55 protein-coding genes (3 of these 55 running past the window's edge) are annotated in these 57,671 nt (G+C 48.5%); 38 read left to right on the forward strand and 17 right to left on the reverse strand.

Annotated elements, in window-relative coordinates; all coding sequences use genetic code 11:
- The 12 genes from addB to KNO99_RS09145 form a co-directional block, all read left to right on the forward strand.
- Positions 1 to 1,350, forward strand: the final stretch of a protein-coding gene (gene addB, locus KNO99_RS09090; RefSeq protein ID WP_214747643.1) for a helicase-exonuclease AddAB subunit AddB. Its footprint begins 2,088 nt before the window's first position; 1,350 of the gene's 3,438 nt are visible here — the last part of the coding sequence; the start codon falls outside the window, past its left edge; its stop codon occupies positions 1,348 to 1,350.
- On the forward strand, positions 1,328 to 4,945 hold the full coding sequence (addA, locus tag KNO99_RS09095; RefSeq protein ID WP_214747645.1) for a helicase-exonuclease AddAB subunit AddA: 3,618 nt from the start codon (positions 1,328 to 1,330) through the stop codon (positions 4,943 to 4,945). The genes addB and addA overlap by 23 nt, the downstream gene beginning before the upstream one ends.
- A 168-nt stretch (positions 4,946 to 5,113) precedes the next feature.
- Positions 5,114 to 5,596: a MarR family winged helix-turn-helix transcriptional regulator gene (locus tag KNO99_RS09100; protein WP_214747648.1), complete on the forward strand. Its 483-nt coding sequence runs from the start codon at positions 5,114 to 5,116 to the stop codon at positions 5,594 to 5,596.
- Entirely contained in the window at positions 5,589 to 7,313 is a 1,725-nt protein-coding gene (locus KNO99_RS09105; protein WP_214747651.1) for an ABC transporter ATP-binding protein, read from the forward strand. The genes KNO99_RS09100 and KNO99_RS09105 overlap by 8 nt, the downstream gene beginning before the upstream one ends.
- Positions 7,310 to 9,181: an ABC transporter ATP-binding protein gene (locus KNO99_RS09110; RefSeq protein WP_305794029.1), complete on the forward strand. Its 1,872-nt coding sequence runs from the start codon at positions 7,310 to 7,312 to the stop codon at positions 9,179 to 9,181. Before KNO99_RS09105 ends, KNO99_RS09110 begins: the two co-directional genes overlap by 4 nt.
- Positions 9,182 to 9,316: 135 nt before the next feature.
- Positions 9,317 to 9,679 (forward strand): response regulator, encoded by a 363-nt coding sequence (locus tag KNO99_RS09115; RefSeq protein WP_074032651.1) that lies wholly within the window; start codon positions 9,317 to 9,319, stop codon positions 9,677 to 9,679.
- Positions 9,676 to 12,234 carry a sensor histidine kinase gene (locus tag KNO99_RS09120; protein WP_214747654.1) on the forward strand — a complete coding sequence of 853 codons (2,559 nt, stop codon included), beginning with the start codon at positions 9,676 to 9,678 and terminating at the stop codon, positions 12,232 to 12,234. Before KNO99_RS09115 ends, KNO99_RS09120 begins: the two co-directional genes overlap by 4 nt.
- A gap of 116 nt (positions 12,235 to 12,350) precedes the next feature.
- Positions 12,351 to 12,734: a YisL family protein gene (locus KNO99_RS09125; RefSeq protein WP_214747656.1), complete on the forward strand. Its 384-nt coding sequence runs from the start codon at positions 12,351 to 12,353 to the stop codon at positions 12,732 to 12,734.
- A 100-nt stretch (positions 12,735 to 12,834) separates the two neighbouring features.
- Positions 12,835 to 13,866 (forward strand): class I SAM-dependent methyltransferase, encoded by a 1,032-nt coding sequence (locus tag KNO99_RS09130; protein ID WP_214747659.1) that lies wholly within the window; start codon positions 12,835 to 12,837, stop codon positions 13,864 to 13,866.
- Positions 13,867 to 13,935: 69 nt separating this feature from the next.
- Positions 13,936 to 15,429: a phytoene desaturase family protein gene (locus tag KNO99_RS09135; RefSeq protein WP_214747662.1), complete on the forward strand. Its 1,494-nt coding sequence runs from the start codon at positions 13,936 to 13,938 to the stop codon at positions 15,427 to 15,429.
- The gene (locus tag KNO99_RS09140) at positions 15,426 to 16,904 is read left to right on the forward strand and encodes a phytoene desaturase family protein (protein ID WP_214747664.1); all 1,479 of its coding nucleotides are present in this window, start codon (positions 15,426 to 15,428) and stop codon (positions 16,902 to 16,904) included. Before KNO99_RS09135 ends, KNO99_RS09140 begins: the two co-directional genes overlap by 4 nt.
- On the forward strand, positions 16,870 to 17,712 hold the full coding sequence (locus KNO99_RS09145; protein ID WP_371743084.1) for a phytoene/squalene synthase family protein: 843 nt from the start codon (positions 16,870 to 16,872) through the stop codon (positions 17,710 to 17,712). The genes KNO99_RS09140 and KNO99_RS09145 overlap by 35 nt, the downstream gene beginning before the upstream one ends.
- A 443-nt stretch (positions 17,713 to 18,155) precedes the next feature.
- Here the strand turns inward: KNO99_RS09145 and KNO99_RS09150 are convergent, their stop codons facing one another.
- From KNO99_RS09150 to ybaK, 6 genes are all read right to left on the reverse strand, one after another.
- On the reverse strand, positions 18,156 to 19,622 hold the full coding sequence (locus KNO99_RS09150; RefSeq protein WP_214747670.1) for a phytoene desaturase family protein: 1,467 nt from the start codon (positions 19,620 to 19,622) through the stop codon (positions 18,156 to 18,158).
- A gap of 30 nt (positions 19,623 to 19,652) precedes the next feature.
- Positions 19,653 to 20,720, reverse strand: a complete 1,068-nt coding sequence (locus KNO99_RS09155) for a glycosyltransferase family 2 protein (protein WP_214747673.1) — start codon at positions 20,718 to 20,720, stop codon at positions 19,653 to 19,655.
- Positions 20,717 to 21,415, reverse strand: coding sequence for a lysophospholipid acyltransferase family protein (locus KNO99_RS09160; RefSeq protein ID WP_214747676.1), 699 nt, complete (start codon positions 21,413 to 21,415; stop codon positions 20,717 to 20,719). The genes KNO99_RS09155 and KNO99_RS09160 overlap by 4 nt, the downstream gene beginning before the upstream one ends.
- On the reverse strand, positions 21,381 to 22,130 hold the full coding sequence (locus tag KNO99_RS09165) for a carotenoid biosynthesis protein (RefSeq protein WP_214747679.1): 750 nt from the start codon (positions 22,128 to 22,130) through the stop codon (positions 21,381 to 21,383). The genes KNO99_RS09160 and KNO99_RS09165 overlap by 35 nt, the downstream gene beginning before the upstream one ends.
- An 89-nt stretch (positions 22,131 to 22,219) precedes the next feature.
- A complete protein-coding gene (pssA, locus tag KNO99_RS09170; RefSeq protein WP_214747683.1) occupies positions 22,220 to 22,918 on the reverse strand; it encodes a CDP-diacylglycerol--serine O-phosphatidyltransferase in 699 nt (232 codons plus the stop codon).
- A gap of 19 nt (positions 22,919 to 22,937) precedes the next feature.
- The gene (ybaK, locus tag KNO99_RS09175; RefSeq protein WP_214747686.1) at positions 22,938 to 23,402 is read right to left on the reverse strand and encodes a Cys-tRNA(Pro) deacylase; all 465 of its coding nucleotides are present in this window, start codon (positions 23,400 to 23,402) and stop codon (positions 22,938 to 22,940) included.
- 145 nt (positions 23,403 to 23,547) lie between these two features.
- On the opposite strand from ybaK, the gene KNO99_RS09180 reads away from it, so the two are divergent.
- Positions 23,548 to 24,288 carry an enoyl-CoA hydratase/isomerase family protein gene (locus tag KNO99_RS09180; protein WP_251131012.1) on the forward strand — a complete coding sequence of 247 codons (741 nt, stop codon included), beginning with the start codon at positions 23,548 to 23,550 and terminating at the stop codon, positions 24,286 to 24,288.
- Positions 24,289 to 24,311: 23 nt separating this feature from the next.
- On the opposite strand, the gene KNO99_RS09185 is transcribed toward KNO99_RS09180, so the two are convergent.
- Positions 24,312 to 25,670, reverse strand: coding sequence for an MATE family efflux transporter (locus KNO99_RS09185; protein WP_214747692.1), 1,359 nt, complete (start codon positions 25,668 to 25,670; stop codon positions 24,312 to 24,314).
- A gap of 159 nt (positions 25,671 to 25,829) precedes the next feature.
- A complete protein-coding gene (locus KNO99_RS09190) occupies positions 25,830 to 27,614 on the reverse strand; it encodes a glycoside hydrolase family 13 protein (protein WP_214747694.1) in 1,785 nt (594 codons plus the stop codon).
- Between the two features lie 370 nt (positions 27,615 to 27,984).
- On the opposite strand from KNO99_RS09190, the gene KNO99_RS09195 reads away from it, so the two are divergent.
- The 9 genes from KNO99_RS09195 (at position 27,985) to KNO99_RS09235 (ending at position 38,963) form a co-directional block, all read left to right on the forward strand.
- On the forward strand, positions 27,985 to 29,250 hold the full coding sequence (locus tag KNO99_RS09195) for an extracellular solute-binding protein (protein ID WP_214747697.1): 1,266 nt from the start codon (positions 27,985 to 27,987) through the stop codon (positions 29,248 to 29,250).
- A 105-nt stretch (positions 29,251 to 29,355) separates the two neighbouring features.
- The gene (locus tag KNO99_RS09200; protein WP_074032667.1) at positions 29,356 to 30,708 is read left to right on the forward strand and encodes a sugar ABC transporter permease; all 1,353 of its coding nucleotides are present in this window, start codon (positions 29,356 to 29,358) and stop codon (positions 30,706 to 30,708) included.
- Between the two features lies 1 nt (position 30,709).
- Positions 30,710 to 31,543, forward strand: coding sequence for a sugar ABC transporter permease (locus KNO99_RS09205; protein ID WP_214747700.1), 834 nt, complete (start codon positions 30,710 to 30,712; stop codon positions 31,541 to 31,543).
- 23 nt (positions 31,544 to 31,566) lie between these two features.
- Positions 31,567 to 33,069 carry an alpha-amylase family glycosyl hydrolase gene (locus KNO99_RS09210; RefSeq protein WP_214747703.1) on the forward strand — a complete coding sequence of 501 codons (1,503 nt, stop codon included), beginning with the start codon at positions 31,567 to 31,569 and terminating at the stop codon, positions 33,067 to 33,069.
- Positions 33,070 to 33,124: 55 nt separating this feature from the next.
- On the forward strand, positions 33,125 to 34,180 hold the full coding sequence (locus tag KNO99_RS09215; RefSeq protein WP_214747706.1) for a LacI family DNA-binding transcriptional regulator: 1,056 nt from the start codon (positions 33,125 to 33,127) through the stop codon (positions 34,178 to 34,180).
- Between the two features lie 116 nt (positions 34,181 to 34,296).
- Positions 34,297 to 34,713, forward strand: a complete 417-nt coding sequence (locus KNO99_RS09220) for a YflT domain-containing protein (protein WP_214747709.1) — start codon at positions 34,297 to 34,299, stop codon at positions 34,711 to 34,713.
- A gap of 212 nt (positions 34,714 to 34,925) precedes the next feature.
- Positions 34,926 to 37,223, forward strand: a complete 2,298-nt coding sequence (locus KNO99_RS09225; RefSeq protein WP_214747712.1) for a glycoside hydrolase family 65 protein — start codon at positions 34,926 to 34,928, stop codon at positions 37,221 to 37,223.
- 146 nt (positions 37,224 to 37,369) lie between these two features.
- A complete protein-coding gene (locus KNO99_RS09230) occupies positions 37,370 to 38,218 on the forward strand; it encodes a YitT family protein (RefSeq protein WP_214747715.1) in 849 nt (282 codons plus the stop codon).
- A 73-nt stretch (positions 38,219 to 38,291) separates the two neighbouring features.
- Positions 38,292 to 38,963: a 5'-methylthioadenosine/S-adenosylhomocysteine nucleosidase family protein gene (locus tag KNO99_RS09235; RefSeq protein ID WP_214747918.1), complete on the forward strand. Its 672-nt coding sequence runs from the start codon at positions 38,292 to 38,294 to the stop codon at positions 38,961 to 38,963.
- A gap of 270 nt (positions 38,964 to 39,233) precedes the next feature.
- Here the strand turns inward: KNO99_RS09235 and KNO99_RS09240 are convergent, their stop codons facing one another.
- A complete protein-coding gene (locus KNO99_RS09240; protein WP_214747718.1) occupies positions 39,234 to 40,046 on the reverse strand; it encodes a Cof-type HAD-IIB family hydrolase in 813 nt (270 codons plus the stop codon).
- 162 nt (positions 40,047 to 40,208) lie between these two features.
- On the opposite strand from KNO99_RS09240, the gene KNO99_RS09245 reads away from it, so the two are divergent.
- The 11 genes from KNO99_RS09245 to KNO99_RS09295 all read left to right on the forward strand — a co-directional run bounded on the left by KNO99_RS09245 (position 40,209) and on the right by KNO99_RS09295 (position 46,956).
- Complete coding sequence (locus tag KNO99_RS09245) at positions 40,209 to 40,403, forward strand: YjzD family protein (RefSeq protein WP_074032676.1); 195 nt, start codon at positions 40,209 to 40,211, stop codon at positions 40,401 to 40,403.
- Between the two features lie 75 nt (positions 40,404 to 40,478).
- Positions 40,479 to 40,901, forward strand: coding sequence for a thioredoxin family protein (locus tag KNO99_RS09250; protein ID WP_214696100.1), 423 nt, complete (start codon positions 40,479 to 40,481; stop codon positions 40,899 to 40,901).
- Complete coding sequence (locus KNO99_RS09255) at positions 40,898 to 41,677, forward strand: phosphatidylserine decarboxylase (protein ID WP_214747721.1); 780 nt, start codon at positions 40,898 to 40,900, stop codon at positions 41,675 to 41,677. Before KNO99_RS09250 ends, KNO99_RS09255 begins: the two co-directional genes overlap by 4 nt.
- A 125-nt stretch (positions 41,678 to 41,802) precedes the next feature.
- Positions 41,803 to 42,429 (forward strand): YqeG family HAD IIIA-type phosphatase, encoded by a 627-nt coding sequence (locus KNO99_RS09260; RefSeq protein WP_214747724.1) that lies wholly within the window; start codon positions 41,803 to 41,805, stop codon positions 42,427 to 42,429.
- Between the two features lie 133 nt (positions 42,430 to 42,562).
- Positions 42,563 to 43,675, forward strand: coding sequence for a ribosome biogenesis GTPase YqeH (yqeH, locus tag KNO99_RS09265; RefSeq protein ID WP_015880995.1), 1,113 nt, complete (start codon positions 42,563 to 42,565; stop codon positions 43,673 to 43,675).
- Positions 43,672 to 44,457, forward strand: a complete 786-nt coding sequence (gene aroE / locus KNO99_RS09270) for a shikimate dehydrogenase (protein ID WP_214747728.1) — start codon at positions 43,672 to 43,674, stop codon at positions 44,455 to 44,457. The genes yqeH and aroE overlap by 4 nt, the downstream gene beginning before the upstream one ends.
- A gap of 6 nt (positions 44,458 to 44,463) precedes the next feature.
- Complete coding sequence (yhbY, locus tag KNO99_RS09275) at positions 44,464 to 44,760, forward strand: ribosome assembly RNA-binding protein YhbY (RefSeq protein WP_074032681.1); 297 nt, start codon at positions 44,464 to 44,466, stop codon at positions 44,758 to 44,760.
- Positions 44,757 to 45,326 (forward strand): nicotinate-nucleotide adenylyltransferase, encoded by a 570-nt coding sequence (locus tag KNO99_RS09280; RefSeq protein WP_214747731.1) that lies wholly within the window; start codon positions 44,757 to 44,759, stop codon positions 45,324 to 45,326. The genes yhbY and KNO99_RS09280 overlap by 4 nt, the downstream gene beginning before the upstream one ends.
- A complete protein-coding gene (yqeK, locus tag KNO99_RS09285) occupies positions 45,316 to 45,873 on the forward strand; it encodes a bis(5'-nucleosyl)-tetraphosphatase (symmetrical) YqeK (protein ID WP_214747734.1) in 558 nt (185 codons plus the stop codon). Before KNO99_RS09280 ends, yqeK begins: the two co-directional genes overlap by 11 nt.
- A gap of 10 nt (positions 45,874 to 45,883) precedes the next feature.
- Positions 45,884 to 46,231 carry a ribosome silencing factor gene (gene rsfS / locus KNO99_RS09290; RefSeq protein WP_074032684.1) on the forward strand — a complete coding sequence of 116 codons (348 nt, stop codon included), beginning with the start codon at positions 45,884 to 45,886 and terminating at the stop codon, positions 46,229 to 46,231.
- Positions 46,231 to 46,956, forward strand: coding sequence for a class I SAM-dependent DNA methyltransferase (locus KNO99_RS09295; RefSeq protein WP_214747737.1), 726 nt, complete (start codon positions 46,231 to 46,233; stop codon positions 46,954 to 46,956). The genes rsfS and KNO99_RS09295 overlap by 1 nt, the downstream gene beginning before the upstream one ends.
- Before the next feature lie 43 nt (positions 46,957 to 46,999).
- Here KNO99_RS09295 and KNO99_RS09300 read toward each other — a convergent pair whose 3' ends face one another.
- Complete coding sequence (locus tag KNO99_RS09300; RefSeq protein ID WP_214747740.1) at positions 47,000 to 47,413, reverse strand: VOC family protein; 414 nt, start codon at positions 47,411 to 47,413, stop codon at positions 47,000 to 47,002.
- Between the two features lie 154 nt (positions 47,414 to 47,567).
- Here KNO99_RS09300 and KNO99_RS09305 point away from each other — a divergent pair, with 154 nt between their 5' ends.
- Positions 47,568 to 48,164, forward strand: coding sequence for a DUF2238 domain-containing protein (locus KNO99_RS09305; protein ID WP_214696072.1), 597 nt, complete (start codon positions 47,568 to 47,570; stop codon positions 48,162 to 48,164).
- Between the two features lie 83 nt (positions 48,165 to 48,247).
- On the forward strand, positions 48,248 to 49,717 hold the full coding sequence (locus KNO99_RS09310; RefSeq protein WP_214747743.1) for a catalase: 1,470 nt from the start codon (positions 48,248 to 48,250) through the stop codon (positions 49,715 to 49,717).
- A gap of 733 nt (positions 49,718 to 50,450) precedes the next feature.
- Here the strand turns inward: KNO99_RS09310 and KNO99_RS09315 are convergent.
- Positions 50,451 to 51,344 (reverse strand): DNA/RNA non-specific endonuclease, encoded by an 894-nt coding sequence (locus tag KNO99_RS09315; protein ID WP_214747746.1) that lies wholly within the window; start codon positions 51,342 to 51,344, stop codon positions 50,451 to 50,453.
- Positions 51,345 to 51,513: 169 nt separating this feature from the next.
- Here KNO99_RS09315 and nfsA point away from each other — a divergent pair, with 169 nt between their 5' ends.
- Positions 51,514 to 52,263, forward strand: a complete 750-nt coding sequence (gene nfsA / locus KNO99_RS09320) for an oxygen-insensitive NADPH nitroreductase (RefSeq protein ID WP_214747749.1) — start codon at positions 51,514 to 51,516, stop codon at positions 52,261 to 52,263.
- Between the two features lie 41 nt (positions 52,264 to 52,304).
- Here the strand turns inward: nfsA and KNO99_RS15495 are convergent, their stop codons facing one another.
- From KNO99_RS15495 to KNO99_RS09335, 3 genes are all read right to left on the reverse strand, one after another.
- Positions 52,305 to 53,426: a TlpA family protein disulfide reductase gene (locus tag KNO99_RS15495; RefSeq protein ID WP_214747753.1), complete on the reverse strand. Its 1,122-nt coding sequence runs from the start codon at positions 53,424 to 53,426 to the stop codon at positions 52,305 to 52,307.
- Between the two features lie 66 nt (positions 53,427 to 53,492).
- A complete protein-coding gene (locus KNO99_RS09330; protein WP_214747756.1) occupies positions 53,493 to 54,893 on the reverse strand; it encodes an MBL fold metallo-hydrolase in 1,401 nt (466 codons plus the stop codon).
- 28 nt (positions 54,894 to 54,921) lie between these two features.
- Positions 54,922 to 55,218: a rhodanese-like domain-containing protein gene (locus KNO99_RS09335; protein WP_015881009.1), complete on the reverse strand. Its 297-nt coding sequence runs from the start codon at positions 55,216 to 55,218 to the stop codon at positions 54,922 to 54,924.
- Between the two features lie 115 nt (positions 55,219 to 55,333).
- On the opposite strand from KNO99_RS09335, the gene KNO99_RS09340 reads away from it, so the two are divergent.
- Both KNO99_RS09340 and KNO99_RS09345 read left to right on the forward strand, forming a co-directional pair.
- Positions 55,334 to 55,708, forward strand: coding sequence for a rhodanese-like domain-containing protein (locus KNO99_RS09340; RefSeq protein ID WP_251131015.1), 375 nt, complete (start codon positions 55,334 to 55,336; stop codon positions 55,706 to 55,708).
- A gap of 33 nt (positions 55,709 to 55,741) precedes the next feature.
- Positions 55,742 to 56,521, forward strand: coding sequence for a sulfite exporter TauE/SafE family protein (locus tag KNO99_RS09345; protein WP_214747759.1), 780 nt, complete (start codon positions 55,742 to 55,744; stop codon positions 56,519 to 56,521).
- Positions 56,522 to 56,563: 42 nt separating this feature from the next.
- On the opposite strand, the gene KNO99_RS09350 is transcribed toward KNO99_RS09345, so the two are convergent.
- Positions 56,564 to 56,758: a hypothetical protein gene (locus KNO99_RS09350; RefSeq protein ID WP_214747762.1), complete on the reverse strand. Its 195-nt coding sequence runs from the start codon at positions 56,756 to 56,758 to the stop codon at positions 56,564 to 56,566.
- A 176-nt stretch (positions 56,759 to 56,934) separates the two neighbouring features.
- Positions 56,935 to 57,671: the 3' portion of an ABC transporter permease gene (locus tag KNO99_RS09355; protein WP_214747764.1), read on the reverse strand. The gene runs 1 nt beyond the window's last position; only the last 737 of its 738 coding nucleotides appear in the window; the start codon is cut by the window's right edge — 2 of its three bases fall inside, at positions 57,670 to 57,671; the stop codon is at positions 56,935 to 56,937.
- Positions 57,650 to 57,671, reverse strand: partial view of an ABC transporter ATP-binding protein gene (locus KNO99_RS09360; RefSeq protein ID WP_214747767.1) — the final stretch only. Its footprint extends 911 nt past the window's final position; 22 of the gene's 933 nt are visible here — the last part of the coding sequence; its start codon lies off the right edge, out of view — the gene reads right to left on this strand; it ends in the stop codon at positions 57,650 to 57,652. The genes KNO99_RS09355 and KNO99_RS09360 overlap by 23 nt, the downstream gene beginning before the upstream one ends.

A 57,671-nucleotide genomic window follows, 5' to 3' on the forward strand; every position in this document is an offset into this window, starting at 1 on the left:
AACGTGAACCAGACGGCAGCGGTCACGGCTCTTGAACTGCAACGATTGAGTCGTCATTATCCGATTCAAGATATGTGGTTCGCCGTCTATAACGAACTGTTAAAACATCCGGACGGTCGTGAACGTTTGCAGTTGTTGACGAGCGCCCTGTTCTATCAAAATATCCCGAAATCACTAGACGACGATGTGGCTAAATCTCTTTATACACCGTCAATTCGGGCGAGTGTCTCGCGACTTGAGACGTTCCAAGCATGTCCGTTCAAACATTTTGCGAGTTATGGCTTGCGTCTGAAAGAACGCCGATTGTATCGACTCGAGGCACCGGATATCGGAAATTTGTATCACCGAACGATTGAACATATGTCACAAACGGTGAAGATGGACGGAAAAGAATGGCGGGACGTGGCGCCTGATGAATGTGTGAACTTAGCGGAACAGGCAGTAGAACTCGTGACGCCTGAAATCCAACATGCCATTCTGATGAGTTCAAATCGTTACGCCTATTTAAAGAAAAAGTTGACGGACGTCGTCAGCAAGACGGCAGAAGTATTGATTGAACAGTCGAAACGGGACGGATTTGACCCGAAAGCGTTTGAACTCGCGTTCGGGAGTGGGCAGTTCCCACCTGTCTCGTTCACGTTATCGAATGGAGCCACGTGTGAGCTCATCGGCCGCATCGACCGTGTCGACACGGCGATGGTCCACGATCAGCTGTACGTTCGTATCGTCGATTATAAGTCGAGCAAACGTGAAGTCGACTTCGCTGAAATTTACTATGGTCTTGCCATGCAGATGCTCATCTACTTGAAAGTATTGATTGAACAGGCGGAGGTATGGACGAAAGAGAATGTAGCGCCGGCTGCGGCACTGTATTTCCACGTTCATCGCCCACTCGTCCCACCGGCAGGTTCTGAGGAAGAGACGCGACAGAAAGTATTGGAGTCGTATCAGATGCAAGGGTTGTTGGTCGACGATCCGGAAATTTTGGAGATGATGGACCGCTCTGCGAAAGGGTCTTCGAAAAAATCAATCGTCATCCCGGTCAAATATAAAAAAGATGGCACACCTGATTCGAATACACTGAAGAAGATTGTCACACCACCTCAGCTCGAACAATTGATGGACCATGCGTTTGGCGTCGTCAAATCGAGTGCCGAAGAGATGTATGAAGGAAAAATTGACGTAGAACCTTACGAATATAAAGAGCGCCGCCCGTGTCAGACGTGTCCGTACCAAAGTGTCTGCCATTTTGACGAGGCACTCGCGAATGAACCACGCAAATTGAAAAAGTTAGAGAAAGAAGATGTATTTCAGGAGTTAGGAGGGGATGACCGTGAAATGGACGAATGATCAATTCGCCGCAATTGAAGCGAGGGGAAGTCACGTACTCGTCTCGGCTGCGGCCGGTTCAGGAAAGACAGCAGTTCTCGTTGAACGGTTGTCTAGCCGATTGCTGGACGAAGCGGATGCGTTGACGGCAGACCGTATGCTCGTCGTCACGTTTACGAACGCGGCAGCTGCAGAAATGAAGCGACGCATCGCAAAGGCGCTCGAAGAGGCGTTGCGCGACGACCCGACGAATGAGTACGTCCGAAAACAACGACAAATGTTGAATCGGGCTCTCATTACAACCATCCACTCGTTTTGCTTAGAAGTGATTCGCGAGAATTACTATTTGTTAGACTTAGACCCGGCATTCAAGATTGCGGAAGAACGTGACCTCGTGCTCTTACAAGATGATGTGTTAGAAGAGGTGCTTGAAGAGGAGTACGGAAAGCAAGATACGGATTTCTTCGCCCTTGTCGATGCCTATACGTCAGACCGTGGCGATAGCGAAATCGAAGACCTTATTCTTGGTCTTTATCATTATGCTCGTACACTCCCAGACCCTGACGCCTATTTGGACAAACTCATTTCGATGTATTCGTTCGGCGATGACCCGGATCATGAAGCCATCCTCATCGAGTTCGGTCACATGCTGTGGCAGGACATTGAGAAAGCGGTGCGTGATCTTCGGAAGCTCGAGGCGGAACTTCGGGTTGCAGGCTATGAACCGCAGTCGGAAAACATTCGTCAGGCGATTTTCCCGTTTGAACAGTTAGAAGGGGAAGAAATTGTCTGGAGTGAACTTGAAACGGCTGCACGTGCGATGAAGTTTGGGACGATGAAAGCCGTCCCTAAAAAAGAGGAGCATCAAATTTATCATGAGGTGCTCAAACCGGCGTACGATCAAGCGAAGAAGAAGTTGACGGCAGCTGCTGAACGGGCACGTATCAGTGGGGCGGATCTATTAGAGAGCGTCTCGATGCAACAACCTCTCGTCAAGACGCTCGTCCGAACGGTTCGTGCGTTCGGAACGGCGTATGAGCAAGCGAAACGTGACCGAGCCTTCGTCGACTTTAGCGACTTGGAACATTATGCGCTTGCCATTTTGCGGCAGGAGGATGGACCGTCTGACATCGCGGCTCTATACAAGGAACGTTTCGTCGAGGTACTGGTCGATGAGTATCAAGATACGAACGAAATTCAAGAGACAATCATCAACCTTGTCGCAAATGAACGAGAAGAGATTGGGAACTTGTTCATGGTTGGAGACATCAAGCAGTCGATTTATCGATTCCGTCATGCGGAGCCGGGTCTCTTCATCGATAAGGCGACGCGTTTCAAACAGGCGGACACGGGAAAACGAATTGATCTCTCTCAAAACTTCCGAAGTCGGGCAGAGGTGCTTCATGGCATCAATGACTTGTTCGTCCAGCTCATGGATGAAGAGGTCGGAGAAATCGCTTATGATGAGGCCGCTCAACTCGTGCCGGGTCGTGAATATGAACCGATTCCAGCGCATCCCGAATTCATGATTGTCGACGGGACAAGTCGTGAATTATCGAAACAGGAAGTCGAGGGACGAGCCATCGCAACCCGAATCCTAGAATTAGTATCTGGGGATGAACCGTTCAAAGTGACGGATGAAGTGACGGGCCAACTAAGAAACTGTGAGTACCGGGACATCGTGATTCTCGTCCGTTCGAAAAAAGGACGAGTTGAACAGTTGATGGACATTTTGACACAGTACAACATTCCGGCTTATACGGATTCAGATGGCGGCTATTTTCAAGCGACAGAGATTCGAATGATTCTTGCTCTCTTGAAAGTGATTGATAATCCCCTTCAGGACATCCCACTCGCCGGTGCGCTCCGTTCCCCGATGTTCCGATTTGATGATGGGGAATTGGCACGAATCCGACTCGAGTCCGAAGATTCTTTCTTTGAAGCTTTGAAAGCAAAAGCGGATGATGATGACGAGCTTGGCGTGAAGTGTGGAGATTTTCTCGATCGTCTTTCCCACTGGCGTACGTATGCACGCAACCATAGCTTGTCCGAATTGATTCAACAGCTGTTTAACGACACAGGGTTTTATGACTTCTCGGGTGGATTGCCTGGTGGGAAAGGGCGCCAGGAAAATTTAAAAGCACTTTATGACCGTGCCCTCTCTTATGAGCGAAGCGGCTATCGTGGACTGTATCGCTTCTTACGTGTCATGGACCGTTTACAAGATACAGGAGAAGATTTATCCGAGGCGCGTTCTCTCGGTGATGAGGAGAACGTTGTTCGCATCATGACTGTGCATAAGTCAAAAGGTCTTGAGTTCCCGGTGACGATTGTCGCCCAGCTCGGAAAACAGTTCAATACACTCGACCAGAAACAGCGTGTCATTTTCCATAAGCAATATGGGATTTCGCTCGATGCGATTGATGTCGTGACACGCACGAAATCGGAAACGTTCGTGAAAGAGATGATCCGACGAGATTTGGACGCAACGATGAAAGCCGAAGAGATGCGTGTCCTCTATGTCGCATTGACACGGGCAAAAGAGAAACTCATTCTCGTCGGCACGGTTGGAGATTCAGCTAAACAGCTCCAGCAATGGCTACAGGTCGGGCAATCTGGGGAATTGTTAGCGAGTGAGGCGAGACGAGAGGCGAAAACGTATTTGGACTGGATTGCACCAGCACTTTTACGTTTGCCGAGTGCCTCGACATTTATCGAGTCGTTTGGTTTCACGGTACCCGCTTCATTTTATGAATCGACTTCGTGGACGTACCGTTTGATTGGAGAAGATGATCTTGCAGAGATTGCGACACTTCAAGAAATGATGGCACAACTCCACCATGTGCAACGATTTGAAGCGATTGATTTTCCTATTCAAAATGAGGATGAGACGATTCGTGCCGTCCACAAAGCGTTAACTTATAGCTATCCAGCTCAGGATGCTGTACGCACAGCGGCGAAACAGACGGTGACGGAATTAAAACGGGCGATGCAACTGGAGCAAGCCGCCTTCGAAGACCCGGTTCGTCCAATCGATACACCTTATCGGGAGCCGAAATGGCGTCAAGTGAAACAGACCGGTGCCGAACGGGGGACTACGTTACATTTGATTTTCCAAATGGCTGATCCGAACCAACCGATTGTCGATCAAATCGATCAATGGGAGAGACACGGTATGCTGAGCCCGGTCGAGGCTGAGACGGCGCGTCTTGCCATTCCTGACGTCGAAGCATTTTTCCAGACCGACGTCGGGCAAGCGCTCGCCGACGCGCTTGAGCGCGGCACGGCGTGGCGAGAGCTTCCGTTCACCTATACCGTTCCGGCTGAACGAGTCAACCCGGATGGACAGTTTACGGATGAGGACGTCTTGATTCAAGGGATTATCGACTGTCTGTATTTCGACGGAACATCGTATGTCCTGTTGGATTATAAATCAGATGCCGTCGTCCATTTGTCCGAATCTCGTGAAGACGCACACGAGCGACTCCGTGAGCGATACGCGATTCAGTTGCAACTGTACCGAGAGGCCATTGAGACGATTTGGGAGATTCGTGTCGAACAGACGCTCATTTACTCACTTGATTTACAAGAAATCGTCACGGTAACAACTTCATAAAGGCTACACGTTGAGCGATGTCAGCTACATGACATCGTTCTTTTTGTTATGTGCATTTTCACATTCTAAATCGTTGACAAGTGAGTGGAGGAGGAGTAATTTATTTTATATAAGTAATTGTTCCATATAGAACAATACGAAACGGAACGATAAAAGGAGTGAACAAATATGACCGAGATGAGCGCAACAAGAGCGCGGGAGATGATGCAATCGTTTTGGCGCGTCCAGCGTGTGTTGATTCGTCTCATGCATCAGACGGCACAACAAAACGACCTTACCTTGCCACAGCTTCATGGACTGATGATGTTGAATGAACAAGGGGCGATCACTCAAAAAGAATTGGTTCGGCGTACAAGGATGCCGAAGAGCACCTTGAGTCAATCATTGGATGGACTTGTGGAAAGAGGGCTCATTCGTCGAGACATCAATCCGGACAATCGACGCGAAGTGGTATTGACGATCGATCAATCCGGCAAGCGATTGATTGAGGAGATTGAACAGCAGGAGGAAGGAACCGAACAACAGTTGAATCAAATCCTCGCTCGTTTAGATGAAGAGACGTATCGCCATATGATTGAAGCGCATCAACAGATTGCAGATGGGTTGAACGAAGGATTCACCGATTGTGAAGGAGGATGTCGTCATGATTAAGTTGTTAAAACGTTTGATTACTTATAAATGGGCCGTCCTTATGGTCTTGTTATTTGTGTTCGCCCAGTCGTTAGCAGATTTATTCTTACCGACATTAATGGCGGATATCATCGATAACGGGGTTGTGACAGGAGACACGGGCTACATTTGGCAAATGGGCGGCATCATGCTCGGTGTGACCGGGCTCGGGGCGCTTGCAGCGGTCGTCGCAAGTTTTTATTCATCGAAAGCGGCGATGGGATTCGGACGTGATTTACGAAGACGCGTGTTTAACCATGTCGAGCGTTTCTCGCTTGAAGAGTTCGATCGTGTCGGAACCGCCTCACTCATCACTCGGACGACGAACGACATCACGCAAGTCCAACAAGTCATCATCATGATGCTTCGAATGGTCGTCAGTGCACCGATCATGTTTGTCGGTGGTTTGATTATGGCGACGTCGAAAGATGCCACGTTGTCACTCGTCATCGTTGCCGCCATGCCTGTCCTCGTCATCTCGATCTTCCTCATTTTCTGGAAAGCGATGCCGCTCTTCAAGAAAGTGCAGAAACGATTAGATCGTTTGAATCTCGTCCTTCGAGAAAACTTGACAGGTATTCGAGTCATCCGGGCCTTCAATCGCGAAAAAGAAGAGCAAGTTCGTTTGACAGAGGCGAATGAACGATTGACGGACGTCTCGATTAAAGTCAACCAAATCATGGCGTTCCTTATGCCGGCCATGATGCTCGTCATGAACTTGACTGTCGTCGGCGTCATCTGGTTCGGAGGCATCCGAATCGATAACGGGGCGATGCAAATCGGGGATTTGATGGCGTTCATTCAATATGTCATGCAAATCATGTTCGCGCTCGTCATGGCTTCTGTCATGTTCATCATGATTCCGCGAGCGTCCGTATCAGCGAATCGTATCAATGAAGTTCTCGAAATGACGCCTTCACTAGTGGATGATGGTACGAAGACGGCCGACATGGAGCAAGGAACACTCGTATTTGACGATGTCACGTTCTTTTACCCTGGTGCCGAAGAGCCGGCATTATCACATGTCAGTTTTTCAGCAAACCCAGGAGAAGTCACGGCGGTGATCGGTGGAACAGGGTCTGGTAAGTCGACACTCGTCAATCTGATTCCGCGATTTTATGATGTGACGTCTGGCGAAATTCGCGTGAACGGGGTCGATGTTCAAGCCGTACCGCAAGAGGAGCTCCGTTCGAAAATCGGATTCGTTCCGCAAAAGGCGTTACTGTTCACCGGTACGATCGCAGAGAACATTCGATACGGGAAAGCCGATGCGACGACCGAAGAAGTCGAACATGCCGCGTCAATCGCACAGGCGAGCGACTTTATCGAGAAGATGTCAGATCGATATGAATCTGTGATTGAGCAAGGTGGCTCGAACGTATCTGGTGGACAAAAGCAACGTCTCTCCATCGCACGGGCACTCGTTCGAAAACCAGATCTATATGTATTCGACGACAGCTTTTCGGCACTCGATTTTAAGACGGATGCCGCGTTACGAAAGGCGTTGAAAGAAGAGATAAAAGATGCGACCGTATTGATCGTCGCGCAACGGGTGAGTACGATCATGGATGCCGATCGCATCATCGTGTTAGAAGAAGGAAGCGTGGCCGGAATCGGTACACACGATGAATTGTTTGCGACGAATGCGGTTTATCAAGAAATCGTGAAGTCGCAATTGTCTGAGGAGGAAATCGCATGAGTGAGAAACAAACAACGACGCGACAAACTCATGGCGGGCACGGTGGTCCAGGGGGTCCTGGCGGTGGAAACATGATGATGATGGGTGAGAAACCGAAGGAGTTCAAAGTCACGTTCCGTCGTCTGCTCGCCTATTTGAAACCACGGCGAAACACACTGATTGCGGTCTTCGTCGCAGCGATTTTAAGTACGGTCTTTATGATTGCCGGTCCAAAGATCATGGGGATTGCCATTACGGAACTCTTTGAAGGTGCCTATGCGAAATTCACAGGTGTACCAGGCGCAGAGATCGATTTTACGAGAATCGGACAAATCTTGTCGTTACTTGCAGGACTGTACGTTATCAGCAGTCTATTCAACTACGTGCAACAGTATTTAATGTCAGGCGTTGCGCAAAAGACGGTCTATGATTTGCGGGAAGACGTCAATAAAAAATTGGAAAGATTGCCGCTCAAATATTACGATGGTCGTTCGAATGGAGAGACGTTGAGCCGAGTGACGAACGACATCGATTTGATTGGGAGCACGCTTCAACAAAGTGTGACGTCATTTATTACCTCGATCGTCACGATTGTCGGAATTTTGATTATGATGCTGTCTATCAGTCCGCTGTTGACGGTCATCTCTCTCGTGTCTTTACCACTCACGATTTTTGCGATTCGTCCGATTTTAAAACGGTCACAACAATATTTTTCCGATCAACAACGTCATCTCGGACGATTGAACGGTCACGTGGAAGAAATGTATACCGGGCACGCGGTCGTCAAAGCGTTCGGTCGTGAAGAGACAGCTGTCCGTGAGTTTGATGAGGTGAATGAAGAACTTTATGATGCCGGACGTAAGGCGCAATTTATCTCTGGGATCATCATGCCGATGACGATGTTCATCGGAAACATCAGTTACGTGTTGATCAGTGTCGTCGGTGGGATTTTAGTCACACAACGAAGCATCTCGATCGGGGATATTCAGGCGTTTATCACGTATACGCGACAGTTCACCCAGCCGATTACGCAAACAGCGAACATCGCGAACATCGTCCAGTCGACGGTCGCTGCGGCAGAACGTGTTTTCGAGTTGTTAGACGAAGAGGAAGAAGTAAAAGAAGTAACGACTTATCGATTGGAGCGAGCGGAAGGGAATGTCGCATTCCGTCACGTCGACTTTGGATATGGAGAGAGTTTACTCATTCAAGATATGAACCTTGATGTGAAGACGGGACAAACCGTAGCCATCGTCGGTCCGACCGGTGCCGGGAAAACGACATTGATTAATCTGCTTATGCGTTTCTACGAGTTGAACGGCGGGGAGATATTAATCGATGGGAAAGACTCGCGTAAAATGTCGAGACAAGATTTGCGTCTTACGTTCGGGATGGTCTTACAGGATACGTGGCTCTTTAATGGGACAATCCGTGACAACATTGCTTACGGGAAAACCGGTGCGACAGAAGATGAAATTGTCAACGCGGCGAAGACAGCACATGCGGACTCGTTCATCCGGACGTTGCCAGACGGATATGACACCGTCTTAAATGAAGAAGCGAACAACATCTCGCAAGGTCAAAAACAATTACTGACAATCGCGCGAGCAGTTCTCGCCAATCCGCCGATTATGATTTTGGACGAAGCGACATCGAGTGTGGATACACGTACCGAGATTTTGATTCAACAGGCGATGAAGCGGTTGATGAAAGGACGAACAAGTTTCGTCATCGCTCACCGTCTATCGACCATCAAGGATGCGGATCTCATCTTAGTGATGGACCAAGGTCGCGTCATTGAACAAGGGACGCATGAATCGCTGCTTGTAGAGGGTGGTTTCTACGAAGATTTATATAATAGTCAGTTCGCTGAAAAAGAAGTTGTATAATGAAGAATATAGGTTTTGCGGTCAGATGATTCGGTAAAAGACGTACGAAGATGAGTTTCGTACGTCTTTTTATTTTGTGTAACAATTACAAATCCGTTAAAATAAAAAAATGGGATAAAAAATGGAGGAACGATTATGGTTAAAATCTTACTTGCGGAAGACGAAGAAGTATTACGCATGCTCGTTATGGATACATTAGAAGATGAAGGATACGATATCGATGAGGCACAAGATGGCGTAGAGGCCTATCGATTGATTGAAGAGAATGAATATGATTTGGTGATTGTGGACCATATGATGCCTGGCATGACAGGGCTTGAGGTCATTGAAAAAGTACGGAAGTTACCAGGGCGACAAGATACGAAAGTGATGATGTTGACAGCGAAAAGCCAACAATCTGATCGTGATTGCGCGAATGAGATTGGTGTCGACTACTTCATTTCAAAACCGTTCAGCCCACTTGAACTTGTCAAAATCATAGGAGGCATCGTGAAGTGAAAAGGTGGTTTAAACAAAAACTTGGGCGCGACATCATGGTCGTCCTCTATTCATTCCTCGTCCTCGCGTTGGTCGGATCGGTACTGACATATGTCTATATCGAGAATCGACTCGAAGCGAATGAGGCGAAGTTGCGTCAAGTGGACGAACGCGTCAATCGTTTGACGAACATGTGGGATGAGTGGCAAGCTGACCAATATGACACGCGTGGGTATCTCTTGTTTGGAGACATCGCGTCTCTCGAACGAGCGAGTGCGAATGAAGCGAAATTCCAACAAGAAATCAATTGGTTTAAAACGCAAGTTACTACTCGCCAAGGTGAATTGTTCGCCGAAGATTTGCAACAGTTCCATGACTTTTACTACGACGTCATCATTCCGGTGACGTATGAGTATGCGCAGGCACAGCTAGATGGTGAGGTTACGGAAACGTTTATCGATGCCGAAACGATTGCCGAGTTACCGACGGCACAGCGTTTAATTGATCAAGGTCTTGTCCAATTTAACCCAGAGCGTGGCATCGATATTTTAGGGCCGATTGATGAAGTGGAGTCGTCTCTTGAAAACTACCGTCAGTTGATGGCTGCTGAAAAAGAGAACGTCTATGCGGAATGGCGCCAAAACAATAACATTCTTCAATTCTTGTGGATTATGAGCATCGCCTCATTTGCCGCATTGATCTTGTTATTCGTCCAACCGTTCCTTCGTCGTCAAACACGCTTAATTTCAAAACTCTCGATTGCATCGAACCGTTTGTTGAAAGGTGAAATCGTCGACTTGAGCGATCAAATGAAGCGTGAAGACGAAATCGGGACGATGTCTCGCTCGTTCCACAAGATGGCCGAGACACTTCGCGACAATGAACGTCATTTGATTGAAAAGAACCATGAACTTCAAGCGCAACAAGAAGAATTGATTGCCCAACAAGAAGAGCTTCAGGCACAGCAGCAAGAGCTTGAAGAGATTCTCGAACAGACACAACAAAACGAACAACATCTCGCGTACCGAAACGAATTGACGGAGACGTTAGCGTCACGTGATTCGCTTACGGCTTATCCAGAGATTATCGAGAAACTCGTTACGATTACGGATTCGGAAGTCGGTGCCCTCGTTTTCGTCGATGAATCGGGTACGTACCGCGTGACGAGCCATGGTTTGAATGACACGTTGTCACGTCAATTGCTCGATAGTGAGAATTCTGTATTGACGCGAGCGATGACGTTGAAGACGACGGTGCATTCATCGAAACAAGTCGCAAGTGACCACCCTCTTCCGTACCCGTACTATATGTTCGAGACGGCGGTGCCGGTCCATGACCCGACGGATGACTCAATCATCGCGTTCATCTATCTGGTCCGTTATAAAGATCGTTTCACACAGACGCAGATGGGTGACATCATGTCGTTCGCTCGTCAGCTTTCACTCTCGCTCTTACGGATGCGTCTATTCGAAGAGATGAAACGGGAGAAAGGAAAGACGGAACGCATTCTTGACTCGATTCGGGAAGCGGTCGTCTATATCGAACATGCGACCGATGATGTGTTTGTGAACCGACCACTCTACGAGATGTTCCCAGAATTAAGTGATGTCAGTATGACAGACCTTGAAGAAGAGTCATGGGAAGAGTGGCGAAACCAGCTTGTTGAGACGGTTGATCAGGCCGAAGACTTTACGAAATATACGAATCGTTTGTTCACTGATGATTTCCCGCATGAAAGTGTCAGCTTCTCGATCCGTAAAGGTGAGATGAACTTGCAGATGTATGCGGAGCGGATTATCGTCGGCGGTCTATCGAAGGGGACGCTTCTCGTCTTCCGGGATATTACGAGTGAGACAGAGGCTGAAAGATTGAAGAGTGAATTCATCTCTACGATTTCTCATGAATTGCGAACACCGCTCTCATCCATCTATGGATTTACAGAATTGATGGTGAAGAAACAGTTACCAAATGAGAAACAAGCAAAATATTTAGAGACAATTCATGCGGAAACGGAACGTCTGACGCACCTCGTCAACGACTTCCTCGATGTGCAGCGGATGGAATCCGGCAGTCAGATGTACGATCGGGAACAACTTGATATCGAACCGGTCGTCCGTGATATGTTGACGTTCTATGAAGCGTCTTCTTTGAAGCACGAATTCGAATTGATCGCAGATGATGCACGTCCGTACGAGTTGTTCGTTGACTGCCAGAAGTTCAAGCAGTTGATGAGTAATCTATTGTCGAATGCCGTGAAGTATTCTCCACGTGGTGGAAAGATTATGGTGGAACTTGCCCATCATGAACAAATCGTATCCATCAAAGTGAAGGATGAAGGAATTGGAATTCCGAGTGACGCGCTCGACCGATTGTTCGATAAGTTCTATCGCGTCGATAACTCCGATAGCCGCGAAATCGGCGGAACGGGTCTTGGGTTACCGATCTGTCAAGAAATCGTTCGTGGCCATAACGGTCAAATTCATGTGGAATCGATTCAACATGAAGGGTCGACCTTCATCGTTGAAATTCCTAGCTATGAATACGCTGTCCAAGAGGCAGAGACGACACCAGTATAATGAAATGAGTCATCCTCGAAGGATGGCTCATTTTTTAGGTAAGCGTTCGCTTGACCAATCAGGAGAGGGTTCGTGTACAATGAAGACTGTACAACAACATAAAGGGGGGCATTAGAATGCCACTGATTGCATTCTTGCACACGCACGTTACGAGCTGGATTTTGTTACTTATTTTGTTTGCCGTGGCCTATATCGGTTATAAGAACGGCAACAAGAGTGGAAAGATCGCACATATGGCGTTTCGACTCATGTTACTCATCGCATTCGGAACAGGACTTTATCTCTACCTTCAATTAAACGGAGGCGGCACGTTCTATCACGTGAAAATCACAGTCGGTTTATTGGCACTGATCTTCGGTGAGATGACGCTCGTCAAAGTGAAAAAGAAAAAACCATCAAACGCCTTGTTCGGCGGATTTATCGTATTGGCACTCGTGACAATCTTTATCGGTTACGCATTACCATATGGTCAATCATTCTTCAACAGCTTCATTCAATAAGATTTTCCCACTTCGCATATCGAAGTGGGAATTTTTTGTTTGTACACAAATTATTAGGGGAAAATAAAAAAATCAGTAATCATGATGATGAGGTGAAACGATGGAACAACAGATGACGGAATGGACACGCGTATTGCATGCACGGAAATGGATGAAACAAACAGAATCATTTTTACCACTATGGCACGGCTATATCGGATATAAGTTTGGCTTTTTCGATGCGCTTCAAGGGGGCGCAAGCGTGGCGGAAATGAACTTGCGACTCAAACGCCCGGTGACGCAACTTGCACTAGAGCGTTGGTTAGAAGTCGGGGTCGCAGTGCGTCATTTGAAGAAGAGAGGCTGGCGCTATTACCCGACGCGTGGCTTAAAGTATCAATTATCTGGTAACGACGAACGAAGCATCGGATTCATGCTTCAAGAGATGATGGAACTTCACATTCCTGCATTGATTGCTTATCCGGAATTTTTAGAGTCCGGAAAACAAAAGACATTCGATGGGGCAGAGCACGGTCAAGTCGTCGCGAAAACGTCGACCCTTGTGGAAACGGTCGCGTTCCCGATTGTACAGCAATTATTACGCCAGGCAAATGTCCAATCGATGCTTGATATCGGTTGCGGTCACGGTGGTTACTTACGTAAATTACAAGCGCTCGAACCAAGTTGGGAACTGACAGGTATTGATTTAGAGGAAGAGGTGATTGAAGAGGCGCGGTCTCGTGATGAACGGGGCGATATTCATTTCGAAGTCGCCGACTTCATGAACTGGGAAACGGACGAGCAGTTCGATGCTGTCATGATGAACAATATGCTCTATTACTTTTCACCAGAAGAGCGGATCAAACTGCTTGAGAGACTTCGGGATCGTTTAGAAAAGAACGGGGTAGCAGTCCTTGTGACGCCGCTTGCAGAGACGGCACTTGGCGGACGATTCGCTTCCGCATTCAACGCATTCATGACTCTCCATGACAACTTGTATCCGCTCCCGACCATTCCACGATTACGCCGACAGATGCAAGAAGTCGGATTTGAACAAATTCGATTCATCCCATTCATCCCAGAAGGATCTTGGTACATCGTCATCGCCGAGCGAGGAAGAAAGAACCTGCTCAATCAACCGATTGAAAATTGAACTTGTCTCCGGTCATTTCTATAATGATAGAGAAGCATAAGAGACTATTCACATAGGGAGTTGTTGAGTGTGTCGAAACAAAGAGTTGCCGTAATAGGGGCAGGACCTGGTGGATTGGCTGCTGCGATGCTACTGGCGCATCGTGGGGTAGACGTCACCGTATTTGAGAAACAACCGTTTGTCGGAGGGAGGACGTCACGCCTGCAAGTAGGCGAGTTCACGTTTGACCGAGGACCTACATTTTTAAACATGCCATATATTTTAGAAGAAATCTTTGAAGAAACGGGACGCGATTTACATGATTACGTCGAGATGAAACGGCTCGAACCGATGTATGATTTGTATTTCGATCGCGGCACGCGTCAGCTCTCGATGACGACAGATCGCGACCAGATGCATCAAGCCATCGAAGCACAATTCCCGGGAAATGGAGAAGGATATGAGCGATTCATGAGCGAACAGGCGATTAAGCTGTCCAAGTTGATGCCTGTCTTACAGACCGCTCATGATAAATTGACCGATTATGTATCATTACGTGTGCTCAAAGCACTGCCGTTTCTGTCGATTGGGAAGTCGCTTTATGATGTCTTATCCGAGTACTTCACGAGCGAAGAACTGAAGTATGCGTTTACGTTCCAAGCTAAATATTTAGGCATGTCCGCTTGGGAATGCCCGGGCGGTTTCTCCATTTTATCGTATATGGAACACGCATATGGGGTTCATCACCCGATTGGGGGAGTGAATCAACTTTGCCATGCGATGGCGAAAGTCGTGGAAGAAGAAGGTGGCTCCATTCGTCTAGGAGAACCGGTGGAACGCCTCCTCATGGAGGACAAGAAAGTGACAGGTCTCGTGGCCGGAAGTGTCCATTATGCGTTCGATGAAGTCGTAATCGGTGCTGATTTTGCACATGCGATGACGTCGCTCGTTCCTGACGGTAAACTATCGAAGTGGAGTCCGGCTCAACTGAAGAAGAAGCGCTATTCGTGCTCGACGTTCATGCTCTATCTCGGACTCGATCACATATTCGAAGACGTGGCGCACCATTCGATTCACTTTGCAGACGATTATGAGTTGAACGTCAAAGAGATGACGCAAGAGTTGAAACTAAGCGAAGATTTCTCGTTCTACGTTCAAAACGCCTCACGCATCGACCCGACGCTCGCGCCTGCAGGAAAGTCATCGCTTTACGTGCTCGTACCGGTACCGAATAACTTATCCGGTCTCCCATGGGACGAGCTGCAGACGACGATGACAGAACGTGTACTCGACGCCCTTGAGACACGGTCTCCGTACCGAGGCATCCGACAACATATCGAGGTGATGGAGACGTTGACACCAGAGGACTGGGAGACGTTCGGCGTGTATGAGGGAGCAACATTTAACCTTGGCCATAATCTATCGCAAATGATGTATTTCCGTCCGCACAACCAATTTGAAGAGCTCGACAACGTCTGGCTCGTCGGCGGTGGAACGCATCCGGGAAGTGGGCTTCCGACGATTTTTGAATCGGCGCGAATCACGACGAACCTGTTACGTGAACGGGCAGGTGTCGGCCGATGAACATCAGCTTTGTCGGGGCAGGGGTCGGCACTCTTTATGCCGCCCTCTTATTGACGAAACGTAATCCGTCGCTAAATATCACGATTTATGAGAAAGAAGCACGCGTCGGAGGACGCTTGAACTATGTTGAGTTTGAGAATGGGGCGAAAGTCGACGAGGGGCCTACGATCGTCTTGTTACCGAGTAAACTGAAGCAACAGTTGGTTGAAGCAGGGCTACCGGAAAGTGAAGTCGAGTTACTCGAAGTTGATCCGCTCTATCGCTTGCGTTATCAAGACGGGACATCGTTCTACAAATATCGCGATGTCGAACGGCAGGCTGAAGAAATCGAGCGAACGTTCGGTGAAGGGGATGCATTTCGTCATTATATGTCGCAGAAGAAAGAAGAGTATCGGATTGGATTCGATACGTTTTTGGACCGTAGTTACGCATCAAAAACGGAATTGTTCGAACCTAAACTGTTGCTCCTTCTTATGCGTCTGAAAGCATATGAAACGGCCCATGCGAACATGAAACGTTTCTTTGAGGACGAACGCCTACGAGTCGCCTACAGTTTACAGACACTCTATATCGGTGGAAATCCTTATGCGACGCCTTCTTTATATGGACTGATCCCGTATCGTGAACAGGAAGAGGGAGTCTGGTACGTAAAAGGAGGATATTTCTCGCTTGCGGCGAAAATGGAACAAGAGCTGAAGCGTCGAGGTGTCCGTTTTGTGATGAATGCGACCGTCAATCGCGTCCACGTCACGAACGGAGTGGCAGACGGTGTCACGGTCAATGACGAGTATGTGCCTTATGACGCAGTCGTCGTGAACGGGGACTTCCCACTCATGGAGCGACTCATTGATGGCGTCACACCAAAGACATATGAACCGTCCAGCGGTACGTTACTTCTGTACTTTACCGTTGATGGAGCACTCGATTTACCAGTCCATCAATTTGATTTGCCAAACGATTTTGAAGGATCGATGCGCACAATCTTTGAGGATGGTAAACTAAGTGAGTATCCGGCGATGTACACGTTCAATCCATCACGGATCGATGCGACACTAGCGCCGGATGGGACGAGCGTGTTATATGTCCTCGTTCCGGTACCTCGTAAATTGGAACGGGAAGACTTTGAGACGCAAGGAACGATTGATCATCTATTCGGACGAATCGAGGCACTCGTACCAGATTTTCGTGAACGCGTGACCGAGATGAAAGTCCGGACACCGATGGACGCCGAGCGTTTCGGTCTATTTGAAGGAGGAAGCTTTGGGATTGCACCGAAGTTGTCTCAATCAGCTGCCTTCAAGCCACAGGCAAGACCGTTCCCGAAAATCGAACGATTGTATGCGGTTGGTGCATCTGTCCATCCATGTGGTGGCGTGCCAATCGTCATGATTGGGTCACAGTTACTCGTGAAAAAAATGGAAGAAGAAATGGGGGCAATACATCGTGACGACACAAGAAGCGTATCGTCAATGTGAGGAAATCATGAAGAAAGGCTCGCTGACTTTTTATCGGGCCTTCTCTTTGCTCTCAAAACCAGATCGTCAAGCGGTCATGGCTGTGTATACGTTTTGTCGGACCCTTGATGATGCAGTTGATGAATCGGACCGTCCAGAAGAAAGTCTGGCGTCGTTTTTGCATGCGTTCGATCGTTTTTTGGCCGGGTATGATCAAGACGATGCACTATGGGTTGCCCTTCGAGATGTCTGGCAGCGCTATGAGATGGACGTCGATCCCTTCTTCGAGCTAGCAGAGGGGATGAAGTGGGATTTACATAAGTCGCGGTATGAGACGCTCGAAGAGACCGAGCAATATAGCTACTATGCGGCGAGCACGGTCGGTCTGATGCTACTCCCGATTCTTGTCCCGAATCAAGACGCTGCGACGAAACGCCAGCTTCGGCAAGGTGCCATTGACCTTGGAATTGCGATGCAACTGACAAATATTTTGCGAGATGTCGGGGAAGATTTGAACCGAGACCGCATTTATTTACCACGGACGATGATGCGACAGTTCGCTGTAACTGAAGAGATGTTACAGCAACGAGAAGTGACACCTGCCTTTATCGAACTATGGGAGGCGTTGGCGAAACGTGCGGAGTTCTTGTATGAACGCGCACGTGGAACCCATCACCTCTATCCACTGTCCAGTCGAAAGCCAGTTCAAGCGGCAGCGCTCCTATACGAAGGGATTTTAGATGCGGCTCGAGCAAACGGATATGACGTCTTCACAAAGCGTGCATACGTATCGACGCTCCAAAAAGGAAAGTTACTAGCAAAACTTTAAGATGTCAGGTTTACTGTAGGCGCTTTTGGGCGTCTACAGTTTTTTTTGCGCAAAAAAAACCACTTTTGGCGGGGGACCAAAAGTGGCGTAAGCGTTATGTGATCCATTCATCGGGGAAATGAATGAATCGATTTGTGATGAAGCCCTAAAGATGTGCCGGGATTCATGGGGAATGAATCAGTTGGGACATCTTCGTTGAAACAGGATGCTTGATGGACTAAGGGGGAACATCATACGCAAGCTGTCTCAACTACGGGATACGAGTGGGGAAACTCGCTCATCACTTTTTCTCGGGTGTGACAAGTTCAAAACGCGATAAGGCTCGGGGAAGCCATTCGATCGCTACAGGTGTAACAAACGTTACAGAACTGCTTGAACTCGAATATGATATTATCACGTCTTTCAATTGTCGACAAGTGTCGAAACTCGCGTTCACAAAATGTTCATATTGTCAGAGGTATGTCCTCTAACATCGATCGTGCCGCGAATTGTCCTGAAAGCGTGACCATCGGGCTCCCTCCTCCAGGATGGGTCGAACCACCTGCAAACCAGATGTTCGACACGTCCGTCGAGCGGGCTGCCGGTCTAAAGAATGCACCTTTTTTCGAGTTGGCCGACGTGCCATAAAGAGCACCGTAATAGGCATAAAAGTCACGGCTCAAGTCTTGTGGTGTCACACGTCGGTGGAAGAGAACCTCTTCTTCTTCCCAATCGACACCGAACGCGCGCAACCGACGACGTATCAAATGCTCATACGTATCGGCATCAATGTCCGTCAAATGCGCGGGAGCATTGACGAGGATGAACAAGTTGTCACCTGCCTCACCCATCGATGGGTCAGTTGCGGATGAATTGGAGATATAGATGGTCGGCTCGTCTGCATAGCGTTCTTCTTGGAAGAGTGCCTTAAATTCTCGCTCGTAGTCGTCAGAGAAATAGACGTTATGATGAGCAAGGTTCAAGCGTTTCGATAACCCGATCATTAACACGAATGCAGAGATGGACGGCTCGACGGTATCGCGAGTCGGGACCGGGAAAGAAGGACGGTCTTTCGCATCGACAAGTCGAGGATATTGCGTGAGCAGCTCGCCATTGAGCAGAACAGCATCGCAAGAGATGACTTCTTTGTCATCAACGACGACTTCATGGGCTTTCCCGTTCAAGACTTCAATTTTCGTCACTTCGTGTCCGAGTCGGAACGTCACTCCGAGTTCACTCGCTCGCTTCGCAAACCCTTTGGCGATGTTCCAGTTGCCTCCCTTGGCAAAATAGACCCCTTCATTCAATTCTAAATGAGAGATGAGCGCGAACGTGCCGGGTGTCACGTACGGGCTACTGCCGATATACGTCGCATATCGGTCGAGTGCCTGGATGATGCGCTTATCTTTGAAGTATTTCTGATGAAGGGCATGTAGACTTTGCAGCGGATGTACTTTTACCATGTCCGCCCAAAGACCCGGATCTAATTTTGTCTCCATACGGGTGAAGAAGCGTTCATTCGCGATTCGGAATAACTTCTCTGCTTCATCTAAATAAGCTTGTAATTGATTTTTCTTCATTTGGTCATTCGTCAATCGTCGCACTTCTGACTCGAGCTGTGCCCGATCGGCGCTAAATGTGAACGAGGAGCCGTCCGAATAATGATTGACGGTGTGTTGATCGAGTTTAATCAATTCAAAATAGTCATCTGGATTGGCACCGCTGTTTCGGATAACGGAACGAAACACATCTGGCATCGTGATGGTGTTCGGACCGAAGTCGAAACGGTGCCCGTCAGTGATGACGGGCATAAGTTTTCCGCCGACATGTTCATTCTTCTCAATGACCGTGACGTCATAGCCGTGTGTGGCGAGCGTGACGGCAGCGCTCAGGCCACCTAACCCGGCTCCAATGACAACAATTTGCTTCATACATTTGTCCCCCTTAAGTAAGACGCTCGATTAGGAATAATGGCGACCTTTCCACGTGATCGGTAGACGTCTCCATTTACGGATGACGGCGTTCCCGAGTAAGGTCAGATAAGCGATCAAGCTGAGTGGATGCAACCATGTACCGGATCCATGAGATTTTATGTCGACAGCAAGTCGGGCGAGGAGTACGAAGAGTGCCGCACTGATTGTTTGCCAACTTGGTGAAAATAGCCATGCGAACATGGCGGTCAATTGGATTCCATAATACATCAAGAAGTACAAGGCGAGTCCTACTGATTCATTCATTCCCTTGAATACGTTTTTTGAAAACCCACTCCATACTTCTTCATTCGTCTCATACATATCACAAGAGATGAACGGGGCGACTTGAACGAGTGACGTCACTTTTTGATGACGTTTGAACGTACGACATAAATCAATGTCATCAATCAACGATGAACGGATTGCAGCGTGCCCACCAATCTCTTCGTAACTATTTCGTTCGACAAGTACATTCATTCCGTTCGCTGCCGCGAATGCTGGGTGTTTCACTTTTCGCCAGAACAAAGGCAGGTGTTGGGCGATGAGCACATGTTGCATCGGAATCAACAATTTCCCGAGAAATGTCGATGTCGGAAATTGAGGGAATCCAGATAAAAAGACAGCCTTTTCACGTGCGAGTGTCGCATGCATGCGGGCGATGAAGCTCGAATCGATGGTGACGTCCGCATCTAAAAAGAGGAGATACGGTTCAGTCGTGCGTGTTGCTAGCTGATGACAGGCATGGACTTTCCCGGCCCAGTCATCAGGTAAAGGGACTCCCTGAATGACGGTGAATCGAGCATCGTCTCCGATTGCGCGATGTAATCGTTCATATGTATCGTCTTCGGAGCGGTCTTCATAAATGTAGACATGAGTATTCTCCGGGATCGCCATTTGTAAATTAGTAATCAATCGGTCGACATGTCGTGACTCGTTCCGCATCGGGATGCAGACGGCTGTCGCCGATGTTTTCCCAGGTTTTGCGAGTGGTCGTAAAAACGCTAGATTCACGAGTGTGAAGATGAGCATGCAGAGGGTCACGAACCAAAGAATCATGAGTCCCTCCTCCCGAGTCGGACGAACGTTTCTGTCCATTCGGCTAGATTGCGTCGCGGACGGAACAAAGGAGCATAGGCGGTTGAACGTGTGATGACGTCATCTCTGACATCGTCATACAACTGCTCGAGTGCTTGCGCAATCTCTTGTTTTTGGGCTCTCCGAGTCGACGAGGTCACGCTGTACTTTCGGAATCGGACGTAGACAACGGGCTCGGCATGGCTTTCAAATGCATAATACATGGCACATAAATGAAGGGGACGCTCATTCAGTAACAGGGTCGCCCCCGATTCGATTTCAATCGGACGCATTTCTTGAGGAACTTCTCGACCTTGTGGATACATCCATACCGATTTGCCAGAAGCGAGCAACTCATTCGCATAGGCGAGGGAGGCACGCACGTCGGATAGACTTCCTTTTTTCACAGAGAAGGCCCCAAGGTGACGAAAGAACGGGAAACGGCGCAATCCGTCCTCGTCCATCAACACATGGATGTCATGTCTCAAAAAATGTTCATTCACCATATACATGACGAGTCCATCCCACCAAGCACTGTGCGTACTTAAGATTAAACCAGGCGTAGGGATATCATCGGTTCGAATAAAAATATTATGAAACGTCGGACGAATCTGACGTTCCCTTACGAATGTTGAGAATACATTATTGAACCATTTCTTTTTGTGTGACTCGATCATCGCGACCTCTCCTTTCTAAAAGAATCACCCCAGACGTCAGAATGCTCAGGAAGCCGATTCCATAAAGACCTGCGTTCACGGCCGTGACGCCAAAGAGGGCATGAAGCATGACGAACAAGTAAACGCCGTGCTGAATGAACAAGGAATCGACAGCTCGTTCGTGACGCTGTAACAACCATGAGAAAATAAGGGATAACCCGAACCAACCGATAAAGTTTTGCGTCGGGATATCATAATACAAGCCGTCATTTGCCCATTCCCAGTAGCCTTTCACGTTTGCCGCTACAGGATCGATTGCCATATCGAGCCATACGGCGAGAAACGGGACGAGCCATAAAATGTTGTTGCGGAACGTGAAGAGTCGAGCCACGGCAAAACTAGAACCGATGACAGCGAGCCATGCTGCCCCAATCGTGACAGGGACTCCAAATACCGTCGGACCGAATGCCTCGGCATAGACATATTCGCTGAACGGGAACCCCGTTTTTACGCCGAGTGTCTCCACGGCGATTGAACCGAAGAAAATAAACGGAACAATCCAAACACCTTGTCGAATCCCTTGATAAAGAATTGTTCCACCGATCGCACCGGCGAGCCATAAAAAGACGGGGTTCGCCCACTCTAGCCAAGGCGGAAGCAGGTCGAATCCAACTAAGATCAATCCAATGAAATACCAAACAAGAAACCATTTCCAAATAAACGGATACACTTTCATTCCATCACCTCTTCTTTCATTCTAAAGCTCATCTCAGTCTTCGTCTAACAAATGCATGTACGAAAAAAGAGCCTCGTTGAACGAGACTCTTAATTGGCCATCCGCTTCCGTCTTTTCACGAACGAGAAAGCGATGAATAAGACATAGAACGGGACGGCGATGAACCAGAACGTCGGCCATTCTTTCCAACGTGCGAACATCATATACGTCACATAGACGAGGCTGATCGTAATGATGAACGAGTGACGTGGCAGTGGCACGTCTTTAAAACTCGGGATGCGGACACGGCTGACCATCAACAGGGCGAGCCCTGTGAAGAAAATTGGTGTCAACAGTTCGCTGACGCGGTCCCCGAACGTTGTGATGACGGCGAGGAGTCCACCGGCGGCCGTAATCGGGACGCCGGAGAAGTAACTCGCCGCAACGTTTGTCGCGGACAAGTTGAAGCGGGCGAGGCGGTATGCACCGAATAGCGGAAAGAGTGCCGCAAAGAACAATCCATAATTGCCGTAATCAATGAAAAACGTATAATAGGCGAGCATCGCCGGTGCGACACCGAACGTGACGATGTCAGCGAGTGAGTCTAGCTCTTTCCCGAAGTCACCAGCGACTCCGAGCATACGGGCAAGGCGCCCATCTAAACTATCGAGCATCATCGCGATGATGATTAACAGTGTGGCGTTTGAGAAGTCACCACGTGCGGCGTAGACGATGGCGACGACACCACAAAATAAGTTTCCGAACGTAAAGGAGTTTGGGATCCACGAACGGATGCGTTCTTTCCACATAATTTTTCCTCCAGTAAGGTCATTGGCTGAACCAGCGACCGTTTGTGAATTGCAATAAGTCTTCTGGCTTCAACTCGATTTGATAGCCACGTTTCCCAGCAGAGATTGTGATGGTCTCTTTCTCTTTAGCTGCCTCGTGTAGATATACGGGAAAAGGTTTCTTCGCCCCGATAGGAGAAACGCCACCCCGGATGTACCCGGTCAGTGACTCGAGCTCTTTCATTGGGACAGGCGATGCTTTCTTCGCTCCCCAAGCTTTTGCGGCTGCTTTTAAATCAATGTCACGCTCTCCGGAGATGAGAAAGAAGGCGTATTGTTTTTTCTCGTTCACGAGACAAATCGTTTTGTACAGTTCATCGAGCGGTTTATTCAACGTTTCCGCCACGTGTTTGGCAGAGACGTCGGTTTCATCGACTTCATACGTATGATAAGCGAACGGAATCTTCTTTTGTTTCAGTTGCCGAGCGGCATTTGTCAGTTGCATCTGACTCATCCTTTCGTGACCGACTCCTTTTAGAATAGCAAATCAACCAACTTCACGGCAATTGAACTTCAAAAAACTTTTCAGTAAAGGAAGGAGTTTGGCGGAATGGCGAAGAAATGAACAGTGATTCATTTTATAAGGGGGAATGAAAGTGGAGACGATTCAATTGACGACGCACAATGGGGTAGGGTGGTTGAAACTCAACCGACCTGAAAAGCTGAATGCCTTGAACGAGACGTTGCTACGTGAAATGAAAACGGCAATCGATGAATTTGATCAGGACGACGCGGTTCGCGTCATCGTCCTTGTCGGTGAAGGACGGGCATTCTCATCTGGACAAGATTTAACAATCGAGAGCGATGCAGATTACGGGGAATATTTAGAAGAGGTGTATCATCCACTCGTCCGTGCGCTTTTCTCATGCCGTAAGCCGATCATCGCGGGTATTCATGGCGTTGTGGCAGGAGCGGGACTCAGTTTGGCACTCGCGGCAGACGTTCGAATCGTCGCCAAGTCGACGAAGTTCAGCTCGGCGTTCATCAAAATCGGGTTGGTCGCAGATGCGGGCGGACCGTATCACTTACGTCGACTTATGCGAGACGACCTTGCGTTAGATTGGCTCTGGAGTGGCAGTACGATTGACTCGGAGGTCGCGCGCACATTCGGACTCGTCACAGAGCTCGTGGAAGATGCGATGTATACGGAGCGATTGACGTCATACGCTGAGATGCTCGCTGCGAAATCACCGGTTGCTGTACAAGGGATGAAGGCGCTCATGCGAGCCACTTCATTTGAAGAGGGATTGAATGAAGAAATCGATTGGCAACGGAAGTGTGGGGACACGGACGTACACCGCCAGGCGATGCAGGCATTTTTGATGAAATGAAAAAAGCGGCCGCGGCCGCTTTTTTAAGTGGTTGTTTTTGCTTCGAACTGGAATCCTTTTTGTTGCCATGTCCCGTATTTCCAACGACGGAACGCGAAGAATCCACGGAACCATTCATCGAGGGAGAAGGCGAGCCAAATCCCGAGGATGCCGAGTCCCATTTGAAGACCGAACAAGTAGCTGAACGCCACGGCGACACCCCACATCGAGGCAATCCCAATCATGACCGGGAAGCGGACGTCCCCAACGGACTTCAACGATCCCATCAAGACGATGTTCATGGCGCGACCTGGCTCTAAAATGAGCGTTGCCCATAAGATTGGCACTCCGACCGCGATGATGTCAGGGTTTGACGTGAAGAGCCCGAGTAGCGACTCACTGAATACTGCCAATCCGAGAGAGGCGACGAACGAGGCGAACATGGCGATCTTCAATGTCTTGACGGCGCGATGATACGCCTCTTTGAAACGTTTGCCCCCGATATCTCGCGCAATCAAGAGCTGTGTCCCTTGCGCGACGGCGACGGTGAACAAGAAGGCGAGCATCGACAAGTTCATGACGTATACTCGTGCGGCGAGGGAAGCTTCTCCCATCGTCGCGATGAAACCGGTGATGATGATCTGTGATGCTTGATAAGACAAGTTCTCTCCGGCAGAAGGGACACCGATTTGAAGGAGCGACTGGATGTCGTCCTTCTTCGGACGAATCACTTCTTTTAACGGGAAGCGGATCATGAGCTTCCGTTTGACGAGCCAGAACAATAGAACCATGGCTGCGAATCGTGCGATCACGATAGCCCAAGCGACACCGGCAACGCCAGTGACCGGAAGTCCGAACCAGCCGGTAACGGCGAAAATGGCACCGGCAGCGGTGATGATATCAATCAGAAGCGTCGCGAGCATGGCATGTTTCGTCATACCGTGACTTCGTAGAATCGAGCTGAGCGCCATGATGAGTGCTTCGGTGAATAGCGACAAGCCGACGATTTGCAGGAACAACAGCCCGTGTGCAAACAGTTCATCCGATAGACCGAATAGGCGCAAAAACGTTTCACCGAACAAGAAGATGACGACGACCATGGTTGCACCGAGCCACATATTCAAACTGACGGCGGAGCGGGCGAAGTCACGACTCTTCTTCATGCGCCCAGCCCCGATGGCCTGACCGATCAAAATGGTCGCCCCGACAGACGTCACACTGAAGACAATCAAGAACACGTTTAAGATTTGGTTGGCAACCCCGACGGCCGAAGCGGCGGCGTCTGAGTAATGTGCGAGCATCAATGTGGCGATGATCCCGGTTCCCATGTGGAGGGCAAGTTCGATGAAAATCGGCCACGACAGTTTGAACAGGGTGAGCTGTTCCGTTTGTTTCGTCTGCATGTAGTGTATTCTCCCTTTTCTCTATAATTCTTTCTGTTAACTATTTGTTTTGTAAAAATGTCAAAGGTCATCTTACTCCTTATGAAATGAAAAAGAAAGGGATTTGCTAAATTATTTTCAACAAAAAAATCACCCGAAGAAATCAGGTGATTTTCGAAATTATTTCAATTTCAGAATAGCTGCACTAAATGGTGCCAGTTCGATGTCGAGTGATTCGAGATCGCGGTCGTGTAACAAGTCGTAGGCGGCGCCACGATAACCGAGCGGACTTAGTTTCGAAGTGGAGTCCGAGTTATTGAAGTAGACCAAGTACGTCTCATCTTTCGTGCATCGCTCGATGATGACGGCATTGTTGGCGTCGTCGACCAAGTTGAAGCGATACGAGCCGGCGTTTGCGAGTACGGGATGGTCTTTCCGTAGCTGGATGAGTTTTTGAATGTAACGGAAGAGGTTACGGTCTTCTTCGGCTTCGTCCCACGGCATACAGCGGCGGCAACCCGGGTCTTGTTCTCCCTCGAGTCCGATTTCATCCCCATAGTAAATACATGGGCTACCTGTATATGTGAGCATGGATGTCATCAAGAGCTTGAATTTGCCTTTATGACCTTTCGCCCGCGTCAACGCGCGTGGCGTATCATGTGAGTCGATCAAGTTAAACGTGACTTCGTTAACGTTCATTGTGTTCATCATCTCGACGCGCGTCAATTCGTTGCGGAACTCAGAAGCCGTCGTTCGATCGAGTGCGAAATAGTTCAAGCTCGCGTTCGTGAATGGATAGTTCATGACGGCATCGAACTGGTCGCCTTGTAGCCAAGGTTGCGCGTCGTGCCAAATTTCCCCGAGGATGTAGGCTTCCGGGTTCGCTTTCTTGACGGCTTTTCGGAAGTCACGCCAGAACGCATGGTCGACTTCGTTGGCAACGTCTAGGCGCCATCCGTCGATACCGAACTCTTCCACCCAGTAACGGGCGACATCTAATAAGTAAGCTTTTAGTTCTGGATGCTCCGTATTGATCTTCGGCATATTCTTCTCGAACGCGAACGTATCGTAGTTCGGCTTCGGCTCCGTCACGATTGGGAACTCGCGGAGGTAGAACCAATCGCGATACTCAGAAGACGGACCGTTCTCGACGACATCTTGGAACCATGGGTGGTGATAGCCGATATGGTTGAAGACGGCATCGAGCATGACCTTGATGCCATTCTCGTGCAAGAGGTCGACCATTTCTTTAAATTTCTCTTTTGTCCCGAACTGTGGATCGATTTCCATATAGTCGAGCGTATCGTACTTGTGGTTCGTCGTCGCTTTAAAAATCGGGCAGAAATAGATTCCGGTAATCCCGAGTTCGACCAAGTGGTCGATATGGTCGATCACTCCTTGGAAATCCCCACCGAAGAAGTTTGTGATTGTCGGCTCTGTCGAGTTCCATGGCAGTGTCTCTTCTGGATTAAGTGAAGCATCTCCATTAGCGAAGCGATCCGGGAAGATTTGATACCAAACCGTGTCCTTCACCCATGATGGTGCGTGGAAGATATCAATCGGATTGATGAACGGGACACAGAAGTAATAACCCGTATCATCAAGTGGCTTTTCTTCGAACCATCCTTTTTCGGTATAGACGGCTGTCTCTTGTCCATCATTCAAACGGAATCCGTAGCGCAGGCGACGGAACGGCGGCTTGATGGCGATGAACCAGTAGTCATAGGCGTCGTCAAAACCGATTTTCTCCATTGGAGTCTCGTATGTACGCCAGTAGCTCGGCTTGTCCGGGTCAAAGTTCCACATGGCTGGGTCTTCAGAATGCCAATCATAAGGGTCGTTCCAAATCAAATCGACTGATTCAATATCTCCACGTTTCGTGTGAAAACGGATGTGGATCGTCTCACGGTCATATTTGTAAACGAACGGGGACATGGCACGATGATAAATCGCTTCTTTCATCATAAGGAAAACATTCCTTTCTTTATAGGGGATGACATCATTTTACAACACTGTGAATCAAAGAGAATAGGTGTTGCGAAAACGTTTGCTCAAGCAAAGGGTAATAAAGCGTTTACATTTTGTCAATTGCTGAAACTCATAAAAAGTGAAGATTTGAGAACAAAATTTTATAAATTACATAAATGGGTCAACAGACGTAAAAAAAGTGTAAAAAAAGACTTGTAAAACGCTTTCACAACTGTATAATAAAAATTGAGGTGAGGATGCAAACGTTTTCACTACCGTGTCAATTTCGTAGCGGAGTTTTAAAATTGACGTGGTCGTGCGATTGCGCAAATCTGACCATACTATTTCCTTGGGGAGGTTTTTCATCATGAAGATGAAAAAAATGGTAGCAGGACTTTCAACAGCAGTATTCGCATTCGGTGCACTTGCTGCATGTGGTGGCGGAACAGACAACGGATCTTCTAACGAAGGTGGTTCTTCAAGCGAGAACAAACCTGAAAAGATCGTCATCTGGGAAGACATCGAAAAGTCTGAAACAACGAAAGAAGTTGCGAAGGCGTTCGAAGAAGAGCATGGCGTAAAAGTTGAAGTCGTCGAAGTACAGATGACAGACCAAAAAGACAAGCTTGCGCTTGACGGTCCAGCTGGAAAAGGTCCAGACATCGTTCTCGTACCGCACGACCAAATCGGTACAATCGCTGACCAAGGTCACTTGGCTCCAATCGCTGACGAAGGATCACTTGACGCATTCACAGACGCTGCGAAATCAGCTGTCATGTTCGATGGTCAAGCTTACGGATATCCAAAATCAGTTGAGACACCAGTTCTCATGTACAACAAAGATTTGATGGCTGAAGCTCCAGCATCAATGGACGACCTCTACAAGTTGTCAAACGATGTGAAAGCTGATGGGGAGTATGGATTCCTCGCACTTTGGGATAACTTCTACTTCGCACACGGTGTTGTCGCTGGATTCGGCGGATACGTGTTCAAAGAAGACGGTGGCGCACTCGACCCAGCTGACATCGGTTTGAACAACGCAGAAGCAGTTGAAGGATTCGAATACATCGGTAAATGGTACGAAGAAGGCCTCTTCCCTAAAGGATTGATCGGTGAGTCTGGCGGCCAAGCGATGGACCAACTCTTCACTGAGAAGAAAGCACATTCAGTCATGAACGGACCATGGGCTGTAGCTGGTTACACAGATGCAGGCGTGAACCTCGGAGCAGCTCCAATGCCAACACTTCCGAACGGTGAGCCAATCAAGACGTTCATGGGTGTGAAAACATATGCCCTTTCAGCTTACACAGAAAACCAAGAGTGGGCTGAAATGTTCCTTCAAGAGTTAACGAATGAAGAAAACGCATTGGCAATGTTTGAAGCATACAACGAGATCCCACCAGTAGCAGCACTCGAGTCGAACGAGACAATCACGTCGAACGAAGTTGCGAAAGCGGTATTCGATCAAGCGACAAACGCAGTTCCAATGCCGAACATTCCTGAAATGGGACAAGTTTGGGAGCCAATGGCACAAGCACTTCAGCTTGTAGCGACTGGTAAACAAGATGCACAAAAATCTGCAGACGATGCAGTGAAAGTCATCGAGCAACAAATCCAAGCAAACAACCAATAAGGAATTGAAATGACGGGGTGCGCCACATGGCGTTCCCCCTCATTTTCTAACATTGAGCAAACGTTTGCTTGATTGATTTGCTCAAATCGAAAGGAGAAACTGAGGATGGCTGCAATTGCGAACCCTAAAACACCGGACCAACGCCCGGACAAGCCTACAAACCATGCTCGGAACGCGGGATTACTTTCCATCATTCCGGGACTCGGACAGTTATATAACAAACAATACGCGAAGGCGGTAGCGTTCTTTATCGTCGTCGTATCTTATTTTGCCGTAAACTATGATCTATTTTTCAAAGGGGCGGGCGCCGGACCAGGTGACCGTGGAGGACTTTGGGGATTGATCACGCTTGGTGAAGTGCCAGGACCTCGTAACGACCACTCCATCTTCTTGATGGTCGAGGGGATTGTCGCGTTAATTTTACTTTTCTTCGGAATCGCGTTCTATGTTTGGAACATTCGTGACGCCTATCGTGTCGGTCGCGCTCGTGATCAGCATCTAAACCTTCCATCGTTCCAAATGCAACTTCGCAACTTGCGTGACCATGGATTCCCATACTTAATGTTAATCCCATCACTCATTTTGTTAGTGTTTACAGTTATTCTTCCATTGATCTTTACGTTCTTGATCGCCTTCACGAACTATCGCTATAACAACGCACCACCAGCGAAACTCGTCGAATGGGTCGGATTCGAGAACTTCACGCGTATTTTTGAAATCGATATCTTCCGTGACACGTTCGTCGGGGTACTCGGCTGGACGCTTGTCTGGACGGTCGCTTCAACGACAGGTGTTATCGCAATCGGGATCTTCCTTGCGGTACTCTTGAACCAAGAAGGTCTTCGTTTCCGTCGCTTGTTCCGCTCAATCTTGATTCTTTCTTGGGCAGTTCCAGCATTCATCACGATCTTGATCTTCCGTTCGATGTTCAACGAATCGTTCGGGGTATTCAATACGACAATCTTGCCGGCACTCGGTCTTGACCCAGTCAACTGGATGACCGATCCGACGGCGACACGAACAGCACTCGTTCTCATTCAATGGTGGCTCGGCTTCCCGTTCATCATGACGCTCATGACAGGGGTCCTTCAGTCGATTCCTGGTGACTTATATGAAGCGGCGACGATTGATGGAGCAACCATCTTTGATAAGTTCCGCTTGATCACATTACCGATGCTCTTGTTCGCAACTGCACCGATCTTGATCACGCAGTTCACGTTCAACTTCAACAACTTCAACATCATCTATCTCTTTAATGGCGGTGGCCCTGCTGTACCTGGACAAACGGCCGGCGGTACCGACATCTTGATTTCTTGGATTTACAAATTGTCTCTCGGTGCCAACCCGCAATACGGACTTGCGGCTGCGATCACACTCATCTTGTCATTCTTCATCATGACACTTGCCGTGATCCAGTTCCGTCGGACAAAATCTTTCAAAGACGAGGATATGATCTGATATGAAAAAACAAAAACGAATCAATTTGGCGATCTCGTATGTCATCTTGACGCTTGCGTCGATCATCATTCTCTATCCGATGCTTTGGGTTGTCGGTACATCGTTCAACCCGGGGCGTACGATTACGTCAACGATTATTCCATCTAACCCGACGTTTATTCACTATAAAAACTTGTTTGACTTAACGATTTCGGATTATAGTTTATGGTATGTGAACACGTTGAAAATCGCTTTCATCACGATGGCGCTCTCGGTCGTCTTGGTGACGATTACTGGTTACGTCTTCTCACGCTATCGTTTCGTCGGACGGAAGAACTCGCTCGTCTTGTTCCTCGTCCTTCAAATGGTGCCACAGTTCGTTGCGATCATCGCGATTTATGTATTGCTCAACATGCTAGGTCTGCTTGACACACATACAGCGCTCATCTTGCTCTACGCAGGCGGTGCGATTCCGATGAACACGTACTTGGCGAAAGGGTACTTCGACACGATTCCAAAAGAACTTGACGAAGCTGCCCGCATGGATGGTGCAGGTCACCTCCGAATCTTCTGGCAAATCATCTTGCCACTTGCGAAGCCGATTGTCGCAACGATTGCTCTCTTTAACTTCATGGGACCATTCAACGACTTTATCTTGGCATCGCTCGTCCTTCGTTCACCAGAGAAACAAACATTGGCAGTTGGTCTTTACAACATGATTTCGAAACAGTTCGATAACAACTTCACGTTATTCGCGGCGGGTGCGGTTCTTTCAGCCCTTCCGATCGTCATCTTGTTCTTCATGTTCCAACGCTACTTCGTTTCTGGCCTTACAGCGGGTGGTACGAAAGGATAATACTCGTAAAAGGAGGAAGCGATATGAGGCGAGGCGTCGTGCTCGTGCTCCTGTCGCTTCTTTTGTTTCCGACCGTTGTCGGTGCAAAGGAAGCTGCTACTTGGGAACAAGAACGCATGTATTTTATTATGGTCGACCGATTTGTTGACGGAAATCCGGACAACAATGAACAAGTCGACAAAGATGATCCGAAAGCGTTTCATGGCGGAGACATCCGTGGGGTTATCGAAAAGCTCGATTATATCGAGTCACTCGGCTTCACATCGATTTGGTTGACACCCGTTTTTGAAAATATGCCGGACGGCTATCACGGGTATTGGATTAAGGATTTTTATAACATCGACCCGCAATTCGGGACGAAAGAAGATTTACAAGAACTTGTCGAGGAAGCACACAAACGAGACATGAAAGTCATTCTCGACTTCGTCGTCAACCACGTCGGCCCGAACCATCCATGGGTGGAAGAAAAACCGGAATGGTTCCACGAACAGCTACCGATCGTGTTCTGGAAAGACCAGGAGCAGGTCGAGACACACTGGTTATTCGATTTGCCGGACTTTAAGACAGAAGACCCGGAAGTCAAATCGTATTTGATTGACGCGGCAAAGTACTGGATCGAAGAGACGGATATCGATGGCTATCGCCTCGACACGGTCCGTCACGTCGATAAGGCGTTCTGGAAAGACTTTGTTGAAGGTGTTCGGTCGGTCGACCCAGACTTTTACTTACTCGCTGAAGTATTTGACCCGGACCCGCAATACGTCGCGCAGTATGACGACCTCGGGTTCAACAGCATCACGAACTTTACATTCTACGACCGGGTATCAAAAACAATGACGCAACAGCAGGCGAACGTCGATGAGATCGATGTTGCCGCAAGCTATGCCGAAACGTTCTTTAACGACCCGAATCAGATGGCGACGTTCCTCGATAACCATGATGTCGAACGGTTCATGCATATGGCCGAACTCGGTGGCGTGGAATCGGCGGAACGACGGTTACGCCTCGGATTGTTTGCGCTCTATGCGTCACCGGGTATGCCGATTGTCTTCCAAGGGACAGAAAATGCACAGACAGGTGGAGCCGATCCGGCGAACCGTGTCATGACTGAATTCCCGGGAAATGAGGAGTTACACGAATACGTCGCGACGATGAACCGCATGCGTGAAGAGTATCCTGTTTTTGCAACAGGTGAACAGCGTATGATTGCATCGGAGGATGGAATGGCCGTCTTCGAACGGAAAGACGGAGATGACGTCGCGTTATATGCGATCAACATGAACAGTGAGGATCGAGAGATTGAGATCGAGGTCAGTGAAATCGGGGAAGATACAAGACTTCGCGGTCTATTATTCTCACAACTGGTCACAGATCAACGCGGAACGTTTACAATTGAACTATCTGGCGAAAGTGCGAACGCTTACATTGTTGAGGAGTCATCGGTAAATCCGTGGATGATGGGCTTACTTGTCATCACGATTCCGATTTTCTTGACAGGTTTGGTCATGTGGAAGCGCCGCAAATAAAGATATGACACGCCGAAAGGCACGAATTGAAATCACGGAAGCAGGGGGGAACACCATGCAAATCACAATTAAAGATGTTGCGAAACACGCAAACGTCGCGCCGTCGACGGTATCTCGCGTCATCGCCAACAGCTCAAGAATCAGTCAGAAAACAAAAGAACGGGTCAGAAGCTCGATGGAGGAGCTCGGTTACCATCCAAACATTCATGCGAGAAGTCTTGCCAACCGCTCGACACAGTCGATTGGTCTCGTCATGCCGAGTGCGGCAACAAAGACGCTCCAAAACCCATTCTTCCCAGAAGTGTTGCGAGGAATCAGTACGAAGGCGCACCAAAACGGTTATTCACTCTATATGACGACCGGTGTGACAGAAGAAGAGGTATTGTCGGGTGTGATCGAGATGGTACAGGGACGTCGTGTCGACGGTGTCATCGTCCTCTATTCACGTGAAGACGACCAAGTCGTCCAATATCTACGTCAGACGAAGTTTCCGTTCGTCGTGGTCGGGAAGCCGTTCGGGGACGCTTCTTCGATTACGTACGTCGATACGGACAACTATTTGGCCGGACGCGAAGTGACGAAGCACCTCTATAATCTAGGTCACCGACGTATCGCCTTCATTGGAGGATCGGACAAACTCGCCGTGACACAAGACCGCCGGAACGGATACGCGACGGCTCTCATGGAAGCGGGCATCCCGGTATGTGAGGACTATATCGCACGAGCCGAGTTCATGACGAAGGGTGGCGCAAAAGCCGTCCGTGAACTGCTTCAAAATGAAGAGCCACCGACAGCTGTCGTCGTCAGTGATGACATGATGGCACTCGGGGTCATCAGTACACTCAGCGAAATGGGACTCAAGATTCCTGAAGATGTGGCTGTCGTCAGTTTCAATAACGTCTATATCGCCGAACACTCAAACCCGCCGCTCACTTCGGTCGAGATCAACATTTTCGGTCTTGGCTTTGAGGCGACAAATTGCTTGATTGAACAAATTAGCGATAATGCCCCACCATACGGAAAACGTGTCATCGTTCCACACTATTTGGTCGTCCGCCAATCATGTGGACAAAAAAAGAGCAAAGTGGAAACGCTCGAATCAAATTCTTAATCGTCTAGACGATCTCGCGAGGAGCGAGGTCGTCTTTTGCATATCCTGTTGATTGAAGTCGCCTGAAGTGGGGAACATTTCTCACGAACGGATTGAAATTGAAAGGATGGATTGAGATGAGTGAAAAACGATTTGTCGGAACATACGATACGAAAGAGAGCCTGCTTTCTAAAATGAACGAACTGAATGAAAATGGCTACGATGAGGGAGAATTATATATCGTAACTGAACAGGAAGACGCTGTCCACGTGCTCAAACATGAGACGAACGTCAACGTGGAGAACGGTGACGCGTCGTGGTTAGACAACCTTCAGGACGATACAAGTCAGGGCAAAGATATGAAACAGGCGCTACACGATCTAGGCATCTCAGATGATGAGGTAGGGCAAGCACATGCACAATTGAAACAAGGCGGATATGTGCTCGTCATCGATGAACCTGATACGGGGTTCAATGATGGTCGGAGCGCTCTATTCGAAGGCCATGAAGCGAATGCGGCGTTCGGTGAGGATGAAGAAAATCAAAAGGGATGACCCATTAAGACTGTCTCCGCGAGAGGCAGTCTTTTTTCTCTAAATAATGTGACAAAAAAAGAAAGAAAAAGTTTTATGCAAACGATTGCATTCTCTCTTCAGTTGTGTAAAATGAAAGGTGAGATTAAATACAGCGCTTTCATAGACAAACGGTTGCACGAACTTGTTGTCCATCGAAGGTAGCCTTGTAGAGAAAAAGGAGTGGCAGACAGATGAAACGATTGTTTGCAGTCGATGAATGGAAAGTAACAGAAGAAGGTCTTCACCCGAAAGAAAACCGTCTTGCTGAATCGATCACATCGCTCGGAAACGGGCACATGGGAATGCGAGGAAATTTCGAGGAAGATTACTCGAATGATACGCACCAAGGATTCTATGTGGCGGGCGTCTATTACCCGGACAAAACACGTGTCGGTTGGTGGAAGAATGGATATCCTGAATACTTTGCCAAAGTATTGAATGCGACAAACGTCATCGGTCTACGCGTCGCGATCAATGGAACACCTGTCGATTTGGCGAAATGGGACGTGAAAGACTTTACACGCGAATTGGATATGCAGCGTGGTGTGCTCACACGGACGTTCTCATTGATGAACGGGACAGAAGAGACAAAAGTAGAAGTCGTCCGTTTCTTCTCAATCGTTGATAAAGAAGTATTAGCGATTCGTTACAACGTCACACCGGTAAACTACGAAGCGAAAATCGAGTTCACGCCATACTTAGACGGCGATGTCGAGAACGAAGATTCGAACTACGATGAGAAGTTCTGGCTCCCGGTCGACCGTGGCATTGAAGAACGCTTCGGTTTCGTGACGACGAAGACGAAAAAACTCGATTGGCACGTCACGGCATCGATGATTGCGGACGTTGAAGGCGCTCGTTGTGAAGTGCTCGAAGCGACAGACCTCTTCGTGGCGAATAAATTCACGGTCAATGTGACTGCTGGCGAGACGTCGACAGCTTATAAATATGTATCTGTCGTGACAAACCGCGACCATGCGATTGAGGACCTTCAATCTGCAGGGATGAAACAAGTCGAAACGGCGTTTGAAAAAGGCTTTGAGACGCTTCTCGCTGAACAGACGGAAGCGTGGCTCGCACGCTGGGAAGATGCGGACGTTCGAATCGATGGAGATATCGAAGCGCAACAAGGAATCCGTTTCAACATCTTCAACATGTATCAAACGTATACAGGTGAAGATTCGCGTCTCAACATCGGACCGAAAGGGTTCACAGGTGAGAAGTACGGCGGTGCGACGTATTGGGATACGGAAGCCTATTGCCTCCACTTCTACTTGGCGACTGCCAAACCAGAAGTCTCATGGAACTTGCTCAAATATCGTCACAACCAACTGCCACAAGCAAAAGAGAACGCTGTGAAGAATGTCGGTATGGAAGGCGCGCTTTATCCGATGGTCACGATGAACGGGGAAGAGTGCCATAACGAGTGGGAAATCACGCATGAAGAGATTCACCGGAACGGTGCGATCGCCCATGCAATCTTCAACTACACGAACTTCACAGGCGATAAGTCTTACCTTGGACAATACGGACTTGAAGTATTGGTCGAGATCTCGCGTTACTGGGCTAGCCGCGTCAACTTTGTGCCACACAAAGACGTGTATATGATCCTAGGCGTCACAGGTCCGAACGAATACGACAACAATGTCAACAACAACTGGTACACGAACTTGATCGCCGCGTGGACGCTCGAGTACACGCAAGAAGTGTATAACTACTTGAAAGAAGCAGAACCTGCACGTCTCGAAGAGCTCGTGTCGACACTTGGCATCACAGACGCTGAACTTGCGAAGTGGGCAGATATCCAAACGAAGATGTACTATCCAAAAGATGACCTCGTGCCAGATGTCTTCATGCAACAGGATGGCTTCATGGATAAAGAGCAGATCTTGGTGAAGGACCTCGATCCGAAACATCTTCCACTTAACCAAAACTGGTCGTGGGATCGCATCCTTCGCTCAAACTTCATCAAACAAGCGGACGTCCTTCAAGGACTCTACACGTTCGGTGATCGCTTCACGCTTGAACAGAAACGTGCGAACTTCGATTTCTATGAGCCACGCACGGTTCATGAGTCGAGCTTGTCACCATGTGTCTATTCAATCATTGCGGCAGAAGTCGGGTATGAGGACAAAGCGGTTGAATTGTATCAACGTTCAGCACGTCTTGACCTCGACAACTACAACAATGATACAGAAGACGGGCTGCACATCACGTCGATGGTCGGCTCATGGATGTCCATCGTTCATGGTTTCGCGGGTATGCGCATCCAAGGGGATCACCTCTCGTTCAGCCCGATGATTCCGAAGGACTGGAACGGCTACTCGTTCAACATGCTCTGGCGTGGCCATCACTTGACGGTCACATCATCACGTGAACAAGTGACAATCCAACAAACAGGTGGTACAGATGTAACGCTTCACGTGTATGGAAATGCAGTAACGGTTCCTGCGAATGAATCGATTACAATTGAAACAGTGAAAGCGTGACCAATTGCTTCATACGAACAAGCCGACCTCGGTCGGCTTGTTTTTTTATGAAAAACTTATCGGATTTCCTGCATATTTGCTGTATGCAGCATGAATAATCTATGTTATCTTGATTCTTAGCTATTTTGAGAAAGGGGAGTTGAAGCTTGACGGAAGCCGTTAAAGAACATACACGAATCGGGGTTGTCTCGATCATCGGAGGATTGTTCGTTGCCTTATCCATGACATTATTTTTAATTCCAGCCGGCGTCTATTCGACAGGATTTACGGGCCTTGCCCAAATCTTGACAGAACTACTAGCTGGTACACCGTTTGAACTAGGGGAAGGGCTCTGGTTCTTTATTCTGAACGCACCACTGCTCGTCGTTAGTTATTTTATGCTCGGGCGGAATATGATGATCCATACGCTTGTCAGTGTCGCCTCGGTTACTTTGTTCATTCGTATGCTTCCGCAATCGCAGCTCCTCTCGGACGACCCGTTATTGAACGCCGTGTTCGGCGGTGTGCTTTTGGCGATCGGATCGGGGATTACGATTCGGTACGGTGCCTCGACGGGAGGCTTTGACATTGTCGCGTTGATTCTTGCGAAATTCACGAACAACTCGGTCGGTGTCTACCTCTTCTTGATGAACATGATGATCGCGCTCGCAGCGGGTGCCTTGTTTGGATGGCCGACAGCGCTCTATACAATCGTCTTCTTGTATGTGACATCAAAAGTCATCGATGAGATTTACACGAATACGCAGCGTCAGACGCTCTTCATCGTGACGAACCATCCAGATGAAGTGACGAAAGAATTGCATCAACATGTGTTCCGTGGCATCACGCTCATGCCGGCAATCGGCACGTACTCGAAAGTCGAGAAAGCAACGCTCATGATGGTCGCACAACGACACGAGGTTCGTGAAATCACACGGATTTGTAAAGATGCAGACCCATCCGTTTGGATCAATATCTTGCCGACAGAGGACGTCGAAGGTACGTTCCGTCGCTAAATCAGCCCCTACTGAAGTGCTCAGTAGGGGTTATTATGTAGGTAATACATCAATTGATTGGGGAAGATAGATGATGATTGGGGTCAGTATTGCGACGAAATGGGAATACGAGGCGACATTAGACTATTTTGAAGTGAACAATGAAGAACGTTGTGAATATCCGTACGGAGAGTTTTTTCTGAAGAAAGTAAATGATACTGAGTTAATTTTTTATTTCACCGGTGTACGGAAAACGAACGGGGTCGGGGCCAATCAATACATGATTTCTCGTTTTGACTTGGATAAGGTGATTGTGGCGGGAACGTGTGCCGGAATAGATGACACGTACAGTCATTTAGACGTCATCGTACCGCATCGTGCCGTGCAATATGATTGTACGGTTAAAGAGATAGAACCGTTGATCAAACAATCTTTCATAGTTGACATACCACTCTCTCACTACGGGGGTGATTTTTTGACGGGGACGATTGCAACGGCTGACCGGGCTGTCGTCATGTGGAAGGATTATGTAGAGTTGAACGAACATGAGATCACGATTGCTGATACGGAAGCGGGTGCCATTGCATATATCTGCAAGAAAAACGACGTCGAGTGCATCATTGTTAAAGGAATCTCTGACTTTCCGACGGATGAACGCAATACGAATCCAGTCGACTCGAACATGGAACAAATCAATGTGTACATCGCGAACACCCCGAAAGTCATGAACAAGATTTTTGACGACTATTTGATTCGTTTTATTTGATGATAGGATTCGAATTGTCTGAACAGAAATGACATTTGTACGCTCGGGATTTCGGATATCTTTAGCGACGCCGTAGGGCACACCGACTCCCAGGGAATCAGCGGGTAAGGCGAGACCCAACAGCCGAAGGCGATGCGGCTCGCAGCCCGCCCCCAGGAAAGCGGCGTGCCAAATCCGGTGTATGCACAGATACAAAAACAGAGGCAATTCATCCTAATCAGGAAGAAAAGCCTCTGTTTGATAATGGTTCAGTTCTAGTCGGTGCTTTCGTTATGACTTGATCCCAAGTCGTTCTTCTAAGAAGAGGGCGATCCCGTCGTCCATGTTCGAAGCCGTCACTTCATTGGCCACGTTTTTCAGTTGGTCAATGGCATTCCCCATTGCGACACCTGTCCCGACATAGTCGAGCATCTCAAGGTCGTTCTCTTCATCACCGAAAGCGATGATCTGTTTCCGGTCGATGTTCAAATGTTTCGAGACTTCCTGGAGTCCGAGTGCCTTCGACGTGTTTTTGCTCATGACTTCAATCATGTGCTCCGGCATGCGCCATTGACGGTTCAATACGGCCTCGGCATGAATGTCGTCAAGCTGAGAGCGGACGTGCGCCACGTGGTCTTTTGTCGCGTGAATCAAAAGTGACGTCGGCTCGTCCTGCAAGTGTGTCAACAAGTTACCAGACGTGACGCTGAGCGCACGTTCTGCATACGGGCTGTAAAACTCTTGCGGGTCTTTTTGGAAATAAACGTGGTCGGTCACTTCGACAACGATGTTATGAGCTTTCGTGTCAGCGACCTCTTCAATGATATCATGTGCGGTCTTGAGCGGAATCGGGCGGTGTGTGACCGCATAATTCGCATCTTTCGGGTGATGCACGAAGGCACCGTTGAAGTTGACGAGCGGAGTCGTCAATCCCATTTGCTCATAGTACATGATGGAATGGCGTTTTGGACGCCCTGTCGCGATCATGACTTCATGACCAGCTTCACGCGCCGCTTGAAGGGCACGGAGATTTCGTTCACTAATGGTTTTATCATCTCTTAATAACGTTCCATCTAAATCAACTGCGATTAAATAACGTGACATCAGTCATCCTCTTTTCTTCACAATGATGTTTCTACGACCGTATCATATTTTTCGATTTGACGGAAAGAATATAGAATCGAAGTCGCATATTCCATTCGAACAATGCTATACTAATGTCGTATGAATTTTTACGAATCATCTGTGAGATGGAGGGGACGTTCAATGCGTTATTTAGTGACATTAATCTGGGCGATTGTGCTCTCAAATACAGCGGTGTTTATCATTTCTGCTGTTGATGGTGTAGAGTTCAACGCGATGCTCGCGACAGGATTTGGCGTGGCCATCACAATCTTCGTTGCACTTCTCGATGTCTTAAACCAAGACATGGGAATCAGCGACGTTGCACAAGAGAAGTAAGCCGTCTACAATCAAACTGACTCGTGCATGAGTCAGTCTTTTTTCTTTATCCAACATAAGAGGAGGATCATGCATATGAAAAACCCTGAAAAACGCGCGAATTTTATCACGTTCGCCATTATCGGAGCGATTATCGTCATCGGAATCGGTCTGTTGTTCTTTTTGAACGGAGCCAATGAAGAAGAGGGCGTCAATGCCGTCACTGCAGACGAATTGCAGCAACAGTTAGACCAGGACGGCGAGGTTGTCGCTTACTTCTGGCAAACAGGCTGTGAATATTGTGAGCAAGTGAAACCATATGTCGAACCACTCATCGAAGAATACGATGCGGTCTCAATCAACTTGGCAGACCATAACGTATGGGAAACATACGGCATCAATGGGACGCCAACGATCATCCGATTCGAAGATGGAAAAGAAGTCGGTCGCATTGAAGGTGCGGTCTCTGAACAACAATACGAAACATTCTTTAAAAATGAGGAGGCAAAAGAGGAATGAAGCGTCATTTCTACCAAACGTTATTTGAGTTGAACGCCTCGCCTTGGATTGCTACACGCTTGAAGCGCTTTGCGGAATCAAGTGTGAGTCGCCACTTGATTCCTTCGTTTGCCAAAGTGTATGACATTGCGGTGGATGAAGCAGAACAACCGCTTGCTGCGTATCCATCACTGCATGCGTTCTTTACCCGTCACTTGAAGCCGGGAGCGCGAACAATCGATGAGTCTTCCGAGACACTCGTCTCACCGTGTGACGGAAAGTTATCTGTCATCGAATCGATCTCAGAGGATAGCCGTTTTGAGGTGAAAGGTCAGTCGTATACACTTGCTGAATTACTTGGTTCTCAACAAGAGGCGAGACGTTATGCAGGTGGAACGGTCGTTGTCCTGTACCTCAGCCCACGCGATTATCACCGCGTCCATACGCCGCTTTCGGGTCGTGTGCTCAGTCACTATGAACTGGGCGACCGCTCGGCACCCGTGAACGAGATTGGGTTGACGGAGACGGTGAGACCGCTCTCTCGTAACTACCGTCGTGTGACACGCTTTGACAGTCCAGCTGGGACGTATGAGCATATCATGGTCGGTGCCTTGAACGTGAACACGATTGAGTGGACGCTCGAGGGCGATCAAGCGGAGAAAGGGCAAGAAGTCGGATACTTCTCATTCGGTTCGACGGTCGTGCTTTGTTTTGAGAAAGATGCGATTCAAATGAACCATGAAAAAATGGGCCCGGTTCGACTCGGTGACGTCATCGGGACAATCAAAACCAACTAATTTTGTATCAATTTTCTTCCGACCGAACGATAGACTAGTCGTTTGGTCGGTTTTCGTTTACCATAGAAGGGATATCAATACTTGTATAAGTAGTTGAATCGTTTAGCTAATTGGAGGAATTTTACGTGTTTAATCGACTTTATCCGAAACAGTTCGTCGCGTCTGTGTTTGACATCGACTTACAAGAATTGAAAGACCGTGGGGTACGTGTCATTTTGACCGACCTTGATAATACACTCGTGGCCTGGGATGTTCCGCATGCGCCTGAGCTTTTATTAATGTGGCTTGAAAAGGTGAAATCATACGGTTTCGATGTGATTGTCGTATCAAATAATAACGAGAACCGTGTACGAACGTTTACGGAGCCGCTCGGTCTTCATTATGTCGCGCGTGCCAGAAAACCGTTACCGTCCGGTTTTAAAGAGGCACTCGCGAAATATGGCTATTCGCCGAAAGAAGCTATTTTCTTAGGGGATCAGTTGTTTACGGACGTACTCGGTGCGAATATGGCTGGCATCCATGTCATCCACGTTCAACCGGTCGTCAAAACGGACGGGCTCGTCACGAAATTCAACCGGATGCTTGAGAAGGTTGTCTTTGCGCACATGAAGCGTCGCGGGAAGTATGTATTGATCACGAAAAAAGTGGAAGAGCTAGCTGTCGACGCACAGCGGGCGAAAGTTGCGGTCGCTGAAAAAATCGGCGAAGCGATGCATCCACATTCCAAAGATTCACATAAAAAAGATGAATAAGACCTCGAACGCACAGGAAGAAGGAGGCTGCCCATGTACGGCGACCAAGGCGTCGGAATTAACGCTTCAGGAGTAGCAGCGAGGTGCTACGGCGAATGAAGAAGGGGAAACCTGAATGGCAGTAAGTACAACTATGGAAGAAACCAAACGATATTGCGCTGGGTGCGGCGTAGCCATCCAAACGGAAGACCCGAACGGGGTCGGCTATGCACCAAAATCGGCACTTGACCGAGAAATCGTCATTTGCCAACGTTGCTTCAAATTGAAGCATTACAACCAAGTTCAAGACGTCGAGTTGTCAGATGATGACTTCTTGCGCATCTTGAATGGGATCAGTTCAAAAGAGGCACTCGTCATCAAGATTGTCGATATTTTCGACTTCAATGGCAGTTGGCTCCCGGGTCTACAACGCTCTGTTGGCTCGAACCCGGTCCTCTTAGTCGGGAACAAGGTGGACTTGTTGCCGAAATCCGTCAACCCGAACCGGATGGCGAACTGGATGAAGGCTGAAGCGAAAGAGCTCGGCTTGAACCCGATTGACGTTCATTTGATCAGTGCGAAAAAAGGACACGGCATCGATGAACTCGCGGAGAAGATTGAATATTACCGAAAAGGCAAAGACGTCTTTGTCGTCGGTTGTACGAACGTCGGGAAATCGACACTCATCAACCAGGTGATCAAACGTTTCGGTGAAGAGGATGAAGCCATCATCACTGTCAGTCATTTCCCGGGAACGACGCTTGACTTGATCGATATCCCGCTTGATGATGATGCGAACTTGTACGATACACCAGGGATTATCAACCGTCATCAAATGGCGCATTACGTCGATGCGAAAGATTTGAAGACAATTACGCCGAAAAAAGAAATCAAGCCACATGTGTTCCAATTAAATCCGCAACAGACGCTCTACTTTGGCGGTTTGGCACGCTTGGATTACTTGGAAGGCAATAAACGATCGTTCGTCATCTATATGTCGAACGAGTTGAAAGCACACCGTACGAAACTCGAACGCGCGGATGAGCTCTATGACCAGCATATTGGGAAAATGCTCAATCCACCGAACGAGAAGACGCTCGAAATCTTACCACCACTCGTACGCCATGAATTCAGCTTACGAGATGGTGTGAAGACAGACATCGTGTTCAGTGGCCTCGGATGGGTCGCAATTCACGGTAAAGGCGGTCGCATTGCGGCTTGGGCTCCGAAAGGCGTCGCAGTCACACTCCGCGAGGCGCTCGTATGAATCTGGCTGTCATCGGCCACCCGATTGCTCATTCGCTCTCTCCCCAGCTGCACGAGCAGTGGTTGAGGGCGTCTGGGCTTTTCGGGCGTTATGAGGCCATTGACGCCATGGCGAGCGACTTACCTGCACTGTTTGAAGCGATGCGGAGCGGAGAATGGGACGGATTCAACGTCACCATTCCCTATAAAGAAGCAGTCGTTCGTTACGTCGATGAATTCGATGAGGCAGCAAAACTTGCCGGTGCCGTCAACACAGTGTATAAGCGAGACGGACGCCTTGTCGGAACGAATACGGACGGTGCCGGGCTCGTCCAAGCACTGACACCGTTCACCGATTGGACAGGACAAGTCCTCGTCATCGGTGCGGGTGGGGCTGCGCGTGGGATCGTACAGGCACTACCGACGCGTCGGGTGACGATTGTCAATCGAACAGTCGAACGGGCGAAAGAACTCGCAGACGTGTTCGATGTCACGTACACGACGTTCGAAAAGGTCGACGTCTCGCAATATGAGGTCATCATTCAGACGACTTCTGTCGGCATGGACAAGAGCTCGACACCACTTTCATTAGAAGGACTACGACAAAACACGGTCGTTTGTGATATCATATATCGTCCACTTGTCACCCCGATGCTTCGTGAAGCGAAACATCGCGGGGCCATCATTGTGACAGGGGTAGCCATGTTCGTCGGGCAAGGCGCGCTCTCGTTCGAAAAATGGACGGGCGTGAAACCGGACGAAACCATCGGAAAAAAGTTAATCGAAGGATTATTGGAGGAATAATATACTATGCTATCAGGTAAACAAAAACGCTTTTTACGCGCAGAAGCGCATCATCTCTCACCAATCTATCAAGTTGGGAAGAATGGGGTCAGCGAAGCGATGTGTAAAGATATCGTGGACGCACTCGAAAAACGCGAATTGATCAAAGTTCAAGTACTTCAAAACTGCATGGACACGCCAAAAGACGTGGCCGGCGAATTATCAGAAGGTACAAAAGCTGAGGTTGTTCAAGTCATTGGTAAAGTCATCGTCTTATACAAAGAGGCGACTGAGAAAGAAAATCGCCAAATCAAACTCCCATGAGCCGCATCGGTTTGATGGGGGGCACGTTCGACCCGCCACATCTCGGACATCTGTTGATTGCCGAACAAGCTCGCGAACAACTTGAGCTCGATGAAGTCTGGTTTTTACCGGCTGCGATTCCGCCACACAAGATCGGCTTCAGCTCGGCAGACCATCGAATCGAGATGACCCGCCGCGCCATTCAAGGTCAGTCAGAGTTCAAGTTGAATCTGATTGAGTTTGAGCGGAGTGAGCCGTCCTATACGGTAGAGACGATGAAGCGGTTGATTGAACAGCATCCAGACGATACGTTCTATTTCTTGATTGGAGCGGATTCACTCGTCGCACTCGAGTCGTGGCACGACTATGAGACGCTCATTCGTCTTGTCGCATTCGGCGCCGTCGCCCGTCCGGGGACACGTTACTTGATTCCAGAGAAGGCGGACGTTCGTCCGATCGATATGCCACAACTTGAGATTTCGTCCACCGATATTCGGGAGCGGGCGAAGCGAGGTAAATCCATCAAATATTTGGTCCCGGCGCTCGTCGAGACGTATGTGAAGGAGCATAAGCTGTATGACGTTTGAAGAAGCGCATGAGTTGATTAAACAGACGCTACCAGAAAAACGCTATATCCATACGCTCGGTGTCGTCGAGACGGCAGAGCGGATGGCGGTTCAGTACGGCGAGAACGTCGAAGAGGCTCGTCTAGCAGCGATGCTTCATGACTACGCCAAGTACTTTGACACGGAAGAGATGCGTCAAGTCGTCATCGAAGAGGGACTTGATTCAAGCCTTCTTGAGTACGGGGACGAGTTGTTGCATGCGCCGGTCGGTGCGATCTTGCTTGCTCGTCAGTATGAACTCGAGGAAACCGTACTATCGGCAATTCGGAATCATACGACGGGAGAGCCTGGGATGTCTCGTCTCGATCAAATTCTGTTCGTGGCCGATGCCATCGAACCGAATCGCAATTATCCAGGGGTTGATCGCCTGCGAATAGAGGCAGCGCATTCGCTCGAAGGGGCGGTTGTCGCGACACTGAAACAGACGATTGAGTTTTTATTGAAAAAGTCGGTGCGCATTTTTCCACTGACGATTGAAACGTATAATGATTTTGTGAATACACCTTAGGAGGGTCAATATGACTGCAAGAGAAGAATTAGAATTGATTGTAAAAGCGGCTGACGATAAACGTGCCGAGGAAATCGTCGTACTCGACATGGAAGGGATCTCGCCGATTGCGGATTACTTCGTTATCTGTCACGGGAACTCGGAGAAGCAAGTTGAAGCGATCGCACGTGAGATCAAAGATGTCGCTGGCGAGAACGACCTACCACTCCACAAGTTTGAAGGAATGGACACGGCACGTTGGGTACTTGCTGACCTCGAGAACGTCGTTGTCCACATCTTCCATCGTGACGACCGTGATTACTACAACCTAGAGAAATTGTGGGCTGACGCGCCGCACGTCGAAGTGGAAGTCGGCTAATGGCATACGAAGGATTCGCCTATGTATACGACGAGTTAATGAAAGACGCGCCGTATGATGAGTGGGTCGCTTTCGTGCGTCGTCACATCCAAGATGGCGCGACACTCGCGGATGTCGGATGTGGGACAGGATTGGCTACGATTCGCCTCGCCGAACATTACGACGTGATGGGGATCGACTTATCGGAGTCGATGCTCGAAGTCGCACAAGAAAAGGCACTCGAAGCAGAAATCGAGTTGCCACTTTGGGAACAAGATATGCGTGAGTTGGAATTACCGGAACCAGTCGATGCGGTGACGATCCTCTGTGACTCACTCTGCTACCTGCGGGATGAGGCAGATGTGATCGACACGTTCGAATCTGTCTACAACCAACTCAAACCGGGCGGGCTGTTCATCTTTGATGTCCATGCGCCGAATAAGATGCAGACGCTCTTCAACCAAAAGACGTACGCGTCAAACGGGGAAGATTGCTCGTATATCTGGTTTGCCGACCCGGGAGAGGCACCGCTCTCGGTCGTTCATGATTTGACGTTCTTCGTCGCGCTTGAAGATGGGACGTACGAACGGATCGAGGAGACGCATGAACAACGGACATATGAACCAGGGCAGTACATGCAATGGTTGATAGGTGCCGGATTCCACGTCAAATCGGTCACATCAGATTTCACCGAACATGCACCGGGAGCGGATGCGGAGCGCATTTTCTTCGTAGCCCAAAAATAAGCAAATCCCCGATTCGTCAAGAATCGGGGATTTTTTGTCGTTCTTATGCTTCGTGGCTAAACTGCCATTGGACACCGAACTGATCTTCAAGCATGCCGTACGCCTTGCTCCAAAACGTCTCTTGAAGCGGCATCAAGACACGGCCGTTCACAGAGAGCGCTTCGAACTCACGATGGATGGCATCGAGGTCGTCCGTGACGACGGCGAGTGTGACATTGTCCCCGAACGTGACCGGTCCGTCAGGCATCGCATCAGAAAACATGAGCGATGAGCCGTGAATCGATAGTCGGGTATGCAGCACGAGATCAGCCATTTCACTCGGCACCGGTTGACCGTCTGGACCAGGTTGGTCGCCGAACGTCATGATGTCTGGAGCGGCATGGTTGAATACGTCCGCATAGAAGTTCACGGCGTCACGGCAATTCCCATTAAAGTTGAGATACGGATTGATCGGCATAGCAAGTTCCTCCTCGGATTCATAATATACATTATAGAACATATGTTCGTAAAAAGCAAGTGAGTCCAACTAAATTCGATTGTGTGGTTGAACACGATTAAGAGTTGGGAATAAAGCTAATAGAGAACAAACTAGACGAAAGAAGGGAAATATCATGAAGCTCACGAAAGGGCGTATCCTCGAGTTTGGATTCGTCTTGTTCATGGCGGTCATGCTCGTCACATCGATCATTGAAGAATCCTGGTTCGATGCGAGTGTTGCGGGAGCCGGGATCATCTCTGGTCTCATCCCGTTTTTCATTGAAAAGACGTTCAAAACAGAACTCGACAGCAAGATGAAGGTGGCATATATCCTGTTCTTGTTTGCCTCACAGTATTTAGGTTCCATCGTCGGATTGTACGGGAACGGCTGGTGGGACACGTTCCTACACCTCTTGAGCGGTATCTTTCTTGCATTTTTAGGATTCGACTTTTTCAGTCGGCTCGATGACGACATTCGAACCGAAATTCCGAAGCGATTTTTATTCGTCTATATCGTTGTCTTTTCTATGGCTGGTGCGGCGCTTTGGGAGATGTATGAATTTACATCAGACGTCGTCTTAAACACGACGATGCAAGGGAACGGGAACGACGATACGATGGTCGACATCATCGCCGGGTCACTTGGTGGAGTGCTCGCCGCGTTCTTCGTCGTGACGCTCCATCAACGTGAAAAGGCCAAACAAAAGAGACACATGAAAAAAAGCTCGTGATTCACGAGCTTTTTATTTGTAATCATTATAATGTTTTATTAATATCAATATTGTAATGATTATAAATAACGGGAGGCAATCATATGGATCAACACCGTCAACTAACTACTAACCAAGGCGTACCAATCGGGGATAACGCCAACTCCATCACTGCGGGTCGTCGGGGCCCGACGCTTCTCGAAGACTACCAACTAATTGAGAAATTAGCGCATTTCGACCGTGAACGAGTACCAGAACGCGTCGTTCACGCGAGAGGGGCAGGGGCGCATGGTGTCTTCACTGTAAAAAATAGTATGAAACGATATACAAAAGCCGCATTCTTGCAAGAAGAGGGGCAAGAGACGCCTGTGTTTGCGCGTTTCTCGACCGTCATCCACGGCTTAGGTTCACCGGAGACGCTTCGTGACCCACGTGGTTTCGCCGTCAAGTTTTATACGGAAGAAGGGAACTATGATTTCGTTGGAAATAACTTGCCGGTCTTCTTCATCCGTGACGCGATTAAATTCCCGGACGTGATTCACTCGCTCAAACCGGACCCACAAACAAACCTTCAAGACCCGGACCGCTTCTTCGACTTCATGTCACTCACCCCGGAATCAACAAACATGCTACTTCATTTGTTCAGTGACGAAGGCATTCCGGCATCGTATCGTCATATGCGCGGATCGTCCGTCCACTCTTTCAAATGGGTGAACGAATTTGGCAACACAGTGTACATAAAGATGCGCTGGGTACCGAAGCAAGGCATTCAAAACTTGTCGATGGAAGAAGCCGCGAAGATTCAGGCGGAAGACTTCAACCACGCGACACGTGACTTGTTCAACGCGATTGAGCAAGGAGACTATCCGGAATGGGATCTATTTGTGCAAATTTTAGACCCGGCGGATATGGACAACTTCGACTTTGACCCACTCGATGCGACGAAAGATTGGTTCGAAGACGTCATCCCGTATCAATTGGTCGGAACGATGACGCTCAACAAGAACGTCGACAATTACTTCGCCGAGACAGAATCTGTCGGCTTCAACCCGGGGGTTCTCGTCCCAGGAATCCAGCCGTCGGAAGACAAGATGCTCCAAGGACGTCTCTTCTCGTATTCGGATACGCAGCGTCACCGCATCGGACCGAACTACCTTCAACTTCCGATCAACTGCCCGTTCGCTCAAGTCGCGAACAACCAGCGTGACGGGGCGATGCCGTTCAAGCAACAGACGAGTCCGGTCAACTACGAGCCAAACCGCTATGAAGACGCACCGAAGCCGAACGCGGACTATATTGAAACGCCGCAACCGATCACAGGCGTGACAGGTCGTCAGAAGATTGAGAAGACGAACGACTTCGGTCAGGCCGGAGAAGTGTATCGCCGTTATTCTCAGGAAGAGAAGGACGCGCTAATCCGTAACCTCGTTGCGCATATCAAAGAAGTTCGTCATGAGAAGACGGTTCTTCTCTTGATCTGCAACTTCTATCGTGCGGATCGTGAGCTCGGGGAGCGTCTCTCGAACGAGTTGAACGTTGATCTCGCACCATTCTTGAACCAAATGTCGAACTAAGCATGTAACCGCGGTCTTGTGCCGCGGTTTTTTGTATGATGAAGGGAAGCAACAAAATGAACGCAAAAAAGCCCATAGCGAAAGCCGTGTATAAAATGAAGTGACCACACAAACATTCAGATAAAGGATTCGCTATGAGCTGGACTTGTTTGACTGAGAGTGTCGGATTATTTTTCTTTTTCACACCATAACTAGCAAGTTGATGAGTAAGAATAAAAGAAAAATCACTCCGAAAAATAGTAACACCCCTACAGTATTGGTCCCTTTTCATCTCCGGTTTTTCTAACATACAAGACTGAAAAGGTAAGTAATATAACCAAAAAAACTGTTAAGGAAGTAAAGAGTAAGGTGATGGAATGGTTGGATATGATTCTAAAGTGAAAAAAGAATTCAGAGATTAAAACAAAGACAAATAAAAAAGTTCCTGCTAACAATAAGTAGAAAAAAGTGTTTCGGTTCGTATTCAAAGACAGAAACTCCTTTATGGTCATTTTTAGAAGTGTGATATGACAATAATTGTACTTCATGTTACGAAAAATCATCAATCCACTTTTGATTGAGGAGCAATCTGAAAGTTACCATCATATAGACGTCGGCTCCTGATGAATCAGCCGCATAGAAAAATCTCGGTTGAAAGGCAACTTTCACGGAGTAAATGCTGATGTTATTTTGCCAAACATCTTTTGATGAAAAAAGACGCCCCTCTCATAGAGGAACGTCTCGTCTATTGTGGTTATTCACCGACCATCCCGTCACCGTCTCGGTCGTCCATATACTGGTACAACCAATGATCACGCGTGATCGGCATCTCGAATCCGGCATTTTTCGCTTCTTTGATTGTCACTTGTCCGTTTCCGTCAACGTCGATATCGGATAATTCTCGCTCTTCGACAGGCTCCGTCGTCACGTCAGGTGGAGAATCGTCCGTCAAATCGAGCGATTCGTTCACCTCTTCAGGGTCCGCGTTATCATACGTATCCGTGACCGTATTGCCTCGTACGGTATACGTGTATTGGTAGCGGGAAGGAATCTGTGTCGTCGTGTTCGGATAGGTAATGATCGCCTCAAAGTCTTTCGCGCCGCCAGCTTTCCGGATGACATCTTCCATGAACGCCTGGTCCCCGTAGCGGTTGAGTGCACTGTTTTGTGGGGTGATGTTATAGGCGTTCGAGACACCACCGAGCGAATCAGCGATGATATGACCTTCATCGAGATTCGGGTCTTCGACACCCGGCACTTTCGCCTCGTCTGAATAATAGCGACCAGAAGAATTGACGTCTTCGGTCTCATCGTCTTGAAGCGTGATTTCGTCGGCGATAACACGAATCAATTGACCATGCTCGTTCGTGAACGCCCAGTACTCACGGTCGCCGAAGCCGATATCGACGACGACATTCGCTTCCCGTGTTCCGGACTGATCACCGCCATCGACCTCAATTTGTGTATAGCCTTCAAATAAATCTGCTTCCTGTTCAGGTGAAGGCGTCTCGGTTGTCTGTTCTTCTTGTGTCTGTTCCTCTTCGACCGTTTCTTCAGTCGACGTCGGGACGCTCACATCGGCATCCGTACAACCGGAGAGGAGCAGCACCCCAAGCAGGAATGGAATGTAAAATGGCATTCTTTTCATATATCTCGCTCCTTATTCGAAGTTACGCTGTCGTATTTTCTATGTAGTCTATAATGATAGCATAAGAAAACAAGAAGTGAGCGTCCCCCTTCAAAATGTGCCCGACGGATTCCTCTCATTTGTGGATTCAGAAAGCTTGTGCCAAGATTGAAAAAAGGGGGAAGAACGTATGAACGAAGTGATTGAGACATTATTGAACCACCGTTCCGTCCGTGACTTTACGGACGAGACATTAACAGATGAACAAATCCGAACCATCGTTGAGAGCGCTCAACGCGCATCGACGTCTAGCTTTATCCAAGCTTATTCCATCATCGGGGTGACCGATGAAACGAAGAAGAAACGACTTGCCGAGATTGCGGGCAACCAGTCCTATGTCGTCGAGAACGGTCACTTTTTCGTCTTTTGTGCGGATTTGCATCGCCATGAAATGATTGGTGAGCTACAGGAAGCGGAAGTGTCTGCGACGCTTGAGACTGATGAGAAGTTGCTTGTCGCTGTGATCGACGCTGCACTCGCCTCACAAAATGCGGCCGTAGCGGCAGAGTCGATGGGGCTCGGCATCTGTTATATCGGTGGCATTCGGAACGACCTTTTTGCGGTTAAAGAAGTGCTCGAATTGCCGGAACGGGTCATCCCGCTCTTCGGCATGGCCGTCGGTGTACCGGCCTCAGTCGAGGGTCAAAAACCACGCTTACCGTTCCATCATGTTTACCATGAGAATACGTATGAAGCGAATCCAGAACGGATGAAGCAGTCCCTTTCCGATTACGATGCGTTAATTCACGATTACTATATGGTCCGTGGCTCGAACCCGCGTAAAGACACGTGGACTGGACAGATGGGACGCATGTTGTCAAAATCGACGCGTCTTGACGTCAAAGACTTCTTGAAAGCACAAGGCTATTTGAAGCAATAAGATAAACCGCCGACAAATTACTGTCGGCGGTTTTGTCATGTTCAATTTACTTGAGCGTCGAGCCAATTCTTGTCGATGGCACCGAATTGTTTCGCGATGATCACACCGGATTCATCGAGCACATATGTCGTCGGCATCGCCTGAATCCGATACGCATCACCGACTTGACCGTCACGGTCATAGACAACGGTAAAGGCGTCTTCATACGGTTCGACGAACGAGACGGCATTGTCCGGGTCACGTTCGCTCGTCGTCGTGTTGACGGCGACAATCGTCACGTCGTCTCGCTCTTTCGCGAACGCCGCCATGTCCGGCATTTCTGCGCGACACGGAGGACACCAGGACGCCCAAAAGTTAACGACGACTTGTTGACCGTGTAACGATGCTAAGTCGAACGTACTCCCATCAGTTCGTTGTAACTCAAACGATGGGGGAATTTGCCCGATGTTTAGACCGGTCGATGCCGTCTCTGACGTGATCGTTTGTGTCGCGCGTTCTGGTAGGGCAGCGTTCACGACCGCGAGCAAGACGAGAGCACCGATACTCAATTGTACGACTCTTCTTGAAGGACGAGCGACATAGAGCGAAAGTCCGAGCAGGATGAAGACGATGCCGATCATCCACCATTGAACTTGTCCAACCGCATACGACTGAAACAGCCAGATACTAGATGCGCCAAGGACGGTCCAAAGGATGTGTCCTCGAGTCGGCGCATGCATCCAGCGCCATGTCGCCCCTAATAGTATGAGGATAAGGACAGCACTCCATAGATGAATCGGCTGGTCGGGTAGAGAGAATATCGTCCCGTATACCGGAACCGCGAGTGTCATCCCGAGCCAGACGAGGAGCCCGCTCAGCATCCAATATCCTAAAAGGTTTCGATCGAGTCGATAGACGAGCCAAAGGACAACAGCGGCCGCGATCCATTGAGACCATACGCCTCCTGTAGCGTAGAGGGCAAGAGAAATATCACGAGTCGTCAACAGACCGATGAGGATGGCGCTTCCTTTCCAGGCGAGGAATCCATAAAACCATGTACCGATGACGGCTTCACGTTGCTTACTCGTCAGACCGAGGAAACGAAAGATCCCGTAAAGGATACCAAGGCTCACTAAAAAAATGAGTAAATCGACACGAATGTTAAGTGGACCGATAGCGACCACGTCTTTCCCTCCTAAACAAAAGGCGCCCCTCTCGAAGCGGGCGCCATATTCATAGTCAGTATAACATTACTTGATTTGTTGAGCGTTCAAGACAGTCTTCATCGCGCCGTAGCCACCGAGGATATTGTGGATATCTTTGTAGCCGAGCGATTGAAGGACACTTGCTGCCATGCGTGAGCGTACGCCTGACGCACAGTGGACCGCAATCGTTTGATCGGTCGGAAGACCTTCGTGATCACGTGTGAGTTTACCGAGCAAGATGCGCTCTGCTTTTTCGTAATGGCTCGCATTCCATTCTGTCGCGTTTCGAACGTCAAGGACGAAGACGTCACCTTTTTCTGCAGCTTCGATTGCTTCTTCTGCTGTCACGTCCGTATACGTTTCCGTCAAGAGTGAAGCATCGAGCTCTTCGACCGGAACGATGAAGCGAAGACGGTCGAGACCGATTGATTGAAGGTCGGTCTGTACTTGATCGACATCTTCCGCATTTGCGATGAGTGTGATGTCTTTATCGAAGTTGACGAGCCAGCCAGCCCACGAGACGAACTTGTTGTTGTACGGGATGTTGATTGTCCCTGGTACGTGTCCGTTCGCAAAGTCTTCTCCTTTACGCGTGTCGACGACTTGCGTCTCTTCGACGAGTGTATCAAGGCGATCTGAACCGATGACTTCAGGACGAGCGATGTCTGTCGTCACTTGAATGCCTTCTTTGTTCACTTTTTTCATCATGGCGAAGTAGTTCGGCGGTTCTGGTTGATCCGTCGTCAACTCTTTGATGAAGGCATCTTTGTCCGTCATTTGAAGCGCCCAGTTCGTCGCTTTCTCATAACCGACCGTCGATGTTGGAATCGCGCCGAGTGCTTTCCCGCAAGCACTACCTGCACCGTGTCCTGGCCAGACTTGAACGAAGTCAGGAAGCGCCATGAATTTTTTGAGTGAATCAAACATTTGTTCCGCACCGATTGCCGTCGTTCCTTTCACGCCGGCTGCTTCTTCGAGAAGGTCAGGGCGACCAATATCTCCGACGAAGACGAAGTCGCCTGTAAAGATTCCCATCGGTTGTGTCTGGTTGCGGTCATACAGAAGGAACGAGATGTGTTCCGGTGTGTGACCTGGTGTATGCATGACTTCGAGTGTCACGTTTCCGATTTTGAACGTGTCACCTTCTTTGACGAGTTGTGCGTCGATGTCCTTGGCAAACGCATACTTCCAAGAAGCATCGCCTTCATCTGATAAATAAGCTTTCGAACCTGTGCGCTTCGCGAGTTCGAGTGAGCCCGATACAAAGTCCGCATGAATGTGTGTCTCAGCTGTTGCGACAATGTTCATGCCTTCTTTTTTCGCTTCCTGAAGGTATGGCTCGATGTTCCGGGCCGGATCGATGACGATGGCTTCTCCTGTCATTTGGCATCCGACCATATATGAAGCTTGTGCTAATTTCTCATCATAAAAATAACGTAGTAACATATCAATTTCCCCCTATGAATGTAATGGTTTATTCGACTTCGCCTTGCCAGCTCATCATCCCACCGTCGACGTTCGTGACATCGAATCCGAGTGAGTCGAGATAAGCGGATGCGTTCATGCTGCGTCCACCGGCTGCGCAAATGACGTGAATCGGTTTAGAGCGATCGAGCTCATCGACTTTCGCCCCGAATTCAGAAAGTGGTACGTTTTTCGCTTGTTTAATGTGACCTCCAGCATATTCATCTACCTCTCGTACATCGATGAGGTTGAGTGAGTCGTCAGCTTGAAGTAACGCTTCTAATTCAGTAGTCGTAATCGTCTTCATGAGTCTTTGATCTCCTTTTCGTGTTTAAGGTTTTTGGCAACGAGAATGTTTCGTTGGCTTTAATATACCCCCTAAGGTATAATGAGCGCAAGTGAAAAGAATTGGAGGGGAAAACATGAAGAAAATTTCCTTATTTGTTGGGATTTTGGCTGTTATGGTGATTTTTATCTTTGTAATCACATCAGAAAAGGATGAAATCACGAAAATCGATGCTGAAACTCTACAAAACAAATTGGAAAACGAGGGAATAACACTTCTTGACGTACGAGAAACGTCCGAATACGAGGGGGGGCATATTGAAGGGGCGGTGAACGCACCACTATCTTCATTAGATGCCAACGAGTTACCGTATCCGAAAGATGAGCCAATCTACGTCATCTGTCGAAGTGGTAATCGAAGTGCCCAGGCTGCTAACCGATTACAAGAGGCCGGCTATACGAAAATCTATGATGTGTCAGGCGGGATGATGGCTTGGGAATCGATTGAATAAGTAGAGAATACGAGAGTAAATGGAGGAGTCAATATGGAGTTCGGGTTTATCATTACAATCTTTCTAATTGGGTTTATCGGGTCGTTCATTTCAGGGATGGTCGGGATTGGTGGGTCGATCATCAAGTATCCGATGTTGTTATACATTCCACCAATCTTAGGATTTGCGGCGTTCAGCGCCCACGAAGTATCAGGAATCAGTGCGATTCAAGTATTCTTTGCGACAATCGGTGGAATCTATGCCTATCGTAAAGGTGGATACTTAAATAAACAGTTGATCCTCTATATGGGTGTGTCGGTCTTAATCGGAAGCTTCATTGGAGGATACGGGTCGACGATTTTATCGGAGACGATGATCAATGTTGTTTACGCCGTACTCGCGACGATTGCGACAATTATGATGTTCTTACCGAAGCCACAAGTAGACGATATGCCGCTTGATCAAGTGCAGTTCAACAAGATGATTGCGGCAAGTTCAGCTTTCATCGTCGGGATTGCAGCAGGTATCGTCGGAGCGGCAGGAGCATTCATTCTCATGCCGATCATGCTCGTCGTCTTGCGCATCCCGACGAAGATGGCAATCGCAAGTTCGCTCGCCATCACATTTATCTCGTCGATCGGGTCGACGTTCGGTAAAATTATCACCGATCAAATCGTCTGGGGTCCGGCAATCATTATGATTATCGCGAGTCTGATTGCTGCACCAATCGGGGCGAATGTCGGGAAGAATATGAATACAAAAGCGCTTCAATGGATTTTAGCGTTACTCATCTTAGCGAGTACCATCAAAATTTGGAGCGACCTAATCGCATAAAAAATCACGATGCCTCTATTCAGGCATCGTGATTTTTTTGCGTTATTTCGTAATGAAATAGTAGAGGAGTCCGAGTCCGATGAACGCCACAGGGAGCAAGATGATGTAGAGCCAAGAAACCATCGACCAGCTCTTCTTTTGGCTGTACGTGGAGCGGTCTTTTCCGAGTCCGACCATGATAGTAAAAATAAGTGCAATCAAACAGACGAGTAATGCTAATCCAATCGTGAGAGCCATATTGTCACATCCTTCTTACGTACTGTTAGTTTCATCATATCGCATACAGGTGGGAGACTTCTGACAGAATGTTGAATTTGTGTGACAAAGGTGAGGGAGAAGCGTCACACCTACATTATCAGACTAGAAAAAATCCCTTCTCACTCGAACGAATCGAATGACAAGGGACCGGTCGCTTATTCCGCAAACGTTTTGCTACGGAACATAAATGCCGTGATGAGATAGAAGGCGATGATGTGAAGGGCGACATAGAAGATCGAGAAGCCCATCGTGACATCCATCGCATCCATGAATTCTGGGTTCAAGTCATAGACTGAAAGATCTGCATGCAAGAAGACGATCCATTTTGCGAGTTCAGGTTTCCATGCAACGAGAAGACCACCAATGATACTTGAGGCGAAGTTCGCGAGCACCGTGAAACCGATGACGACACCGACTGATTTGAAGACGACCGAAAACATGAGCGTCAAGAAAATGATGAAGATGGGTCCGCTCACGCTGATAAGGATCGGACGAACGACATCCCATGTGACAGAACCGTCTAACGTGAGTGAGAACCCGAACGCGACGACTAAAATAAAGACGAATTGGAGCAACATGACGAGAACGGCCATGACGAGTTTTGAGAGCAAGATGCGGTCTCGGGAATACGGACTCATCAAGAGATGCTTCAACGTATCAAATTTCAACTCATTCCCGACCATTTCGGCCGTGAAAACGATGGTAAAGATGCTGAGGAAGGCAATGGCGCCCATCGTTGAGAATTCGAAGAACGATGCCGCTTCCGGTGTCCCTTCTCCGCTCGCTAGTACGGCATATACGATGAGGATGATCGCGGTGTATACACCTAAGGCGACGTAAGGCTTAATCGTGCGGCGCCACTTCATCCATTCATTGCTGAGTAATGAACGCA

Origin of the sequence: Exiguobacterium sp. s189, assembly GCF_018617615.1 — a bacterium.
In the GTDB taxonomy this organism is placed as follows: Bacteria; Bacillota; Bacilli; order Exiguobacteriales; family Exiguobacteriaceae; genus Exiguobacterium; species Exiguobacterium aestuarii_A.

Bases quoted from the DNA above. Each gene is read 5' to 3' on its own strand.
- KNO99_RS09330 (WP_214747756.1), bottom strand. From the start codon at position 54,893: ATGTTACTACGTTATTTTTATGATGAGAAATTAGCACAAGCTTCATAT.
- yqeH (WP_015880995.1), top strand. From the start codon at position 42,563: ATGGAAGAAACCAAACGATATTGCGCTGGGTGCGGCGTAGCCATCCAA.
- KNO99_RS09200 (WP_074032667.1), top strand. From the start codon at position 29,356: ATGGCTGCAATTGCGAACCCTAAAACACCGGACCAACGCCCGGACAAG.
- KNO99_RS09235 (WP_214747918.1), top strand. From the start codon at position 38,292: ATGATTGGGGTCAGTATTGCGACGAAATGGGAATACGAGGCGACATTA.
- aroE (WP_214747728.1), top strand. From the start codon at position 43,672: ATGAATCTGGCTGTCATCGGCCACCCGATTGCTCATTCGCTCTCTCCC.
- KNO99_RS09245 (WP_074032676.1), top strand. From the start codon at position 40,209: ATGCGTTATTTAGTGACATTAATCTGGGCGATTGTGCTCTCAAATACA.
- KNO99_RS09160 (WP_214747676.1), bottom strand. From the start codon at position 21,415: ATGATCGAGTCACACAAAAAGAAATGGTTCAATAATGTATTCTCAACA.
- KNO99_RS09140 (WP_214747664.1), top strand. From the start codon at position 15,426: ATGAACATCAGCTTTGTCGGGGCAGGGGTCGGCACTCTTTATGCCGCC.
- pssA (WP_214747683.1), bottom strand. From the start codon at position 22,918: ATGTGGAAAGAACGCATCCGTTCGTGGATCCCAAACTCCTTTACGTTC.
- KNO99_RS09215 (WP_214747706.1), top strand. From the start codon at position 33,125: ATGCAAATCACAATTAAAGATGTTGCGAAACACGCAAACGTCGCGCCG.
- KNO99_RS09100 (WP_214747648.1), top strand. From the start codon at position 5,114: ATGACCGAGATGAGCGCAACAAGAGCGCGGGAGATGATGCAATCGTTT.
- KNO99_RS09150 (WP_214747670.1), bottom strand. From the start codon at position 19,622: ATGAAGCAAATTGTTGTCATTGGAGCCGGGTTAGGTGGCCTGAGCGCT.
- KNO99_RS09225 (WP_214747712.1), top strand. From the start codon at position 34,926: ATGAAACGATTGTTTGCAGTCGATGAATGGAAAGTAACAGAAGAAGGT.
- KNO99_RS09110 (WP_305794029.1), top strand. From the start codon at position 7,310: ATGAGTGAGAAACAAACAACGACGCGACAAACTCATGGCGGGCACGGT.
- KNO99_RS09190 (WP_214747694.1), bottom strand. From the start codon at position 27,614: ATGATGAAAGAAGCGATTTATCATCGTGCCATGTCCCCGTTCGTTTAC.
- addA (WP_214747645.1), top strand. From the start codon at position 1,328: ATGACCGTGAAATGGACGAATGATCAATTCGCCGCAATTGAAGCGAGG.
- KNO99_RS09305 (WP_214696072.1), top strand. From the start codon at position 47,568: ATGAAGCTCACGAAAGGGCGTATCCTCGAGTTTGGATTCGTCTTGTTC.
- KNO99_RS09310 (WP_214747743.1), top strand. From the start codon at position 48,248: ATGGATCAACACCGTCAACTAACTACTAACCAAGGCGTACCAATCGGG.
- KNO99_RS09315 (WP_214747746.1), bottom strand. From the start codon at position 51,344: ATGAAAAGAATGCCATTTTACATTCCATTCCTGCTTGGGGTGCTGCTC.
- KNO99_RS09220 (WP_214747709.1), top strand. From the start codon at position 34,297: ATGAGTGAAAAACGATTTGTCGGAACATACGATACGAAAGAGAGCCTG.
- KNO99_RS09350 (WP_214747762.1), bottom strand. From the start codon at position 56,758: ATGGCTCTCACGATTGGATTAGCATTACTCGTCTGTTTGATTGCACTT.
- yqeK (WP_214747734.1), top strand. From the start codon at position 45,316: ATGACGTTTGAAGAAGCGCATGAGTTGATTAAACAGACGCTACCAGAA.
- KNO99_RS09155 (WP_214747673.1), bottom strand. From the start codon at position 20,720: ATGATTCTTTGGTTCGTGACCCTCTGCATGCTCATCTTCACACTCGTG.
- KNO99_RS09185 (WP_214747692.1), bottom strand. From the start codon at position 25,670: ATGCAGACGAAACAAACGGAACAGCTCACCCTGTTCAAACTGTCGTGG.
- KNO99_RS09340 (WP_251131015.1), top strand. From the start codon at position 55,334: ATGAAGAAAATTTCCTTATTTGTTGGGATTTTGGCTGTTATGGTGATT.
- rsfS (WP_074032684.1), top strand. From the start codon at position 45,884: ATGACTGCAAGAGAAGAATTAGAATTGATTGTAAAAGCGGCTGACGAT.
- KNO99_RS09280 (WP_214747731.1), top strand. From the start codon at position 44,757: ATGAGCCGCATCGGTTTGATGGGGGGCACGTTCGACCCGCCACATCTC.
- KNO99_RS09240 (WP_214747718.1), bottom strand. From the start codon at position 40,046: ATGTCACGTTATTTAATCGCAGTTGATTTAGATGGAACGTTATTAAGA.
- KNO99_RS09115 (WP_074032651.1), top strand. From the start codon at position 9,317: ATGGTTAAAATCTTACTTGCGGAAGACGAAGAAGTATTACGCATGCTC.
- yhbY (WP_074032681.1), top strand. From the start codon at position 44,464: ATGCTATCAGGTAAACAAAAACGCTTTTTACGCGCAGAAGCGCATCAT.
- KNO99_RS09165 (WP_214747679.1), bottom strand. From the start codon at position 22,130: ATGAAAGTGTATCCGTTTATTTGGAAATGGTTTCTTGTTTGGTATTTC.
- KNO99_RS09210 (WP_214747703.1), top strand. From the start codon at position 31,567: ATGAGGCGAGGCGTCGTGCTCGTGCTCCTGTCGCTTCTTTTGTTTCCG.
- nfsA (WP_214747749.1), top strand. From the start codon at position 51,514: ATGAACGAAGTGATTGAGACATTATTGAACCACCGTTCCGTCCGTGAC.
- KNO99_RS09250 (WP_214696100.1), top strand. From the start codon at position 40,479: ATGAAAAACCCTGAAAAACGCGCGAATTTTATCACGTTCGCCATTATC.
- KNO99_RS09345 (WP_214747759.1), top strand. From the start codon at position 55,742: ATGGAGTTCGGGTTTATCATTACAATCTTTCTAATTGGGTTTATCGGG.
- KNO99_RS09300 (WP_214747740.1), bottom strand. From the start codon at position 47,413: ATGCCGATCAATCCGTATCTCAACTTTAATGGGAATTGCCGTGACGCC.
- KNO99_RS09130 (WP_214747659.1), top strand. From the start codon at position 12,835: ATGGAACAACAGATGACGGAATGGACACGCGTATTGCATGCACGGAAA.
- ybaK (WP_214747686.1), bottom strand. From the start codon at position 23,402: ATGCAACTGACAAATGCCGCTCGGCAACTGAAACAAAAGAAGATTCCG.
- KNO99_RS09125 (WP_214747656.1), top strand. From the start codon at position 12,351: ATGCCACTGATTGCATTCTTGCACACGCACGTTACGAGCTGGATTTTG.
- KNO99_RS09295 (WP_214747737.1), top strand. From the start codon at position 46,231: ATGGCATACGAAGGATTCGCCTATGTATACGACGAGTTAATGAAAGAC.
- KNO99_RS09255 (WP_214747721.1), top strand. From the start codon at position 40,898: ATGAAGCGTCATTTCTACCAAACGTTATTTGAGTTGAACGCCTCGCCT.
- KNO99_RS09205 (WP_214747700.1), top strand. From the start codon at position 30,710: ATGAAAAAACAAAAACGAATCAATTTGGCGATCTCGTATGTCATCTTG.
- KNO99_RS09180 (WP_251131012.1), top strand. From the start codon at position 23,548: ATGAAAGTGGAGACGATTCAATTGACGACGCACAATGGGGTAGGGTGG.
- KNO99_RS09335 (WP_015881009.1), bottom strand. From the start codon at position 55,218: ATGAAGACGATTACGACTACTGAATTAGAAGCGTTACTTCAAGCTGAC.
- KNO99_RS09105 (WP_214747651.1), top strand. From the start codon at position 5,589: ATGATTAAGTTGTTAAAACGTTTGATTACTTATAAATGGGCCGTCCTT.
- KNO99_RS09195 (WP_214747697.1), top strand. From the start codon at position 27,985: ATGAAGATGAAAAAAATGGTAGCAGGACTTTCAACAGCAGTATTCGCA.